Annotated in this window: 51 protein-coding genes (1 of these 51 running past the window's edge); 33 read left to right on the top strand and 18 right to left on the bottom strand. The window is 60.5% G+C overall.

The window, feature by feature from the left end; genetic code table 11:
• From J4721_RS03765 to mdoH, 8 genes are all read left to right on the top strand, one after another.
• A protein-coding gene (locus J4721_RS03765; RefSeq protein ID WP_014879744.1) for a YeeE/YedE family protein crosses the window boundary here: on the top strand, positions 1 to 469 show its 3' portion. It extends 602 nt beyond the left edge of the window; the window shows 469 of its 1071 coding nt (coding positions 603–1071); the start codon falls outside the window, past its left edge; its stop codon occupies positions 467 to 469.
• A gap of 103 nt (positions 470 to 572) precedes the next feature.
• Positions 573 to 1112 (top strand): DUF302 domain-containing protein, encoded by a 540-nt coding sequence (locus J4721_RS03760; RefSeq protein ID WP_211002129.1) that lies wholly within the window; start codon positions 573 to 575, stop codon positions 1110 to 1112.
• Between the two features lie 81 nt (positions 1113 to 1193).
• A complete protein-coding gene (locus J4721_RS03755; RefSeq protein ID WP_014874361.1) occupies positions 1194 to 2852 on the top strand; it encodes a thiamine pyrophosphate-binding protein in 1659 nt (552 codons plus the stop codon).
• Positions 2839 to 4059, top strand: coding sequence for a CaiB/BaiF CoA-transferase family protein (locus tag J4721_RS03750; protein ID WP_102874454.1), 1221 nt, complete (start codon positions 2839 to 2841; stop codon positions 4057 to 4059). Before J4721_RS03755 ends, J4721_RS03750 begins: the two co-directional genes overlap by 14 nt.
• A gap of 374 nt (positions 4060 to 4433) precedes the next feature.
• Positions 4434 to 5798, top strand: coding sequence for a tetratricopeptide repeat protein (locus tag J4721_RS03745; RefSeq protein ID WP_102858356.1), 1365 nt, complete (start codon positions 4434 to 4436; stop codon positions 5796 to 5798).
• A 23-nt stretch (positions 5799 to 5821) separates the two neighbouring features.
• On the top strand, positions 5822 to 7093 hold the full coding sequence (locus tag J4721_RS03740) for an OpgC family protein (protein WP_102848960.1): 1272 nt from the start codon (positions 5822 to 5824) through the stop codon (positions 7091 to 7093).
• Positions 7090 to 8613, top strand: a complete 1524-nt coding sequence (locus tag J4721_RS03735; protein ID WP_211002128.1) for a glucan biosynthesis protein — start codon at positions 7090 to 7092, stop codon at positions 8611 to 8613. The genes J4721_RS03740 and J4721_RS03735 overlap by 4 nt, the downstream gene beginning before the upstream one ends.
• Positions 8610 to 10520 carry a glucans biosynthesis glucosyltransferase MdoH gene (gene mdoH, locus J4721_RS03730; RefSeq protein WP_211002127.1) on the top strand — a complete coding sequence of 637 codons (1911 nt, stop codon included), beginning with the start codon at positions 8610 to 8612 and terminating at the stop codon, positions 10518 to 10520. Before J4721_RS03735 ends, mdoH begins: the two co-directional genes overlap by 4 nt.
• A gap of 106 nt (positions 10521 to 10626) precedes the next feature.
• Here mdoH and J4721_RS03725 read toward each other — a convergent pair whose 3' ends face one another.
• Together J4721_RS03725 and J4721_RS03720 are read right to left on the bottom strand one after the other, a co-directional pair.
• On the bottom strand, positions 10627 to 11487 hold the full coding sequence (locus J4721_RS03725; RefSeq protein WP_102874457.1) for a PHB depolymerase family esterase: 861 nt from the start codon (positions 11485 to 11487) through the stop codon (positions 10627 to 10629).
• Positions 11487 to 12050 carry a rhodanese-like domain-containing protein gene (locus J4721_RS03720; RefSeq protein ID WP_211002126.1) on the bottom strand — a complete coding sequence of 188 codons (564 nt, stop codon included), beginning with the start codon at positions 12048 to 12050 and terminating at the stop codon, positions 11487 to 11489. Before J4721_RS03720 ends, J4721_RS03725 begins: the two co-directional genes overlap by 1 nt.
• 264 nt (positions 12051 to 12314) lie before the next feature.
• Between J4721_RS03720 and J4721_RS03715 the strand changes: the two genes are divergently transcribed.
• The 7 genes from J4721_RS03715 to selD all read left to right on the top strand — a co-directional run bounded on the left by J4721_RS03715 (position 12315) and on the right by selD (position 20490).
• Complete coding sequence (locus J4721_RS03715; protein WP_211002125.1) at positions 12315 to 15176, top strand: monovalent cation/H+ antiporter subunit A; 2862 nt, start codon at positions 12315 to 12317, stop codon at positions 15174 to 15176.
• Between the two features lie 2 nt (positions 15177 to 15178).
• Positions 15179 to 15532, top strand: a complete 354-nt coding sequence (locus J4721_RS03710) for a Na+/H+ antiporter subunit C (RefSeq protein ID WP_014874352.1) — start codon at positions 15179 to 15181, stop codon at positions 15530 to 15532.
• On the top strand, positions 15529 to 17091 hold the full coding sequence (locus J4721_RS03705; protein ID WP_211002124.1) for a monovalent cation/H+ antiporter subunit D: 1563 nt from the start codon (positions 15529 to 15531) through the stop codon (positions 17089 to 17091). The genes J4721_RS03710 and J4721_RS03705 overlap by 4 nt, the downstream gene beginning before the upstream one ends.
• A complete protein-coding gene (locus tag J4721_RS03700) occupies positions 17088 to 17585 on the top strand; it encodes a Na+/H+ antiporter subunit E (RefSeq protein WP_014879732.1) in 498 nt (165 codons plus the stop codon). The genes J4721_RS03705 and J4721_RS03700 overlap by 4 nt, the downstream gene beginning before the upstream one ends.
• On the top strand, positions 17582 to 17851 hold the full coding sequence (locus tag J4721_RS03695; protein WP_014874349.1) for a K+/H+ antiporter subunit F: 270 nt from the start codon (positions 17582 to 17584) through the stop codon (positions 17849 to 17851). Before J4721_RS03700 ends, J4721_RS03695 begins: the two co-directional genes overlap by 4 nt.
• 9 nt (positions 17852 to 17860) lie before the next feature.
• Positions 17861 to 18241, top strand: coding sequence for a Na+/H+ antiporter subunit G (locus J4721_RS03690; protein WP_076614729.1), 381 nt, complete (start codon positions 17861 to 17863; stop codon positions 18239 to 18241).
• Positions 18242 to 18330: 89 nt separating this feature from the next.
• Complete coding sequence (selD, locus tag J4721_RS03685) at positions 18331 to 20490, top strand: selenide, water dikinase SelD (protein WP_211002123.1); 2160 nt, start codon at positions 18331 to 18333, stop codon at positions 20488 to 20490.
• Positions 20491 to 20527: 37 nt separating this feature from the next.
• Here the strand turns inward: selD and mnmH are convergent, their stop codons facing one another.
• The gene (gene mnmH, locus J4721_RS03680) at positions 20528 to 21589 is read right to left on the bottom strand and encodes a tRNA 2-selenouridine(34) synthase MnmH (protein WP_014874346.1); all 1062 of its coding nucleotides are present in this window, start codon (positions 21587 to 21589) and stop codon (positions 20528 to 20530) included.
• Between the two features lie 166 nt (positions 21590 to 21755).
• Between mnmH and J4721_RS03675 the strand changes: the two genes are divergently transcribed.
• On the top strand, positions 21756 to 22247 hold the full coding sequence (locus tag J4721_RS03675) for a MarR family winged helix-turn-helix transcriptional regulator (RefSeq protein WP_102854435.1): 492 nt from the start codon (positions 21756 to 21758) through the stop codon (positions 22245 to 22247).
• Positions 22248 to 22348: 101 nt separating this feature from the next.
• Here the strand turns inward: J4721_RS03675 and J4721_RS03670 are convergent, their stop codons facing one another.
• Both J4721_RS03670 and J4721_RS03665 read right to left on the bottom strand, forming a co-directional pair.
• Entirely contained in the window at positions 22349 to 22657 is a 309-nt protein-coding gene (locus J4721_RS03670) for a DUF1992 domain-containing protein (protein ID WP_211002122.1), read from the bottom strand.
• Between the two features lie 101 nt (positions 22658 to 22758).
• Positions 22759 to 24336: a bifunctional UDP-sugar hydrolase/5'-nucleotidase gene (locus J4721_RS03665; RefSeq protein ID WP_211002121.1), complete on the bottom strand. Its 1578-nt coding sequence runs from the start codon at positions 24334 to 24336 to the stop codon at positions 22759 to 22761.
• A 152-nt stretch (positions 24337 to 24488) separates the two neighbouring features.
• Here J4721_RS03665 and J4721_RS03660 point away from each other — a divergent pair, with 152 nt between their 5' ends.
• From J4721_RS03660 to arsC, 3 genes are read left to right on the top strand one after another with little or no spacing between them, the layout of a single operon-like run.
• A complete protein-coding gene (locus J4721_RS03660) occupies positions 24489 to 24827 on the top strand; it encodes a DUF952 domain-containing protein (protein WP_014874343.1) in 339 nt (112 codons plus the stop codon).
• Entirely contained in the window at positions 24824 to 25882 is a 1059-nt protein-coding gene (locus J4721_RS03655; RefSeq protein ID WP_211002120.1) for a quinone-dependent dihydroorotate dehydrogenase, read from the top strand. The genes J4721_RS03660 and J4721_RS03655 overlap by 4 nt, the downstream gene beginning before the upstream one ends.
• A complete protein-coding gene (arsC, locus tag J4721_RS03650) occupies positions 25879 to 26220 on the top strand; it encodes an arsenate reductase (glutaredoxin) (protein ID WP_102874467.1) in 342 nt (113 codons plus the stop codon). Before J4721_RS03655 ends, arsC begins: the two co-directional genes overlap by 4 nt.
• A 28-nt stretch (positions 26221 to 26248) precedes the next feature.
• Here the strand turns inward: arsC and J4721_RS03645 are convergent, their stop codons facing one another.
• Genes J4721_RS03645 through J4721_RS03635 form a run of 3 tightly spaced genes read right to left on the bottom strand, consistent with a single transcriptional unit; the run spans position 26249 to position 28572 of the window.
• Positions 26249 to 27580 (bottom strand): MATE family efflux transporter, encoded by a 1332-nt coding sequence (locus J4721_RS03645; protein ID WP_211002119.1) that lies wholly within the window; start codon positions 27578 to 27580, stop codon positions 26249 to 26251.
• Positions 27581 to 27586: 6 nt separating this feature from the next.
• The gene (locus J4721_RS03640; protein WP_014874339.1) at positions 27587 to 28153 is read right to left on the bottom strand and encodes a PaaI family thioesterase; all 567 of its coding nucleotides are present in this window, start codon (positions 28151 to 28153) and stop codon (positions 27587 to 27589) included.
• Positions 28150 to 28572 (bottom strand): PaaI family thioesterase, encoded by a 423-nt coding sequence (locus J4721_RS03635; RefSeq protein ID WP_014874338.1) that lies wholly within the window; start codon positions 28570 to 28572, stop codon positions 28150 to 28152. The genes J4721_RS03640 and J4721_RS03635 overlap by 4 nt, the downstream gene beginning before the upstream one ends.
• 116 nt (positions 28573 to 28688) lie before the next feature.
• Here J4721_RS03635 and J4721_RS03630 point away from each other — a divergent pair, with 116 nt between their 5' ends.
• From J4721_RS03630 to J4721_RS03595, 8 genes are all read left to right on the top strand, one after another.
• Entirely contained in the window at positions 28689 to 29066 is a 378-nt protein-coding gene (locus tag J4721_RS03630) for a MerR family DNA-binding transcriptional regulator (protein WP_014874337.1), read from the top strand.
• 372 nt (positions 29067 to 29438) lie between these two features.
• A complete protein-coding gene (locus J4721_RS03625) occupies positions 29439 to 29840 on the top strand; it encodes a MerR family DNA-binding transcriptional regulator (RefSeq protein WP_014874336.1) in 402 nt (133 codons plus the stop codon).
• A 79-nt stretch (positions 29841 to 29919) separates the two neighbouring features.
• Positions 29920 to 31701: an acyl-CoA dehydrogenase C-terminal domain-containing protein gene (locus J4721_RS03620; RefSeq protein WP_076614702.1), complete on the top strand. Its 1782-nt coding sequence runs from the start codon at positions 29920 to 29922 to the stop codon at positions 31699 to 31701.
• 133 nt (positions 31702 to 31834) lie between these two features.
• Positions 31835 to 32047, top strand: coding sequence for a hypothetical protein (locus tag J4721_RS03615; protein ID WP_014874334.1), 213 nt, complete (start codon positions 31835 to 31837; stop codon positions 32045 to 32047).
• A gap of 66 nt (positions 32048 to 32113) precedes the next feature.
• Positions 32114 to 33265: an acyl-CoA dehydrogenase family protein gene (locus tag J4721_RS03610; protein ID WP_014874333.1), complete on the top strand. Its 1152-nt coding sequence runs from the start codon at positions 32114 to 32116 to the stop codon at positions 33263 to 33265.
• Positions 33266 to 33546: 281 nt separating this feature from the next.
• Positions 33547 to 34185, top strand: coding sequence for a glutathione S-transferase family protein (locus J4721_RS03605; protein ID WP_102854429.1), 639 nt, complete (start codon positions 33547 to 33549; stop codon positions 34183 to 34185).
• A gap of 10 nt (positions 34186 to 34195) precedes the next feature.
• Complete coding sequence (locus tag J4721_RS03600) at positions 34196 to 35407, top strand: acetyl-CoA C-acetyltransferase (RefSeq protein WP_211002118.1); 1212 nt, start codon at positions 34196 to 34198, stop codon at positions 35405 to 35407.
• A 23-nt stretch (positions 35408 to 35430) separates the two neighbouring features.
• Complete coding sequence (locus J4721_RS03595; RefSeq protein ID WP_211002117.1) at positions 35431 to 37632, top strand: 3-hydroxyacyl-CoA dehydrogenase NAD-binding domain-containing protein; 2202 nt, start codon at positions 35431 to 35433, stop codon at positions 37630 to 37632.
• 155 nt (positions 37633 to 37787) lie between these two features.
• Here J4721_RS03595 and J4721_RS03590 read toward each other — a convergent pair whose 3' ends face one another.
• Both J4721_RS03590 and J4721_RS03585 read right to left on the bottom strand, forming a co-directional pair.
• Entirely contained in the window at positions 37788 to 38477 is a 690-nt protein-coding gene (locus tag J4721_RS03590) for a Hint domain-containing protein (RefSeq protein WP_102854427.1), read from the bottom strand.
• Between the two features lie 164 nt (positions 38478 to 38641).
• The gene (locus J4721_RS03585) at positions 38642 to 39307 is read right to left on the bottom strand and encodes a sulfotransferase family 2 domain-containing protein (protein ID WP_211002116.1); all 666 of its coding nucleotides are present in this window, start codon (positions 39305 to 39307) and stop codon (positions 38642 to 38644) included.
• Positions 39308 to 39478: 171 nt separating this feature from the next.
• On the opposite strand from J4721_RS03585, the gene J4721_RS03580 reads away from it, so the two are divergent.
• Both J4721_RS03580 and J4721_RS03575 read left to right on the top strand, forming a co-directional pair.
• Positions 39479 to 41107, top strand: coding sequence for an AMP-binding protein (locus J4721_RS03580; RefSeq protein WP_211002115.1), 1629 nt, complete (start codon positions 39479 to 39481; stop codon positions 41105 to 41107).
• 113 nt (positions 41108 to 41220) lie between these two features.
• Positions 41221 to 42231 carry a hypothetical protein gene (locus J4721_RS03575; RefSeq protein ID WP_102848942.1) on the top strand — a complete coding sequence of 337 codons (1011 nt, stop codon included), beginning with the start codon at positions 41221 to 41223 and terminating at the stop codon, positions 42229 to 42231.
• 90 nt (positions 42232 to 42321) lie between these two features.
• On the opposite strand, the gene J4721_RS03570 is transcribed toward J4721_RS03575, so the two are convergent.
• The 6 genes from J4721_RS03570 to J4721_RS03545 form a co-directional block, all read right to left on the bottom strand.
• Entirely contained in the window at positions 42322 to 43644 is a 1323-nt protein-coding gene (locus J4721_RS03570) for an SPOR domain-containing protein (protein WP_211002114.1), read from the bottom strand.
• Positions 43645 to 43851: 207 nt separating this feature from the next.
• Positions 43852 to 44484 (bottom strand): uracil phosphoribosyltransferase, encoded by a 633-nt coding sequence (gene upp, locus J4721_RS03565; RefSeq protein WP_014874324.1) that lies wholly within the window; start codon positions 44482 to 44484, stop codon positions 43852 to 43854.
• Between the two features lie 141 nt (positions 44485 to 44625).
• Positions 44626 to 45846: a phosphopentomutase gene (locus tag J4721_RS03560; protein ID WP_102854424.1), complete on the bottom strand. Its 1221-nt coding sequence runs from the start codon at positions 45844 to 45846 to the stop codon at positions 44626 to 44628.
• Positions 45846 to 47156, bottom strand: a complete 1311-nt coding sequence (locus tag J4721_RS03555; protein ID WP_211002113.1) for a thymidine phosphorylase — start codon at positions 47154 to 47156, stop codon at positions 45846 to 45848. Before J4721_RS03555 ends, J4721_RS03560 begins: the two co-directional genes overlap by 1 nt.
• Positions 47157 to 47159: 3 nt before the next feature.
• A complete protein-coding gene (locus tag J4721_RS03550; protein ID WP_211002291.1) occupies positions 47160 to 47639 on the bottom strand; it encodes a cytidine deaminase in 480 nt (159 codons plus the stop codon).
• 50 nt (positions 47640 to 47689) lie between these two features.
• Positions 47690 to 48787: a cupin domain-containing protein gene (locus J4721_RS03545; protein ID WP_102858333.1), complete on the bottom strand. Its 1098-nt coding sequence runs from the start codon at positions 48785 to 48787 to the stop codon at positions 47690 to 47692.
• 151 nt (positions 48788 to 48938) lie between these two features.
• On the opposite strand from J4721_RS03545, the gene J4721_RS03540 reads away from it, so the two are divergent.
• The gene (locus J4721_RS03540; protein ID WP_014879707.1) at positions 48939 to 51227 is read left to right on the top strand and encodes an NADP-dependent malic enzyme; all 2289 of its coding nucleotides are present in this window, start codon (positions 48939 to 48941) and stop codon (positions 51225 to 51227) included.
• A gap of 73 nt (positions 51228 to 51300) precedes the next feature.
• On the opposite strand, the gene J4721_RS03535 is transcribed toward J4721_RS03540, so the two are convergent.
• Positions 51301 to 51486, bottom strand: coding sequence for a hypothetical protein (locus J4721_RS03535; RefSeq protein WP_102854421.1), 186 nt, complete (start codon positions 51484 to 51486; stop codon positions 51301 to 51303).
• Positions 51487 to 51526: 40 nt separating this feature from the next.
• Here J4721_RS03535 and prpE point away from each other — a divergent pair, with 40 nt between their 5' ends.
• Positions 51527 to 53416 carry a propionate-CoA ligase PrpE gene (gene prpE, locus J4721_RS03530; RefSeq protein WP_211002112.1) on the top strand — a complete coding sequence of 630 codons (1890 nt, stop codon included), beginning with the start codon at positions 51527 to 51529 and terminating at the stop codon, positions 53414 to 53416.
• A 144-nt stretch (positions 53417 to 53560) separates the two neighbouring features.
• Positions 53561 to 55003, top strand: coding sequence for an amidase family protein (locus J4721_RS03525; protein WP_211002111.1), 1443 nt, complete (start codon positions 53561 to 53563; stop codon positions 55001 to 55003).
• A gap of 358 nt (positions 55004 to 55361) precedes the next feature.
• On the opposite strand, the gene J4721_RS03520 is transcribed toward J4721_RS03525, so the two are convergent.
• Entirely contained in the window at positions 55362 to 56123 is a 762-nt protein-coding gene (locus J4721_RS03520; RefSeq protein WP_014874316.1) for an NAD kinase, read from the bottom strand.
• A gap of 170 nt (positions 56124 to 56293) precedes the next feature.
• On the opposite strand from J4721_RS03520, the gene glyA reads away from it, so the two are divergent.
• Positions 56294 to 57592, top strand: a complete 1299-nt coding sequence (gene glyA, locus J4721_RS03515) for a serine hydroxymethyltransferase (protein ID WP_102848935.1) — start codon at positions 56294 to 56296, stop codon at positions 57590 to 57592.
• Positions 57593 to 57671 lie beyond the last annotated feature (79 nt).

The following is a 57671-nucleotide window of genomic DNA, read 5'->3' as shown; positions in this document are numbered from 1 at the left end:
CCCTGCTGCCGTTGGCTGGGCGGCGCTGGTGGCGATTGCCATCGTCAGCGGCTGGGCGGGCAGCAGCTATATCGCGCGCACCGGTTTTGACGCGGTGCCAGTGGTCTCGCATTCGTTTTCCGCACCTCTGGGCGAAACCATCATGTGGACCATGACCGGCAGCCTGCGCCCGATCAGCTTTGCTGTCGGCTCGGTCAGCGGCGTCTGGCTCGGGGCCTTTATCGGTTCGCTGATCAAAGGCCATTTCCGCTGGGAGGCCTGCGATGACCCCCGGGAGTTGCGCCGCCAGATCATCGGTGCCGCAATAATGGGGACAGGCGCCGTGCTGGCCATGGGCTGCACTATTGGCCAGGGGCTGAGCGCATTTTCACTGCTGTCACTGTCGGCGCCGGTGACCTTCCTTTCGATCTTTGCCGGGGCTGCGTTGGGGCTGCGCCAGCTGATCACCGGGTTTCGCCGCGCGGCCTGAACCGCCGCCAAGCTTCGGATCAGATCGCGAACCCACGACAATGTGACCACGAGGACGCCTCCCAGACACCATAGTCTGCCTGCAATCAAAGGAGCACACGGCAATGGTTCAACATCTGCAAATCCATCTGACCCAGCATCACAAGATACCCCTGCCAAGCTTCGCTGCCCTCTTGATACTGATAGGCTTCGCACTGCTTCAGGCGGCTGCCGTCGCAGCAGGCCCGCTGAACAGCCGACCCGGCTGGGCTGTGCATTCGACCACCAAGCCTTATGCGCAGCTGATCCGCGACGTGATCACAGCCACCAAGGCGCAGGGCCTGGTGGTCGTCACCCAAGCAGGTCCGACCAAGGCCGCTGCCGCACGCGGCATCACCATTCCCGGCAATCGGGTGATCGGTGTGTTCAATAATGACTACGCTGTTCGGGTTCTTCGCCGCTCTACCGCCGCGATGATCGAGGCACCGATCCGTCTTTATGTGACTGAAGATGAAAACGGTGACGCCACCCTGTCTTATAAAACCGCGCAGCATGTCTTTGCTCCCTATTTGGCAGACGGCGGACAAGAGCTCGCAGATATCGCGATAGAGCTGGACCAACATCTTGATGCTATTGCGCAAAACGCTGTGCGATCGGCACCTTGACGCTCACACCCCCGTGAGGAGGCTTGCAACCTTGTCCGGTTCCGGCAATTTGGCGGGACAGGTTCACGAAGGGCAGATTTCATGACTGAGACCAATTCCGCAGCTGCTGCGGACCCACTGCGTGCCGCGGATGTACTGGCACAGCGGCTATATGCGGCGGGATGTCGACACGCCTTTGGCATGCCGGGCGGTGAGGTTCTTACCCTTGTTGATGCGCTGACCAAGGCGGGCATCACCTTTCACCTTGCCAAGCATGAAAACAGCGCCGGCTTCATGGGCGAAGGTGTGTATCACAGCGATGGCGCGCCGGTCATTCTGGTGGCAACACTGGGCCCCGGCGCGCTGAACGGGGTGAATGTGGTGGCCAATGCCCATCAGGACCGCGTCCCGATGCTGGTGCTGACGGGCTGCGTCGATGCGGCTGAAGCTGCGACCTATACCCATCAGGTGCTGGATCATCAGGCGGTATTCGCCCCGATCACCAAAGCCACCTATCGCCTTAATGCCGAGGCTGCCGGTGTGATTGCTGACAAGGCTCTGCGGATCGCAACCCAGCCACGCAATGGCCCTGTGCATATCGACGTGCCGATTTCTGTCGCCGATGCCCCTGCCGGCCCTCACCGTCCGTACCTCGCGCCTGCCAGAGCCACGCAGCCCCAGCCCGCAGACCTCGCGCAGGCGCGCGCGTGGCTGGCAGAGGCAGACCGCCCCGTTGCGGTGATCGGTCTCGATGCGGTTGCCGAAGATGCCGGGGCAAGCCTGCGCGCCTTTCTTGAACATTACCAGATCCCTTTTGTGACCAGCTACAAGGCCAAAGGCATCCTGCCAGAGGATCACCCACTCTGCCTGGGCGGTGCCGGGCTGTCGCCTCTTGCGGATCGCCACCTGCTGCCGCTGCTGCGCGAAGCCGATCTGATCCTGGCGCTGGGGTATGACCCGATTGAAATGCGCCCCGGATGGCGCAATGCGTGGGATTGCAGCCGCCAGCGGGTGATCGACATCTGCGCAGAAGACAACACACATTACATGCACGCCGCCAGCCTGACTGTTGTGGCAGGCCTCGCTCCCAGCCTGCGCGCACTGACCGTCGGCGCGCAGCTTGCTGATGATGCGCCCCAAGGAAACGCGCACTGGCCTGACGGACAGCCGGAAGCGGCCCGCGACGCCCTAGCTGCGGCATTTGCAGCAGATGCCGACTGGGGTCCCGCCGCGATCATCGCAGAATGTCAGGCCACCCTGCCCGCTGACACGCTCGCCACGGCTGACAGCGGCGCACATCGGATTTTGCTTTCGCAGATGTGGCACTGCTATGAACCTCGCGCGCTGATCCAATCCTCGGGCCTTTGTACCATGGGCTGCGCGGTGCCGATGGCCATTGGCCGCAAGCTGGCCGAGCCTCAGCGCACGGTCGTCAGCTTCTCCGGCGATGCCGGTTTCCTCATGGTCGCGGGGGAGTTGTCAACTGCGGCGGAACTGGGTGTGGCGCCGATTTTCGTGGTGTTTGTTGATGCAAGTCTGGCGCTGATAGACCTGAAACAGCGCCAGCGCCGGCTGGACAACGCCGGTGTTGATTTTGGCCTGCATGATTTTGCCGCTATGGGCCGTGCCTTTGGTGGTAACGGTGTGCGCGTTCGTGACCGCGCCAGCCTTCGTGCCGCCCTGAGTGAGGCACAGCAGGCCGAACGTTTCACCGTTATTGCCGCAGAATTTGACCGGGAGGCCTATGATGGGCTCATCTGATTCGGCCGCAGACGGGAAACTGCCCCACGGCCCCCTCACAGGCATCAAGGTGCTGGACCTCTCCCGCATTCTGGCCGGGCCAACCTGCACCCAGATGCTGGGGGATCTGGGTGCCAGCGTGCTGAAGGTGGAAAATCCGCAGAGCGGCGGCGATGACACGCGCCAATGGGGACCGCCCTATGTGATCGATGCCGAGGGTCAGCACTCCGATCTCTCGGCCTATTTCATGGCCGCAAACCGCAACAAGCGCTCCGTCGAAGTGGATATCTCCACCGTCGAGGGACAGCAGGTGATCCGCCGCCTCGCCGCCGATGCCGATATCCTGCTGGAGAACTTCAAACCCGGCGGGCTCGCCAAATACGGGCTCGACTACGACAGCCTGCATGCTGAGTTTCCACATCTCGTCTATGGGTCAATTTCAGGTTACGGGCAGACGGGCCCCAACGCGCAGAAGCCCGGCTATGATCTGATGGCGCAGGGCTACGGCGGAATCATGTCGCTGACCGGTGAACCGGACGGGCGGCCGATGAAGGTGGGTGTCGGCATTGCCGATGTCATGTGCGGCATGTATGCCTGCGTCGGCATATTGGCTGCCCTGCGCTACAAGGAACAAACCGGTGAGGGCCAGCAGGTTGATATCGCGCTTGTTGATGCGCAGATCGCCTGGCTGATCAACGAAGGTGTCGCGACGCTCAATACAGGGACAGCCCCGAAACGACGCGGCAATGAACATCCGAGCATCGTGCCGTATGGGCTCTATGAAACCTCCGATGGTCATGTAATTCTGGCGGTGGGCAATGACGCGCAATTTGGCCGGTTCCTGTCCTTTCTCGGGCTTGACGGGCTGGCGCGGGATCCGCGTTTTGCCACCAATCCGGCACGCTTGCAGAACCGCGATGCGCTGGCCGATATTCTGGTGCCCGCCCTGCGCCAATACAGCACCGACGCGGTGATCGCCGCGATGGAGGCCCGCAAGGTACCAGCGGGACCGGTGCAAACACTGGATCAGGTTTTTGCCACTGATCAGGTCGCGGCCCGCGAGATGACAATTGAGATGACCTCTGCCGCCGGGCCTGTCAGGCTGCTGGGCAACCCGCTGAAATTCTCGCGCACGCCGGTCACCTATCGTCACGCGCCACCGACCTGCGGGGACAGCACCGACCTTCTTGCAACCGCAGCGGACCCCTTTGCCGAAGAGAGCTGCTGACCCCTGTAGCGGTGGCGCAGCCCCCCTCCACCCTCGATCCGCCCGCGTCGACGTGGGCGGATTCGCAGTGACCGCGGCTCCTATCCCCTTAAGAAACCGCAGAAAACAGTCCCATTTGCGATCTGCGACCGGCAGGATCTGGCCGAGTGTTACAGAAACTGGCGGTCTTCGGCCAAAGTCGGGCAACACGGGCTTGCCAGACAGGCAAAAATGCGGGAAATCGCTGCCAATCGACAGGGTTGGCTCCCTATTCCCGCGAGATTGCACACGCCACTTCACCAAACCGCGAGCGGGCATCGCGAGACGCGATAGCGTGCTTTAGGCTCGACGACAAAGCGCCTCTGCTTTCGTTTTTGACACGGATCGGACAAACGATGATGCAAGATATTTTTGGCCAGGACACCAGCCTGACAGATGCCGCAGCTCTTGAGAACTGGAACGCCGTACAGATGGGGGTTCTGTCGCATGCAGCTGCAGCGCCAACGCATCTCGGCGCCCTGCTGGAAGCCGCTCCTGAGTTTGCACTGGCACAGGCCGCCAAGGGCATGTTCGTACTGCTGCTGGGCCGGGCGGAGCTGATGCAGGCCGCGCACGACGCCTATGCCGCTGCCAAAGCCGCTGAAGATGGCGCCCTCCCGCGTGAACGTCACTACATTTCCGCGCTCGGCGCCTGGCTGGACGGGCGCCCCTCCGCTGCGATTGCCGAGATGGAGACGGTGCTGCGCAACCATCCGGAAGATGCGCTGGCGATGAAATTAAGCCATGCGATCCGCTTTATTCTGGGCGACAGCGCGGGCATGCGTCGGTCTATTGAGCGGGTGTTGCCCGCCTATGCACCCGACCATGCCGGGCGGGGATACCTATTGGGGTGTCATGCCTTCTCACTTGAGGAAACCGGGGCCTATGATCTGGCGGACGCCACCGGGCGGCAGGCGCTCTGGATGGCGCCGGATGATGCCTGGGGGCTGCATGCCGTGGCCCATGTGCATGACATGACAGGCAATTCGCGCGCGGGGTTGGACTGGCTCACCGGTCGCGAGGAGGCCTGGGCGCATTGCAACAATTTCCGCTACCATGTCTGGTGGCACAAAGCACTCATGCACTTGGATCAGGGGCAGAGCGAACAGGTTCTGGCGCTTTATGATCATGAGATCCGCAAGGACAAAACCGACGACTACCGCGACATCTCCAATGCCACCTCACTGCTGATGCGTCTGGAGTTGGAGGGCGTTGCAATCGGTGACCGCTGGGAAGAACTGGCTGAGCTTTGCGCCAACCGGACCGAAGATGGATGTCTGATTTTTGCCGACCTGCATTATCTATTGGCGCTGGTTGGTGATGACCGCAAACTTGAGGCCGGCCAGCTGGTGCAACGTATTCATGCCGACGCCCGCCGCGGCGCAAGTGAAAGCGATGCCCGTATGGCGACGCCCGGATGTGGCCTGGCACTGGGGCTGGAGGCGTTTGGCGAAGGCAACTACAGCGAGGCCTTCGGTTATCTGGCGACGGGTCGCAGTTCGCTGCAACTGGCCGGTGGCAGTCATGCCCAGCGGGATGTCTTTGAACGCGTAACCATTGATGCAGGCCTCCGGGCGGGGCGTCTGGATGCGGTGGAGGCCATCCTCAATGAACGGCGGGCCCAGCGAGGCGGCGCCGAAGACAGCTATGCCCAGGCGCGCCGCGCACTGATTACTGCCGGACGTGGTGCGCCAGGCGCACAAAGCGTCCCGGCAGAGTAACCGAAGTAAGGACACAACAGCCTATGGCGACCATCTCGCCCTTTCCCGGTGCCAAGGGCACCGAGACCACACCAGTGGCCAATCGCCCGGTTGCCCCGCAATCGGATGTGCAGCCGCGTGCACCCCGTGATCCACGTCTGGATTTCTACCGGGGCATTGCCATGTTCATCATCCTCTGCGCCCATATCCCCGGCAACCGCTGGACCGGATGGATCCCGGCGCGGTTTGGCTTTTCCGACGCAACAGAGATCTTTGTCTTCTGTTCCGGCATGGCGTCGGCCATCGCCTTTGGTGGCACCTTCGGCCGTCAGGGCTGGCTCATGGGCAGTGCGCGGGTTCTGTTTCGTTGCTGGCAGGTGTTCTGGGCCCACATCGGGCTGTTTGTGTTTATCGCGACCACCATGGCTGCACTGGATCTCTATGGCAGCTTCGACAAGAGCTATATCGCCTCACTCAATCTGCGCCCGTTCTTTGAAAACCCGGTGCCGCAGCTGGTCGGGCTGATGACTCTCAGCTATGTGCCAAACTATTTCGATATCTTGCCAATGTATCTGGTGGTGCTGGCGCTAATGCCACTAATGATGGGACTGGAGCGTATCGGGATCTGGGCCGTGGCTTCGGCCTCAGTCGGGATCTGGCTGCTGGCCAACCCCTATATGATCGGTCTTGGGCCGAACGGGCTATCGCTCTCCGCTGAACCCTGGTCCAGCCGCGAATGGTTCTTCAACCCCTTTGGATGGCAGCTTTTGTTCTTCACCGGCTTTGCCTTCATGAAAGGCTGGCTCCCCGCTCCGCCTGTCTCCCGCGTGCTGATGGTCGTGGCCGCGGCTTACCTTGTCCTGCTGGCCCCGTTTGGGTCATGGAAGGTCTTTCTCTGGGTTGAGGCCTGGAGCCCGGATCTTGCCGACCTCATCCGTCCCACCTGGAAACAGACAGCGGAATGGCGGGAGAAAACCGACTTTGGCCTGCTGCGCTTTGGGCATTTCCTGTCACTGGCCTATCTCGGCTGGGTGATCGCAGGTGAAGGTGGTCGGCGCCTGATTGCATCCGGCCAGTCAACAGTGGCCCGGGTCTGGGCTGTGCTCCTGTCGCTGATCACCAAGGTCGGTCAGCAATCGCTTGCGGTCTTTGTCTTTTCGATGGCACTGGCACGGCTGCTTGGCTTTGCCATGGACCTGACGGACCGGTCCATCCTGACAACCGCATTTTTTAACCTCACAGGGTTTGGCCTGATCATTGGCTGCGCCTATATCGCTGCCTGGTTCAAATCGCATCCATGGAAAACCAAGAGATGAGAGCATTTTCGCGACGCACCTTTCTGGCAACGGCCTTGGCCAGCACCGCTCCGTTTGCGCTTGGGGCGCTGACATCGCCTGCATTGGCGACCGGTGGCCCTGCATTCTCGCGCGAGACGGTGGTATCGCTTGCCCGCGAACTGGCCGCCGCCCCCTACGCGCCCCGCGCCAGCGTTCCACAGGACTGGCAGGAGCAGAGCTACGAGGACTACCAGACCCGTTGGTTCCGCAGTCGTGACGCGCTCTGGTCCAAAACCCCGCGCAGCTACAATGTCGATTTCTTCCTGCCGGGCCTCTACTTCCCCCGCCCGGTAGAGATTTTCACCGTCGAAAATGGTCTGGCACAGCCGGTTGCCTTTGATCTGTCGCTGTTTGACAAAACCGATAAGGCGCCTGATCTCAGCGTTGACGACAGCCTTGGCTATTCCGGCTTTCGCTTGCGCACTGATCTGAAAGAACCCGGCAAGAAAACCGAATTCTGCGTGTTCCAGGGGGCGAGCTATTTCCGCGCCATCGGGGCGGCCCATGCCTACGGGCTCTCAGCGCGGGGGCTGGCCGTGAACACGGCCACCGCGAAGGGGGAAGAATTCCCTGAATTCATATCGTTCTGGCTCGAAGCGCCAGTGCCCGGACAGAAGAATATGGTGGTCCATGCGCTTATGGATTCACCTTCGGTGACCGGCGCCTACCGGTTCGATATCCTGCCCGGCCAGAACACCGTGATGGACGTCGAGGCGCGGCTTTTTGCGCGCGAAGAGCTGGACAATATCGGGCTTGGTCCGCTCACGTCGATGTTCCTCTTTGATCAGACCAACCGCAACCGTTTCGATGATTTCCGCCCCGCAGTCCATGACAGCGACGGGTTGCTGGTGATCAACGGCAATGGGGAAACCCTGTGGCGACCGCTGGCCAACCCGAAGACGCTGCAACTGTCCTCCTTTGTCGATGAAAATCCGCATGGCTTTGGCCTCATGCAACGGCCGAGGCTGCTGTCGGACTACGAGGATCTGGAGGCCCATTATCACCAGCGCCCGGCGCTCTGGGTGGAACCGAAGGGCGATTGGGGCAAGGGCGCGGTCACATTGGTGGAAATTCCGGCAGACAAGGAAATCTACGATAATATCGTGGCCTATTGGCGCCCACGCGAGAGTTACGTGCCCGGTTCCGAAATCAATATCGACTATCGCCTGACCTGGGGCGATGGCCCGGAACTGCCGATCCCACAGGTGATCAATACGGCTGCTGGCGCGCGGATCTTCGGTGATCCCGGTCGCATCATGACCATTGATTTTGCCGCTCACCCGATGTTTGCGGGCGGTGTGGATGATCTTCAGGCGCATATCACCTCCCCCCATGTCACCCCAACCGAAGGCGTATTGCAGGAAAACCCGGAAACCGGTGGTCTGCGGTTGGCGTTTGCCTTTGACCCGGGCGAACGCGATCATGTTGAACTGCGCGCCGAGTTGCGCAAGGACGGTCAGCCCGCATCGGAAGTCTGGCTTTATCGGTGGACCAAATGACCAATTTTTCGCTGACCCCTCCGGAACAGCCACTGGCAATGCCGGAGCAGAATTTCGGCGCCCATTTTCAGGATCAGGCCTGCCCTGCACGTGATGACCGGGCAACCACATCCGCACCGACAGGCGAGGCAACCCAAGGGCAAGTCGCGCTCTGGCGGGTGCTGGCCTTTTCCCCGGCAATGGCGGCAACCGGTTTGCTGACCTGGGGGATGAAGGACTGGTTTGCTGCCGACGGGTTTTCGATGCTGGAAGTCGCGCTTCTGGTGCTGATTTCCTTCAACTTTTTCTGGATATGCTTCTCGGTCTCGACTGTATTGCTTGGCCTCTGGGGGCTTGCGCAACGGCCGCGCGCGTTGGGTCGGGGTCGCCCGCAGCGGATGAAGGTCGCGCTGCTGATGCCGATCTATAACGAGGTTCCATGGTATGTGCTGGGCAATGCCCAGTCGATGCTGGAAGAGCTGCACGCCCGTGGCGGTGTTCATGACTATGCGATGTTCATCCTGTCTGACACCCGCGATGACGCCATTGCAGCGCAGGAACGCGCCAGCGTCGAAGCTCTGCGTGCGATGTTGCCTGTCGGAACCCAGCTCTACTATCGCCGCCGTGCGGACAACGCCGGTCGCAAGGTTGGCAATATCGCCGATTGGGTGCGCCGCTGGGGCGCGGGTTGGGACGCCATGCTGGTGCTGGATGCCGATAGCCTGATGACAGGACGCGCCATCGCCCACCTGGCCGATGCGTTGGCACGCGATCCCGGCGCGGGCCTCATTCAGAGCTACCCCCAGCTGATCGGCGCACAGTCCGTCTTTGGCCGGATGCAGCAATTTGCCAATGGGGTCTACGGCCTGGCACTTGCCGAAGGACTGGCCCGCTGGGCCGGGCACGAGGGCAACTATTGGGGCCATAACGCGATCATCCGCACCCGCGCCTTTGCCGCCTGTGCAGGTCTGCCGCCGCTGCGCTCGGCCTTTGGGGGTGAGAAGCTGATCATGAGCCATGACTTCGTCGAGGCAGGTCTGCTGCGCCGGGCAGGTTGGAGTGTCCAGTTCCTGCCTCGTATCCGCGGCTCCTACGAGGAAACACCGCAAACGCTGATCGATCACGTGCTGCGTGACCGGCGCTGGTGCCAGGGCAACCTGCAACATCTGAACCTCCTGAATGCCAAGGGCTTTCGAGCACTGTCGCGGTTTCACCTGCTACACGGGGCCATCGGCTATCTGATGGCCCCGGTCTGGTTCGCCCTGCTGGTGATCTGGGCGCTGATCGGACGTGGCGAAGAAGCCTCTGTCCTCACCTACTTCAGCGAAACCAATCCGCTGATGCCGTCCTGGCCTGATATGTCGGAGCCGCGCCATGTGCTGGTGATCCTGCTGATCTACGCCATGTTGCTGGCGCCCAAGCTGCTGGCTGTTGCTGCCCTGCCGATGACCGGCAGCCGGTTCTCAGAATATGGCGGCGCAGGCCCCTTTGCCCTGTCGCTGCTGGTGGAGATCCTGCTTGCGATCCTTTATGCGCCGATCCTGATGGTGCAGCAGATGATTGCCGTGCTGCGCACCACCTTTGGCCTGCAAAAAGGTTGGTCGCCCCAAGCGCGGGACGGCGGCAGATACTCTTGGCGCACCCTGATGACGTGCCATGCGCTAGAAACTGTCAGCGGCGTTGCCCTCTGGAGCGGTATTCTGGCGGGTGTGGTCTCTGTCTGGCTGCTGCCTATTGCACTGTCACTGGTACTGGCGGTGCCTCTGTCGGCGCTCTCAGGTGTGCCACTGCAACGCTTTGCCAAGGCTCTTCTGGCAACGCGTGAAGTCCATAAGGAACCGCGGATCACGCGGATCGCCCGCGCCCGGCGCGATCGGCTGCGCTTGACACTTGAGACCGTGCCGCCCCACCGCGCCGCGGCTAAGTAAAAACGTCAAAATTGTATAAAAATGTAAAACCTGAGGGGTTTTAAACAATTCCTCAGGTTTATTTTATTGAAATATCACTGAAAAAGCGGTCGAAAAATCTGTTGCCTCATTGCGACAGCGCGCTGTTCTCGACCCAATCCACCAGCCAATTGGCCCAATCCCGTGGCACCCGATGACCACCAGCAAACAGCACCAATTCGATATCTGCCTCCGGCCCGCAGTCCCAACGGCGCCGTAGCTGATCTCCATCGGACCAACTGCGGCTTGGCGCATGTGTGCTACACCCGTTGGTATCTCGCCATAACTCCAGCCCGGCAAAGACATCGCCCTGCTGGAAGCGCCGGTTTCCGAGGTAGCGCCCCTCCAGCGGCACTACCTCATCCGCCCATCCATGGGTATGCATCAGCCGTATGGGGCCAGCGCAGCTCTCCGGTTGAGGCCGCCAGAAACTGCCGGATACCGTCGCATAAGCCACAAACTGATCAGGTGACGCGCACGCGAGGTAGCTAACCATAAAGGCACCGGCGGAAAACCCTGATAATACAACAGCATCCCGGTCGATATTAAACTGACCTTCAGCATCTGCCAAAATCGCATCGAAGAAGGCAGATTCGTCACGGCCACCGAAATCCGGCAAAAAAGCCCAAGAGCGCGGACCACCGGGATTGCGGGGCAGCGCCGTGGGCGCAATTACCGCGTAGCCGCGACCGGTCAACCCATCGACCATCGCCCGGTTGCGCAGGGCGGCCGCGCCCGAGCCGCCGTAGCCGTGCAGAAACATCACTGCCGGGATTGCCTCATCAAGTTGCGTGTCAGGCAGGACGATATGGTAATCCCCCTCCTTGATCTGGCAGGCATCGGCCTCTGGCCCACATCCAGCCAACGCCACGGGCGCAAGTGAGATCCCAGATAGCGCCATGCCAAAACCGAGGCACCAGCGACTGGCGCGCGCAATTGCAAACCGCATCAGCCCTGCCCCTTCCAGCGGGCGACGGGCAGATTGCTGCGCAGCCAGCCCGGACCAGCGGCAGAGCCCAGCATCCCCTCCGGCACGTCGATCACGTTGGAATAACCGGCCGCATCCAGCGCCAGCGTCACACGGGCCGAGCGCACGCCGCGCGCACAGATCAGCGCCAGCGCCGCACTGCGATTGCCCCCGGTAACCTGATCAAGCGCCGCGAGAAAGTCCTCGCGCCGCATATCAATCTGATGACTGCCAACGGGCACCCCGCTCGCCCGCCATTCGCGCGGAGTACGGATGTCCACCAGGATCAGCTCTTCCGCCTTGGCCTTTGCAAAGGCCTCCTCCACAGTCAGGCGCGGTAGATCATGGTCTGGGGGCTGGCGACGCCACCAAACATATCCACCACCACTCACAACCGCGAGCCCTCCAAGGACCGCCCCGGCGCGCAGGAACCGACGCCGCGAGATCGCCGGATCGCCCGCCCCCGATGCGATTTGTGGATTGCCGTCACCGCCTTCGGACTGAGCGTTGGAATTATCTGACCGTTTTGATTGAGAATGCGACATCTGGCCTCTCCCCCCACTGCAGGCGCCGTCCTACATGATCCAAGACCTAGCAGGTTCCTGCATAGTGTTCAGCATGAGACATCCCGCATGGTGATCAAGTTCTTGTCAACCTGACACCAGACCGCACCAAACCGGTGCGGTGCGCAAAAAACTAACCTGATCGCCGCTTTTGCAGGGTTTGCAGGCGCGGTCGGGGCTGGCACAGTTGCGAAAAATTGCTTAGGCACCAAACGATCTGGCCCTGTGCATGGAGGAGAACCGCACGTGTCCCTGTTCCTGATTGCAGCCCTGCCCTTTCTGGGCGCGGTATTCCCCGCGCTATTGATCCGTGCCGGGCGCAATGCCTCGGCATCGGCGGCAGGCCTGACAACATTGCTCGCGTTTGTCGGACTGATGCTGCACGCCCCGGCGGTGATGCGCGGCGAGGTTATTCAGGCGCAATTCGACTGGCTGCCCTCCCTGGGGCTGAACGCCAACTTCTTCCTTGATGGGTTGGGGTTCCTCTTTGCGGGGTTGATCCTTGGCATTGGCTTGCTGATCATCCTTTATGCACGGTTCTACCTCTCACGCGAGGATCCGATGGGCAATTTCTACACCTACCTGCTGCTGTTTCAGGGCGCGATGGTGGGGATTGTCACATCGGATAACATCCTGTTGCTGCTGATTTTCTGGGAACTAACCTCGCTGAGCTCGTTCCTTCTCATCGGCTATTGGAAACACTTGCCCGAGGGGCGCCAGGGCGCGCGTATGGCGCTGACGGTCACCGGTGCGGGTGGTCTGGCCATGATCGGGGGCATGCTGATCCTCGGCAATATCGTTGGCTCCTATGACCTGACCGTGATCCTCGGCGCAAAGGAGGTCATTCAAGCCTCGCCGCTCTATCTGCCGGCCCTGATCCTGATCCTGATAGGCGCTTTCACAAAATCGGCCCAGTTCCCGTTTCATTTCTGGCTGCCGCACGCCATGGCCGCACCGACGCCGGTATCGGCCTATCTGCACTCCGCCACGATGGTAAAGGCAGGTCTGTTCCTGATGGCGCGGATGTGGCCTGTGTTGGCCGGTACGCCTGAATGGTTCTATATCGTCGCCACAACCGGGCTAATCACCATGGTACTGGGGGCGATCATTGCCCTATTCAAAGATGATCTGAAGGCGCTGCTGGCGTTTTCCACCGTCAGCCATCTGGGGCTGATCACCATGCTCCTCGGCTTTGGCACAAAGTTTGCGGCGGTGGCTGCGGTGTTCCACATTATCAACCATGCGACGTTCAAGGCGGCGTTGTTTATGACTGCCGGTATTGTCGACCACGAGGCCCACACCCGCGATATCAAGCGTCTTGGCGGCCTGCGGCACCTGATGCCGATCACTTTTGCCATTGCGACGGTTGCAGCCCTGTCGATGGCCGGTATTCCGCCGTTCAACGGCTTCCTGTCCAAGGAAATGATGCTGGAAGAGACTTTTCACACCGCCTGGGCCGGTTCACATTATCTGGTGCCGGGTCTGGCGCTATTGGGCGCCTTGTTCTCCGCCGCCTATTCGTTCCGCTTCATCGCCCATGTCTTCCTCGGGCCAAAACGTGACGACTATCCGGCGACCCCGCATGACCCGGGTGTCGGCATGTGGCTGGCGCCGGCGTTCCTCATTGGTCTTGTGGTCCTGATCGGCCTGTTCTCAGCCAAGATCGTGGGGCCGCTGGTGGCGACTGCTGCCTCCGCCGTGATTGGTGGCGAGAAACTGCCCTATTACTCTCTGAAACTCTGGCACGGGTTTACCCCGGCGCTTTATATGTCGATGGCAGCAGTTGCCGGGGGTGTGGTGCTGTTGATGCTGCACAAACCGCTAATGCGTCTCTGGGATGCTACTCCGCGACCAGAGGCAAAGGTGATTTTTGAGGCGCTGATTGCTGCCCTGACCCGCCTTGCGCGCGGGATCACCGATGGGATGCACAATGGCTCCATGCCGCGCTATGGCGGGATCATGATCACCTTTACCGCAGCGCTGTCGTATTACGCTTACCAGTCGGGCACGCTGGCTGCGCCGACTCGAACCCTGCAGGCTGTGGGGCTGATCCCGATCCTTGGTTGGGCCAGCCTGCTGATCGCCACTGGTTTCTTGGTCGCGATGCACCGAAATCGCCTGCTGGCGCTGGTGCTGATCGGCGTTGTCGGTCTCGTGGTCTCCATGGGTTTCAACTACATGTCAGCCCCGGATCTCGCCCTGACGCAGATTTCGGTTGAAGTGGTCACCATCATTCTGATGCTGCTGGCGCTGAACTTCATGCCCAAGGAAACCCCGGTCGAAAGCTCCGGCGGCGCCCGTCTGCGCGATATCTCCATCGCCAGCATCGCAGGTCTTGGGGTTGGCGGGCTGATCTACGCACTCATGACCCGTGATTTCATCGGTGAGACGATTTCCGGCTTTCACCTTGAGAACTCCTACAAGGGCGGTGGCGGTACCAATGTGGTCAATGTGATCCTGGTGGATTTCCGGGGCTTTGACACCTTTGGCGAGATCATCGTTCTTGGCATTGCAGCACTGGTGATCTTTGCGCTGACCGAGGCGGTGCTGGGCACCCGCGTGCGGGCCTATCTGCTGAATCGGAAGCCTGATCTGCCGCAAGCTGGTGACTCGCATCCGATGATGATGGTGGTGGCGACCCGCGTGATGATGCCGCTGGCGCTGATGGTGGCGGCCTATATCTTCTTCCGGGGGCACAACCTGCCCGGTGGTGGCTTTATCGCCGGGCTGATCGCAGCGATTGCTGTCATCATGCAGTATATGGCGTCGGGTTTTGCCTGGGCAACGGAGCGACAGCGCTATCCCTATCACGGCATCATCGGATCCGGCGTGCTGATCGCCGCCGCGACCGGTATGGGGTCTTGGTTCAGTGGTCAGCCCTTCCTGACCAGCGCCTTTGGCTACATCCATTGGGCACCGCTGGAAGAGTTCGAATGGGCCACTGCGGCGCTGTTTGATCTGGGCGTGTTCCTGGCTGTTGTCGGCGCGGTTCTGCTGGCGCTGGAGAGCCTGTCCCGCTTTGCCTGGCAGCCCGGTACCGACAGCACCCATGCGATGGATATCAACCCGGCCCGCGATGATGTGGCCAAGACCGAGAACGAGGGCTGACTATGGAAATTCTCGTCGCTTCGGCCGTGGGCGTTCTGACCGCGGCCGGCATCTACCTGATCCTGCGCCGTCGCAGCTTTCCCGTCATTCTTGGGCTGTCACTGGTGTCCTATGCGGTGAACGTGTTTTTGTTTGCCACGGGCCGCCTGATGACCAACGCGCCTGCGATCCTCAACAAATACGAAGAGGTGCCCTATACCGATCCGCTGCCGCAGGCGCTGGTGCTCACCGCGATCGTGATCTCCTTTGGCATGACTGCCGTTGTGGTGATGATTGCGCTGGGGGCCTATCTGTCGTCGCAGGACGACCGGATCAACCTCAGCGATGACGATGCCAAAGCAGGAGATGACGCATGAACCACCTCGTGATTGCGCCGATTGTCCTGCCGGCAATTGTTGCGCCCTTTATTATCATGGTGCTGCGCTTCCATCTGGACCTGCAGAGGATCTTCTCCGTTGCCAGCAGCGTGCTGGTGCTGTGCCTGACACTGGCGCTGGCCGCGCAGGCGGCTGATGGCACCGTGCAGGTCTATGAGCTGGGCGACTGGCCTGCGCCTTTTGGCATCGTCCTGGTGCTGGATCGGTTGTCGGCGATGATGATCGTCCTTACCTCCGTACTGGCGCTGGCGGTTGTGCTCTATGCGATTGGCACTGGCTGGGACTCCCGTGGTGCCAATTTCCACGCGCTGTTCCAGTTCCAGATCATGGGCATTCTCGGCGCCTTCATGACTGGCGATGCCTTCAACCTGTTTGTGTTCTTCGAAGTTCTGCTCATTGCCTCCTATGGGTTGATGATCCACGCAGGCGGCGCCAAGCGGTTTCAGGCCGGGGTGCAATATGTGGTCTATAACCTCCTAGGCTCGACCCTGTTCCTGTTTGCGCTCGGCACGATCTACGCCGTCACCGGCACGCTGAACATGGCCGATCTGGCGGTGCGCGTGGCAGAGATGTCGGGCGAGGAAACCGCCCTGCTGCGCGTCGGTGCGGTCATGCTGCTGCTGGTCTTTGCGATCAAGGCTGCGGTGCTGCCGCTGCATTTCTGGTTGCCGGCCTCCTACAGCCATGCCCCGCTGCCTGTTGCCGCCCTGTTTGCCATCATGACAAAGGTGGGCGCCTATTCCATCCTGCGTGTCTACACCCTGATCTTCGGCCCCGACGTCGCAATCACCGAAGGCCTGGTCGGCGACTGGCTGCTGCCTGCGGCGCTGTTGACGCTTGCAGTAGGGGCTATCGGGGTCCTCGGCTCCCGCGAGATCGGACGGCTGGTTGCCTTTGGCGCGATTACATCGATGGGCACGCTGTTGATTTCCATCGCGCTGTTTACCCCAGCCGCCACTGGCGCCGCGCTCTACTACATCGTCCATTCGACGCTGGCGACAGCACTGATGTTCCTGATAGCCGATCAGGTGATGGAGCGTCAGGGCGGCGCGGTTGCCGCGATGCGGTTGATGCCGCAGAGCGGCCTTCTATCGGTAATGTTCTTTGTCGCGGCCATTGCGCTGGCGGGGATGCCGCCGCTCTCCGGCTTCATCGGGAAACTGCTGGTGATGGACGCCGCACGCGATCATGATCTGGTCTGGTGGATCTGGGCAGTGATCCTGGTCGGCTCACTGGTGACAATCATTGGCCTCGCCCGTGCTGGCACGCTGATTTTCTGGAAAAGCCATGGTTTGCCGGACAACGACAGCGACGCAGATACAGAGGCTGACAGTGACGACCTGCTTGACGGCGCGGCAACCGCCGCCCCTGCGGCAACACCGGTTCTGCCGCTCGTGGTATGCTTTGGCCTGATGACGGCGCTTGTACTGCTCACCATCTTTGCCGGGCCGATGACGCGTTATGCTGATGCGACGGCGGTCCAGCTGTTCACGCCAACCGCCTATATCGAAACCGTCCTCGGGGGGGGCTCAAAATGAAGCTGATGCGCCGCATACTGCCGCACCCGATCCTGACGCTGGTGCTGACTGTTACCTGGCTACTGCTGGTCAACGGCTGGTCACTGAACTCCTTGGTCTTTGGCTTCATGCTGGGGGTTTTGATCCCCTTTCTGACCCAGCCCTACTGGCCACAACAGCTGAAGATGAAAGGCCCGATGAAGATCATCGGCTATGTCCTCATCGTGCTTTACGATATTGTGGTTGCCAATCTGGTGGTCGCCAAGATCGTGCTGTTCAAACCCAATTCCCGCCGTCACCCCAATTGGGTGACTGTACCGCTGGAACTGCGCACGCCCGAGGCGATCACGGTATTGGCCGCAACAATCACCATGACGCCGGGCACCGTGTCGGCGGACCTCTCCGCAGAGGGCCATGCGCTGCTGGTGCATTGCCTTGATGCGCCCGATCCGGAGGCCGTGCGGGACGACATCAAGGACCGCTACGAACGTCGCCTGAAGGAGATTTTCGAATGATCGAAACCGCTGCAATTTTTGCGTTCGTCTGCTTTGCGCTATCACTGCTGATGAACCTCTGGAAGGTGGTCTCGGCCGAGGATGTTGCCGACCGGATCCTTGCTCTGGACACCATGTTCATCAACGCCATCGCGCTGATGGTGCTCTATGGGCTGGCGCTTGGGACCGAGATTTTCTTCGAGGCGGCAATGATCATCGCCATGTTGGGATTTGTCTCCACTGTGGCCTACGCGCGGTTCATCCTGCGCGGCAATATTATTGAGTGAGGAGAGACCATGGAATTGTTCTTTGACATCGTCATTGCCGGGTTTCTCGTGATCGGCGGTGTTTTCGGTATCGTCGGCTCTTTTGGCCTGCTGAAGCTCAATGATCGCATGTCGCGGCTGCATGCGCCAACGAAGGCGACGACGCTGGGCGTCGGCGGTGTGCTGTTGGCCTCAATGACCCATGCAGCGGTCTATGAGCACCACCTATCGGTGCATGAATTGATGATCACGCTGTTTTTGTTCCTGACCGCCCCGATCACGGCAAATTTCATTGCCAAGGTGCATATCCACCGGCATGACACCCCGGACAGCCTGCCCGACGCGGGCGATGACAAGATCTGGGCAACCCATAAGAAACCCGAGAACGAGGTGATCGGGCCTGAGGTCTGACCAAACATCCCCCGCCCCTGTCGGCGGGGGTCTTTCATCCGGGATGCAGCTAGTCCGGGTGACCCTGTGCAGCCCGGTGGACGACAATTATGTATGCAGCCCCCCTCCCCCTGACCAAAGACGTGGTGTTAATCGGCGGCGGGCACACACACGCGCTGGTGCTGCGCAAATGGGGGATGCGCCCGCTGGCCGGGGCGCGCTTGACTGTTATCAACCCCGGACCCACCGCGCCTTACTCCGGGATGCTGCCGGGCTTCGTCGCGGGACACTACGATCGCGACGCGCTGGACATTGATCTGGTGAAACTGGCGCGGTTCGCCGGGGCGCGGCTTATTCTCGGGGCTGCCGAACATATCGATACAGACGCCCGGCAGGTGCATGTCGCAGGCCGCCCGCCTATTGCCTATGATATAGCCGCGATCAATCTGGGTATCACCTCCGCGATGCCGGACATGCCCGGGTTTGAGAACCACGCCATCCCAGCCAAACCATTGGGCCGCTTCGCCGCCTCTTGGGCACAGTTCCGCGATGGTGAGGGCCCCGCCCATTTTGCGGTTATCGGCGGTGGCGTGGCCGGGGTCGAATTGATCCTCGCAATGGCCTACGCCCTGCGCGCCCGCAGGCGACTGGCGCAGGCCACGCTGATTGACCGTGGCACCATCCTCAAGGACGCAGGCAACAAAGCCCAGGCCCAGCTGCGCAAGGCCCTGCATGATTTGGGGGTGACTGTGGTTGAGCAAGCCACAATCACCCAAGTAGAAGCCGCCCATGTGGTGCTTGATGATGGGCGGGTCATCCCCTCCGATTTCACCACCGGCGCGGCGGGCGCGCGCCCGTATCCCTGGCTTGCCGATAGCGGCCTGGACCTGCATCATGGTTTTATCCGCGTCGACAGCACCCTACAGGCCAGTCAGATCGGCGTTTTCGCCAGCGGCGACTGTGCCCATTTCAGCAATGATCCACGCCCCAAGGCCGGTGTCTACGCAGTCCGTCAGGCACCCGTGCTCTATCAGAATCTGCGCGCCAGCCTGACCAAGGATCCGCTGCGCCGGTATCACCCGCAAAAGGACTATCTGAAACTGATTTCCATGGGGAACAAGACCGCCGTTGGTGAACGGTTCGGCCAGACCCTGTCCGGGCGCTGGATGTGGCGTTGGAAAGACCACATTGATCAGACCTTCATGACACAATTCCGCGACCTTCCGCAGATGGAAACCCCGGCTTTGCCCCCCGAGCACACGCATGATCTGCCCGAGGCGCTTGGTGAAAAACCGATGTGTGGCGGCTGCGGCGCAAAGGTTGGTGCCCGCGCGCTGAAGACCACGCTAAGCTCTCAGCCAGAGGTGCGGCGCGCGGATATCACGCCCCTGCCCGGTGATGATGCGGCACTTTTGATGACCGGCGGGCAACGACAGGTCCTCAGCACCGATCACCTGCGGGCCTTTACCGCTGATCCGGTTGTGATGGCCCGGATCGCTGCCGTGCATGCGCTGGGTGATATCTGGGCAATGGGCGCCGCGCCGCAAGCTGCCACTGCCAATCTGATCCTACCGAAACTGTCACCGGCGCTTCAGGTCCGGACACTCCGCGAAATCATGACCGCCGCCGGTGAGATCATCCGCGACGCCGGTGCCGATATCGTTGGCGGTCACACCTCTGTCGGGGATGAGCTGACCATCGGCTTCAGTGTCACCGGGCTCTGTGGTGGACAGCCCATCACCCTAGCCGGAGCCCAGCCCGGAGATGCGCTGATCCTGACCAAACCGCTGGGCACTGGTGTAATCATGGCCGCCGAAATGACAGGGGCTGCTGATGGGGCATCCGTCGCGGCCGCCTTGACCTCCATGAGCCAGCCGCAAGGTCAGGCCGCTGAGCTGCTGCGTGGCGCACATGCGATGACCGATGTGACCGGCTTCGGGCTGCTGGGGCATCTACTCGGGATATGTGAGGCATCAAAGCTCGGCGCTGAGCTTCGTCTTGATGCGATCCCCTATCTGCCTGGCGCCGCTGCCCTATCAGCACAGCGGGTACGGTCTTCTTTGTTTGCAGAAAACGCCGCCCAGCTGCCGGAGATTTCCACCGGCGGCGTACAAGATCTGTTGTTTGATCCGCAAACTGCAGGCGGCCTGCTGGCTGCGCTGCCCATGAGTCAGGCGGAAGCCCTGTTGCCGCGGCTGCGCGCCCACACCCCGAATGCTGCCATCATCGGCCAAATGTCAGGCACGGCAGGCGCGATCACACTCGTCTGAGACCGGTGTTGTCGCGTTGAATATCCCGCACCGGAGGCTACCCGGACGACATCCGATCAAGTTCGCCAAGCAGATCTGCGGCCAGCCGGTCCAGATCAGCCTCCCCAAGATCCCCGGCCCGAAGTGTCGCGACAACATCCGCGCCGATGGTCCGGCGCGCGGTCTCATAGGCCGGATCGTAGTGCTGCACCATCAACGCCTCCGTCAGCGCTGGTTTGTCGCCTGCATCAATCAACTGCAACCAGCCATCGACCACCGCGTTGGAGCGGTGCGCCCGCAGCCCATCCAGCCGGATACGCAGCATCTCACCATTGGACAGGATATCGTCGTACCCCGCCAACAGGTAGCGACAGCGCGCTGCAATGGATGCCTCAACCGCAATCCGCGGGGCGCGTTTCATTCCGGACCACAGCCGCGGCGGAATGATCCGCGCACCAATCTTGCTGGATTCCGCCTCCACCAGCACAGGCCGCTCCGGTGTCATCCGCGCCAGCTGACCAGCTATTTCGGACTCGAACGCCTTCTGGCTCGGCTGCGGCGTCGGGTGATCACCCAGCAGCGAGCCACGATGATGCGCCAGCCCTTCCAGATCCAGAACCTGACCGCCAAGAGATTGGACCCGTTTCAAAATTTCGGTTTTGGCGGTGCCGGTATAGCCATCCAGCGCCACAAAACGATGCGGCAGTTCCGTTTTATATAGATAGTCATTCACCAGACGGCGGTAGCTCTGATAACCGCCCTCAACCACATCGGCACGCCAACCGATCTGTTGCAGCAACCAGGTAAAGCTGCCCGAGCGCTGACCACCCCGCCAGCAATAGACCAGTGGCCGCCAGGAACCGGGATGATGGCTTAGCCTTTGCTCAACATGATCCGCGGCATTGCGAAACACCTTGGCCGCCCCCACTTTGCGCGCCAGAAACGGGCTTTCCTGAACGTAGATCGTGCCGACTTCCGCGCGTTCCTCATTGTCCAGAACCGGCAGATTGATGGCACCGGGCCAGTGATCTTCGGCGAATTCGGCGGGACTCCGCACGTCAATGACGCAATCGTAGTCCTGATCGAGGATATCGGATAGCGATGTAAAACGAATGGTCATATCCGATGATCTACAGCGCCACGGACGCAAGGAAAAGTCGCATTCCCTTCGCCCTGTAAACATTTTATTATGGCTCAAAGATTCGTTTGAAATTCTATCTATTGTTTCACCGCACCCGGCCCTGTCGGATGTGCAGGGGATTCTTTTGTCCAACGGGAGGTAGGACATGTCAGAGCCACGGGTAGATACATTGCAGTTCCCCGGCCATCTGATCCGGAGATTGCACCAAATTTCTGTAGCGCTGTTTGCGGACCACATGGCGCGCAATGATATTGACCTGACACCGGTTCAGTTTGCCGCCATCGAAGCCGTGGCCCATGAACCTGGTGTCGATCAGGCGACGATTGCCGCCCGAATAGCCTATGACAGGGCGACGCTTGGAAAGGTGATCGACCGGCTGGAGGCCAAGGCGCTGATCCGGCGCGACATCTCCACGACGGACCGACGTGCGCGGGTGGTGACGCTGACCGACAGCGGGCAATCTCTGCTGCGTCGCGCCCTACCGATTGTTGCGGAATTGCAGGCCGATATACTGACCGGCCTCAGCCCTGCCGAGCAGGTGCAGATGACCACGCTGTTGACGAAGGCAACCCAGGTCGGCGACCGTTTGCGCCGCGCGCCGCACCGTGCCCCGACAGCCCCCCTGAAAGACGACTGACCGAACCCGGTGATCGTCTAAGGTGCCGGGCAGTCTTTACGAATTACAAAGGATCAGACAGCCTTATCGGCCCCCGCCAGCAAGCGTCCGCAGGTGGGACGTTATTTTCCATGGGCCTTACGTGCAAGATCCAGGCGGGCCTCAAGCATCGACATCTCATTCATGATGTCCTGACGCCTTGTACGGTCGCCCGTGTCGACCAGCTGCTGTCGCAGACCGGCCAGCGTCCGGGACAAGCTGACAAATTCCGGCACACCACCACTCTCCTGAACCAAGCGGTTAACCAACGCGTTCTCCGGGTCGTCGACATGTGGCAGCGGCTTGCCTGCTCCTGACAAATTGTCAAAAGCGCCATCGGCCTCCGCCTTCTCGATGCGGGCGTTGATAAGGTCAATCAGTGGGTGGTCCATAACCGTCTTATGCCTCAGCCAGGGCAAAAAACAAAGACCGCGCCAGGTATATGGCGCGGTCCAGTCCATTATTCAAAAAGCAGCGCTACAGCTGCCGCCACTCACTTCTGGCTGATGCGGCCGTCGGTGTAGGGTTTATAGGGCGAGTTTTCGACCAGATATTCCGCCATCACGTCGGCCAGATCCGGGCCGAAGTCATAGGCGTTCTTATCGTCACCCGCGAAGACCTTGTAGCCGTCGCCGCCGTTGCGGACGTAGTTGTTGGTGACAACCACATAGGTCTTGGCCGGATCAATCGGTGCGAAACTGTCACCTTCCCCGACCATGACATCCTGAATGCGACCCTCATTAGGGGCAATTGTGGGATCCCAGGTGAACTTCAGCCCGGCAACCTGCGGGAAGCGACCCTTGATTTCTTCAACCTGGCTTACCCCGTTCTCCAGCGCCGCAATCACTTGCTCACCGGTGATTTCAAAGGTCGAAAGCGTGTTCTGGAACGGCAGCACCGTCAGGACCTCGCCCATCGTGACCTCACCGGGTTCCAGGCTGGCGCGGATACCGCCAGAATTGGCAATCGCAATGCTGACGCCCTGATCCTTCACCCGGTCCAGCATGGCATCGGCCACCAGATTGCCCATCTGGCATTCCTGAACGCGGCAATTGTTGCGGTCACCGTCAACAGCTTCCGCACTCTCTGCAACAACTTTGTTGCGGATCTCATCCAGCGGTTTGGCCAGCTCGGCAATGCGGGCAACGGTGCCTTCGTCTTCGGCAACAGTGCCATCCATGATCAGCGGCTCACCCACCGCTTCAACAACATTCCCGGCATCGTCAAAGGTCACGTTCAGCTCGCCCAGGAACTTGCCATAGGCGTAAGCCTGTACGATGGCCACATCATTGACCATGGTTGGATAGGGGCCTGCAGCCTTTTCTGAAGTATTGGAAAGATAGGTGTTGCTGTGCCCACCTACAATTACATCCACCCCAGTGGTGCCGGCCGCGACCCGCTGGTCCACGGCATATCCCGAATGGCTCAGCACGATAATCTTGTTCACGCCCTCTGCGGTCAGCCTGTCGACCTCGCCCTGAACGGCATCAACCGGATTGGTGAAGGTGATATTCTTGCCCGGGCTGGCCAGGTCAGGTGTATCTTCTGGTGTGAGACCAATGAGGCCAATTTTCTCACCGCCGCGTTCGATCACTGTGGATTTCTTCAGCACGTCTGCCAGCGTAGGCTCGCCGCTGACATCCGCATTGGACATCAAAACAGGAAACTGAACAGAATCCATGAAGCCACGCAGCACCTCGGGGCCATCATCGAACTCGTGGTTGCCGACAGTCATGCCGTCATAGCCCAGCTTGTTCATCATCTCGGCGGCAACTTTGCCCTTATAGTAGGTATAGTAGAGCGATCCCTGAAACTGGTCGCCCCCATCCACAAGAATGCTGTTGTTGCTGCGCGCGCGCGCGTCCGCAAGCGCAGTCACCAGACGTGCAGATCCGCCAAAGCACTTACCCTCAGCATTGTCGCCCTCGCGACAACCGCTGTCATATTTGCTGATCGGCTCAAACCGAGAGTGGAAGTCATTGGTGTGCAAAATGGTCAGCTTGTAGTCAGCTGCCGCCACGCCCGCCGTCAAGCCAAGCGCCGCCACCGACGTCAGAAAACGCATCATCATGGAAACATACTCCCTTATTTTTCTATTGACCGAATGGTGCGGGGAAATGCCGGGACAGTCAAAGGGGAAAAATTCGCCGCCGTGCTGCCTTTGCGTCAAGCGGGGTAATATTCAGCCTTGATTCACCCAGACGCGCAGGGCATCACCGCGCCATGCTGATCTATAAAATCTTCCGCACCGACGAATGGACCACCCTGCAGACAGAGGGCGAGACCCTCGGCGCCCCGATCGATCTCAACGATGGCTACATTCATTTCTCCACCGCCAGCCAATCACAGGAAACCGCGGCCAAGCATTTCGCCGGAGCTGACGGCCTGTGGCTGATCGCAGTCGAGGCTGACCGTCTTGGCTCTGACCTGCGCTGGGAAATCTCGCGCGGCGGGGACGAATTCCCGCATCTCTATCGCAAAATGACCATGGAGGATGTGCTCTGGGCCAAGCCGCTGCCGCTGGTTGATGGCACGCATCAATTCCCGGAGGACATGGCGTGAGCCTGACCGAACGTCTCGCCCTTGCGGCGCTGCACCGCTGTGATCCAGAGGCCGCCCATGGTCTGTCGATCAAAGCCTTGAAGCTGGGGCTGACGCCGACGCCCGGCCCTGTCACCTCTCCCCGGCTTGCCACGCAGATCGCGGGCCTTGATCTGCCCAACCCGGTTGGATTGGCTGCAGGCTTTGACAAAAACGCCGAGGCGCTGCGCCCGCTCAGTCAGGCCGGTTTCGGGTTCATTGAAGTGGGCGCTGCCACCCCCCGGCCCCAGCCCGGCAACCCCAAGCCCCGCCTGTTCCGCCTGACCGAAGATCAGGCCGCAATCAACCGGTTCGGCTTCAATAATGAGGGGATGGCAGTGATCGGCCAGCGCCTCGCAGTCCGTCCGCAGGACGCGGTGATCGGCCTCAACCTTGGCGCAAACAAAGACAGCGGCGACAGGGCGGCAGATTTTGCCAAGGTGCTCGCCCATTGTGGTGAGCATCTGGATTTCGCCACGGTGAATGTCTCCTCTCCCAACACCGAAAAACTGCGTGACCTTCAGGGAAAAGCGGCGCTCTCGGCCCTGCTCAGTGGCGTGACCGACACCCGCGACGGGCTGGATCGGCGGGTGCCTGTGTTCCTGAAAATTGCGCCGGATCTTGATCGCGCCGGTATCGAAGATATCGCCGAGGTCGCTGTCGAAACCGGCATCGACGCGGTGATTGCAACCAACACCACGCTTGAGCGGACAGGGCTCAACAGCGCCCATCGCGGCGAAGCGGGCGGACTGTCTGGTGCGCCACTGTTTGAGAAATCCACCCGTGTTCTGGCGCAGCTGTCCGAGTTGCTGAACGGTCGCGTGCCGCTGGTCGGCGTCGGCGGCATCTCCAACGCAGAGCAGGCCTATGCCAAGATCTGCGCCGGAGCCTCTGCGGTGCAATTCTATACGGCTATGGTCTATGGCGGTTTGTCACTGGTCGGCGATATCGCACGCGGTTTGGACGATCTGCTGGCGCGTGATGGCCATGCTAACGTCGCAGACGCTGTCGCCAGCAAGAGAGGAGACTGGTTATGATCACCTATTGGCACAATCCCCGCTGTTCCAAATCCCGCGCAGGCCTTGCGCTGCTTGAGGCACACGGCGCAGAGGTGCAGACGCGCGCTTATCTGAACGCACCCCCCACGATTGCTGAACTGAAAGAGGTGTTGGCTGCGCTCAATATCTCAGCGGTGGATATGATGCGCACCGGAGAGACGCTCTTCAAGGAGTTGGGCCTGACCAAAGACAGCGCCGAGCCGGATCTTTTGTCAGCAATGTCTGCGCATCCGACCCTGATCGAACGCCCCATTGCCATCGCGGGCGGCAAAGCCGTGATCGGTCGTCCGACAGAGGCCCTCAAGACCTTGCTGTAAAACCTAGCTAAGAGCGCCAGTTGCGCTCTTAGCTGCCAACCTGCGCCTCCAATCGTGGATAGCGCAGACCAAGTGTTACCCCACGTGCCACATTCAGGACCATCAACGACGCCCAGAGCCCATGATTGCCGAGGCTTGGCACCAAAACCACCAGCGCAACCACATAGACCGCCACCGATTGCAGCATCGCGATCCGCATATCACGGGTCCAGGTGGCGCCAATATAAATTCCGTCAAACATATAACTGGCGACACTGATCAACGGCAGCACAGCCGCCCAGATCAGATAGTCCCGCCCCGCCGCGCGCACGGCCTCAGATGTAGACATCACGTCAATCAGCCAACCACCGCCAAGCCAGAAGAGCAGGCCCAGTGCAATTGCGCCGCCGACGCCCCATTGGCTGGCCACAACCGCTGCACGCCGCAGCTGCATCCGCGCCTTGGCCCCTACCGCGCTGCCGACCAGCGCTTCTGCGGAAAAGGCAAACCCATCCAGCGCAAAGGCTGTGATTTCAACAAACTGCAGCAACACCTGATTGGCCGCCAGCGTGACATCACCAAGATCGGCGCCGATGAACAGAAAGGTTGTGAAGGATCCGGTCAGCAGCACCGAGCGGATCATGATATCGCCATTGACCTGCATCATACGCTTGAGCCGAGCAGGATCAAAGACACGCGCCCAGTTGCGCCATTGGCGGCCCGCAAAGGCATCGCGACACAGCCAGAGCCCCAGTGCAAGACCGCTCCATTCCGCGATCAGGGTCGCGGCAGCGACACCTTCGACGCCCCATCCAAGGCCCAGCACAAACCACAGATCCAGAAGGATATTGAGGCCATTCATCCAGATCTGGAGCACGAACACACCGCGCGTCCGCTCCACGGCAATCAACCAGCCCGTCACTGCATAAAGCGCAATGGTTGCGGGCGCGCCCCAGATCCGGATTTCCAGATAAGCCCGCGCCAGCCCTTCGACCTCGGCGCTGGCCGGCGCCAGCGCAAAGGCCCCCCAGAATACGGCGGCCTGTCCAGCGATAAACACGGCTCCAGCAGCGAAGGCCAGCAGGACACCTCGGGTCAGCAAGGCACCGGTTTCAGCCCAATCCCCGGCGCCACGCGCCTGCGCAGCCAGCCCAGTGGTGCCCATGCGCAGAAATCCGAAGATCCAGTAGATCGTGGCCAGTATGACCGCCCCGATCCCAACCGCCCCGATTGGTGCGGCCTGCCCCATCTGACCAACAACGCCGGTATCCACCGCGCCAAGGATCGGCACGGTGGCATTGGACAGCACAATCGGCAGCGCGATTTTCAACACGCGCTTATGGCTGATCGGCTCGCTCCCTGCGGCGCTGGTGCCTGTCATATTCGTCTAAGCCTTGTCGTCCGGCGCAGCATCAGCCACAAATTCCGGCGAGGCCGAGGAGTGCGTTGCCGCCTCCTGAGGCATCAGAAAGTGACCCGTTGCCTGGGCGAAAAGCTTGTCCTTGTGATCCTGCCAAGCCGCCACATGGACCGAGGCATAGCGTCGACCTGACCGCGACACCGTGGCCCGTGCATAGGCATCCCTCGGCAGGCCTGACCGCAGGTAGTCCACCGTGAAATCAATGGTCTTGGGCTGGCGTGGCAGCTTGCCAGAGGCCAATTCCTCGACATCAAGACTGCCGCTTTCGATGCGTTCCCAGAGGTTCGCCCAGGTGAGTGTCATGACCGCCGTCATCTCCAGAAACGCGGCCGTCACGCCACCGTGAATGGCTGGTAGAAATGGGTTGCCGATCAGTTTGTGATCAAAATTCAGCTGGGCCGTCAGCTCATCTCCGCGGCGGTCAAACGTGATGTTGAGAAAGCGCGCATAGGGCACGGAAGCCACAAGGGCTGCCAGAGCTGCATCGCGCCGCTGTTTCACCACTTGGACGGGTTCGGGACGGGGACGGCTCAAAACTTGCTCTCCACTGTAAAGGCGCCAACAGCGGTGGCCACGGGGTTTGCTTCATCCTCATCCATCGCGGTGGCGCGCACAAAGGCAACATTACGGGTCATGTGATGGCAGGTGGCGCGGGTCACGATCCGTTGTCCCGGGGTTGCTGCGCGCATGTAGTCAATGCGCAGATCAATGGTTGCGGTTCCCCCCGGCCCAGACGGATGGCACATCACCGCAGCTCCGCAACAGGTATCCATCAGGGCCGACACAGCCCCACCATGGATCACTCCTGTTTCCGGATCACCAATCAGCTTCTCATCATAGGGCATGACAATCTCGGCGGAGCCCTCCCCCAGTTCCGTCAACTTCATCCCCAGCTCCTGCGCGTGAGGAATGGCCTCAATGAACTGTCGTGCCAATAAAGTCTTGTCGACCATGAGGCCCCCCGTTGTTTTGATTTCCTCTTTATCAGTCATACCTTGGCCGAAGAGCAAGCCCAGCGGTTGAACCCCCTGTCGGTTGCGCTTAGTTTGCGGGTAAGGGAGAATTGGGAATGACCGAACAAAAATTGTCATTCAAGGAGATGTGCAGCGAATTCGACGTGACCCCGCGCACGCTTCGCTACTACGAGTACATCGAATTGTTGCAACCCGACCGCGAAGGTCGGTCCCGCTTTTACGGTGCCCGTGAACGGGCTCGGATGAAACTGATCATGCGCGGACGAAAGTTCGGCTTTCAGTTGGAAGAGATCCGCCAGTGGCTGCTGATCTATGAAAATGAGGGCGATGAGGCGCAAAACCGCGCGTTTGTCGAAATGGCCGACCGCCAGATGAGCGAGCTGCGCAAGCAGCGCGAGCAGCTGGACGAGGCTCTCCAAGAGCTTCACGATCTGCGCGCGACAACGCTGAGCCTGCTATCACAGGACGCCTGACCACTGCCCCTGTGGGGGAACCTATCATCGAATCTCTACTCGAAACGCCCCGCCGGATTGGTGGGGCGTTTGTCGATTTTACCCAAACCATCCCCTGTATTGCGATGGCAGCGCGGCGGCTTCAGTCAAATTAATCGAACATATTAGACACAAAATCCACGCTGATAATGCCCGTAAAATTTCAAAATACCCCTATTTCACTGGGCAACCCATTGCTGCACAATGAAGATAACGCTGCGTCACTTTACCGGATCCTACGTCACCTCCAAAAGTGACGCAGCGTTCAACTTACGTCAACGTCAAGTTGCTGTTGTAAACGCCGTGCAAGCTGCTCACCTTAGTCTCACAACCCAGCAGTTATGAGTTACGACGATGACCGATGAAACCAAGACCATCCGCCAGATGTGCGATGAGTTCGGCGTGACGCCGCGTACATTGCGGTTTTACGAAGCCAAGGAACTGTTGTTCCCGATCCGTGAGGGTCAGAAACGCCTTTTTACCAAACGCGACCAGGCCCGGCTGAAGCTGATCCTGCGCGGCAAGCGCTTTGGCTTCAGCCTCGAGGAAATCCGGCAACTTCTGAACCTCTATCATATGGGCGACCAGCAGCTGACACAGCTGACCCGCACCTATGACATCGCTTGCGAGCGTCTCGCCGATATGGAGCGCCAACGCGATGAGCTGAACGAGGCGATTGACGACTTGAAAGAGCAACTGCGTTGGGGAGATCGCGTGATCGCCTCAATGACCGCCAAACAAGAAGCCGCGGAATAGATCCCGGCCCCCATACTCGCCTGTCCCACCATGGGAGAGGCAACCAGACAGACACCGCAGAACCACAGCGAGGACCGCGATGCCCAGTTATACCGCCCCGATCAAAGACACCCAGTTCATTCTGCACAATGTTCTGAAGATCTCTGAAAAGGCCATCCCCGGCTACGACGAGCTGGACGCCGATTTCACCAACGCCGTTCTGGAAGAGGCCGGCAAGATCTCCAGCGAAGTGCTGCACCCGCTGAACACCGTAGGTGACACTGAGGGATGCCGTCTTGAAAATGGCGTGGTCTATACCCCCACCGGGTTCAAGGCCGCGTTTGAGCAAGTGAAGGAAGGCGGCTGGACCGGGCTGGACATGCCGGAACAGTATGGTGGCCAGAACATGCCCTATATCATGGGCACCGCCGTGGGTGAGATGTTCTCTGCCGCGAACCAGGCCTTCACCATGTATCAGGGCCTGACCCATGGCGCCGCCTCCGCCATCCTCGCCCATGGCACCGACGCGCAGAAAGACACCTACCTGCCGAAGATGGTCTCCTGCGAATGGACCGGCACCATGAACCTGACCGAGCCGCATTGCGGCACCGATCTGGGTCTGATGCGCACCAAGGCCGAGCCACAGGACGACGGCAGTTATAAAATCACCGGTCAGAAGATCTTCATCTCCTCTGGTGATCACGACATGGCCGACAACATCATCCATCTGGTGTTGGCGAAGATCCCCGGCGGCCCCGACGGAATCAAGGGCGTCTCGCTGTTCATCGTCCCGAAGTTCATCGTCAAGGAAGACGGCTCACTCGGCGACCGTAACGGCGTGTCGGTCGGTAAGATCGAAGAGAAAATGGGCATCCACGGCAACTCAACCTGTGTGATGAACTATGACAGCGCCACCGGTTACCTGCTCGGCACCGAGCACAAGGGCATGCGCGCCATGTTCACCATGATGAACGAGGCCCGTCTCGGTGTTGGCATGCAAGGTCTGGCCCAGGCCGAGGCCGCTTATCAGAACGCATTGGAATACGCCAAGGATCGTCTTCAGGGGCGCGATGTCACCGGCGTGAAGAACCCGGATGGCCCGGCAGACCCGCTGATCGTTCACCCGGACATTCGCCGCAACCTGATGGATCAGAAAAGCTTTGCCGAAGGCGCGCGCGCCTTTATCCTCTGGGGGGCAAAGATGATCGACCAGGCGCACCGCGCCGAGGACAAGGACGCCGACGGGCTGATCTCGCTGCTGACACCGGTGATCAAAGGCTTCCTGACGGATCAGGGCTACGACATGACCGTTCAGGCCCAGCAGATCTATGGTGGCCACGGCTATATTGAAGAATGGGGCATGTCGCAATACACCCGCGACGCCCGTATCGCGATGATCTATGAGGGCGCCAACGGCGTTCAGGCTCTGGATCTGGTTGGCCGTAAGCTGGCGCAGGACGGCGGCAAGCATGTCATGGCGTTCTTCGAGATGGTCAAGAATTTCTGCAAGGAAAACGGCGATATTTCAGAATCTTACAGCAAAGAGTTCATTGAACCTCTGAAAGCCGCGTCAAAGGATCTGCAGGCCGCAGGCATGTATTTCATGCAAAACGGCATGACCAACCCGAACAACGCGCTCTCCGGCTCTTATGACTTCATGCACATGTTCGGCCATGTCTGCCTCGGCCTGATGTGGGCCGAGATGGCAAAGGCTGCGCAGGCTGAACTTGACGCCGGGTCTTCTGACGCCGCGTTCTACGAGACAAAAATCGCGACCGGGCGCTATTACATGGCACGCCAACTGCCTGCGACTGCATTGCATCTCAGCCGTATCCAGACCGGTGGCGACACCGTTATGGCGCTGGCCGCAGACCAGTTCTGAGCCGCGACTTACTCAGATCGGAGCCCCATCCTCATAGGGGCTCCGACACCCGCCCCGTCATCTGACACCGGGGCAGATATAGCAGACTGGCGCTCCGGAGGTCTTCCGGGGAGCCGCAATCGGAGGAGAGACCATGCCCAAACGCTTTCGCCTCACACGCCGCCTGCCGGTCGCCATGACCGAAGACGGCTACCGCCGGTTGCGAAAATTCTCTCAGGAGGCTGGCCTCGACGAGGGCGAAGCGCTGTCCTTTCTATTTGAGAACTTCGACAGCGTGACAGACAGCGACAACCTCACCCACAGGCTGCGGCTGTTCAATGCCGAGCTTGAGGACCGCAAACGGTAGGTGAGCACGCGCCACCAGCAGACAACAGATGCCACAAGGCACGATACAGACACCAAGGGGAGCCCCATGAGCGCAGAGCAACACTCCAGCTGGATGACCGACGAACACCAGATGCTGGCCGATATGACAGCGCAGTTCATCACCCGTGAATGGGCGCCGAAATTCGAGACCTGGCGCAAACAAGGCATGATGGATCGCTCCACCTGGAATGAAGCTGGCGCGCTCGGCCTGCTCTGCCCCTCCGTACCAGAAGAATACGGCGGTGTCGGTGGTGATTTCGGCCATGAAGCCGCAATCCTGATCGAAGGCAGCCGCGCCAATCTTGCCAGCTGGGGACACGGAATCCACTCGGGCATCGTCGCGCATTATGTGCTGGCCTATGGCACCGAAGAGCAAAAACAGCGCTGGCTTCCCAAAATGATCACCGGCGAGCTGGTCGGCGCTTTGGCGATGACCGAACCCTCCACCGGTTCGGATGTTCAGCGCATCAAGACAAAGGCTGTCAAAGACGGCAACGCCTATCGGCTGAGCGGTCAGAAAACCTTCATTACCAATGGCCAGCACGCCAATCTGATCCTGGTCGCCGCCAAGACCGATCCCTCGCAAGGCTCCAAGGGTATCTCCCTGGTGGCTGTGGAAACCGATGGCGCCGATGGGTTCAGCCGTGGTCGCAACCTCGATAAAATCGGCCTGCATGCCGCGGACACATCAGAACTGTTCTTCGACAATGTGGAAATCGCACCTGAGAATATTCTGGGCGGTACTGAGGGCCAGGGTTTCTATCAGATGATGCAACAGCTGCCCCAGGAACGGCTGATCATTGCCTGTGGCGCGGTCGGCGCCATGGAAGGTGCCGTTGAACGCACCATCACCTATTGCAAGGAACGTGAAGCCTTCGGCGGCCCGCTCACCCAGTTTCAGAACACCCGCTTCAAACTTGTGGAATGCCAGACCAAAACCAAGGTCGCCCGCGCGTTTCTCGACGAATGTATGGTCGAACATCTCCAGGGTAAGCTGACGGTCGAGAAGGCCGCGATGGCGAAATACTGGATCACGGACACACAGGGCGATGTGCTTGATGAATGCGTCCAGCTGCATGGCGGCTATGGCTTCATGCAGGAATATGCCGTGGCAGAAATGTGGACAGATGCCCGCGTCCAGCGGATCTATGGCGGCACCAATGAAATCATGAAGGAACTGATTGCGAGGTCTTTGTGACACTGCGAACGGCAGGCGATACTGCGAGCGCCGGATGCCTCCGGCGGGAGTATTTGGGGAAAGGTGACAGGATGAGACGCGCCTCCCCCCGAGCTCTCCGCCTAATGGGTCGGCGCGCCGTCACCTTTCACGAGCATCGGCTCTCCAGCCTGTCCCGCACCGCCATCGTCGCGTCACCACTGTTAATGCGGAGTGAACACTTCGTCATCTTTCCACAAATACTCCACGGGGGTGTGGGGGTGTGAAACCCCCACGCGCTCCGGCAACAGGAAGGACATGTCATGAGCATCAAACTCTACTGTTTCGGCGAGAGCGGCCATTCCTATAAGGCAGCGCTGGCGCTTGAACTGGGCGGGATCGCCTGGGAGTCGGTCTTTGTCGATTTTTTCAGCGGCACCACACGCGGCGAACCCTTTCGCAGCGATGTAAATGAGATGGGAGAATGCCCGGTTCTGGTCGACGGAGATCTGACGCTCAGCCAATCTGGCGTCATCCAACAGTATCTGTCAGATACCTATGGCAAACTCGGCGGCAAGACACAGGAAGAGGCGCGCGAGATATTGCGCTGGCAGCTGTGGGACAATCACAAACTGTCCTCCAACGCCGGTCTCTGCCGCTTCCTGATGAATTTCCTGCCTGAAGACAAACGCCCGCAAGAGGTCATTGCCTTCCTGCAAGGTCGACTGAAGGCGGCTTATGCCATTCTGGATCAACACCTTGAGGGCCGCGACTGGATTGTTGGCGATGACGTCACCAACGCCGATCTGACCTGCTGCTCTTATCTCTATTACCCTGAACCCTTCGGCTTCGTGCGAGCTGAATGGCCTAATATCGACGCGTGGCTCTCACGGTTGAGCGCGCAACCGGGCTGGAAAGCCCCCTACGATCTAATGCCCGGCAACCCGTCGGACCGAGCCTGAGGAGACTGATATGACCGAAGCCTATATCTATGACGCTGTGCGCACCCCGCGCGGCAAGGGTCGCAAGGATGGGTCCTTGCATGAAGTGACAGCCGCGCGACTGTCGGCAGTGGCTCTCAACGCTCTGAAAGACCGAAACAATCTGGAAGGCCACGCAGTTGAGGACGTGATCTGGGGCAATGTCACCCAGGTCGGCGAACAGGGCGCCTGCCTGGCGCGGACCGCTGTTCTGGCCTCTGACCTGGATGAATCCATCCCAGGTGTCTCGATCAACCGGTTCTGCGCCTCGGGTCTGGAAGCTGTCAACATGGCTGCCAACCAGGTGCGTGGCCGCGCCGGTCACGCCTATATCGCGGGCGGTGTGGAATCTATGAGCCGCGTTCCCATGGGCATGGACGGTGGTGCCATCGCGGTTGATCCCGCCATCGCCATCGAGAACTATTTTGTCCCGCAGGGCATCTCCGCCGACATCATCGCGACTGAATACGGATTCTCGCGCGACGATGCCGACGCCATGGCAATGGAATCTCAGCGCCGGGCCAAGGCGGCATGGGACGACAACCGGTTTGCGGGCAGCATCGTACCCGTGCGCGACATCAACGGCCTGACCATTCTGGACCACGATGAGTACATGCGCCCCGGCACCGACATGCAATCGCTCGGCAGTCTGAATCCCGCGTTTCAGATGATGGGCGAGCAGATGCCCGGCTTCGACAAGATCGCGATGCTGAAATATCCGCATCTGGAGCGGATCAATCACATTCACCACGCAGGCAACTCTTCCGGTATCGTGGATGGCGCCGCTGCCGTACTGATCGGCGACAAAGAGTTTGGCGAGGCGATGGGTCTGAAGCCGCGGGCACGGATCAAAGCAACCGCCAAAATTGGTACCGACCCCACCATCATGCTGACCGGCCCTGTGCCTGTTACAGAAAAGATCCTGCGCGACAACGGCATGGCAATTGGCGACATCGACCTGTTTGAGGTCAATGAAGCCTTCGCCAGTGTTGTGATGCGGTTCGAGCAGGCCTTTGGAGTGGACCACGACAAGGTGAACGTCAACGGTGGGTCTATTGCGATGGGTCACCCGCTGGGTGCCACCGGCGCCATGATCCTCGGCGCACTGTTGGATGAGCTGGAGCGCAGCGACCGTGAAACCGGTCTGGCAACGCTCTGCATCGGGTCCGGCATGGGCGCGGCCACCATCATTGAACGCGTGTAACCCAGGCGGCAGGAGAAGAAGATATGTCTGATTTCACAATGAAGAAAGACGCCGACGGCGTCGCCATCATCACCTGGGACTGCCCCGGAAAAACCATGAACGTGCTGAACGGCCAGGCGATGATCGACCTTGACGGTCTGGTCGATGACGCGCTTGCAGACGACGCTGTCAAAGGCATCGTGATCACCTCTGGCAAGAAAGACTTTGCCGGTGGCATGGATCTGAACGTGCTCGCCAAGATGAAAGAGGATGCCGGTGACGAGCCCGCGCGCGGTCTTTTTGAAGGCATCATGAAAATGCACGAAGGTCTGCGCAAGATCGAGCGTGCAGGCATGAACGCCAAGACCAACAAGGGTGGCAAACCGGTGGCAGCAGCCCTGCCCGGCACCGCTGTTGGCATCGGTCTGGAACTGCCGCTGTCCACGCATCGCATCTTTGCCGCTGACAACCCCAAGGCAAAAATCGGCCTGCCGGAGATTATGGTTGGCATCTTCCCCGGTGCAGGCGGCACCACCCGTCTGGTGCGCAAGATGGGCGCCATGGCGGCGGCCCCCTTCCTGCTGGAAGGCAAACTGGTCGACCCCAAGAAAGCCAAAGGTGCCGGCATTATTGACGAGGTTGTCGAAGACCCGCTGGCCGCAGCCCGCGCCTGGGTTCTGGAGGCAAAAGACGCCGATATCGTCAAGCCCTGGGACGCCAAGGGTTACAAAATGCCTGGTGGCGCGCCCTATCATCCTGCGGGCTTCATGACCTTCCTTGGTGCGGCAGCCATGGTGCATGGCAAAACATTTGGCGCCTTCCCGGCAGCCAAGGCGCTGCTGAGTGCGGTCTATGAAGGCGCGCTCGTGCCCTTCGATACAGCGCTGAAGATTGAGGCGCGCTGGTTCACCCATGTGCTGATGAACCCTTCGTCCGAGGCAATGATCCGCTCGCTCTTCCTCAACAAGGAAGCGCTGGAAAAAGGCGCAGTGCGTCCTGCGGGTATTGAGGATCAGTCGGTCAAGAAGATCGGCGTTCTGGGCGCTGGCATGATGGGGGCTGGCATCGCACTGGTCTCCGCTCAGGCCGGGATGGAGGTTGTGCTGATCGACCGTGATCAGGCTGCCGCCGACAAGGGTAAGGCCTATACCGAAAGCTATCTCGACAAGGGCATCAAACGCGGCAAAGTCACCGCCGACAAAAAAGAGGCGATGCTGTCACGCATCACCGCAACCCCTGATCTGGACCACCTCAAGGGCTGCGATCTGATCATTGAGGCGGTGTTCGAAGATCCAGGTGTCAAAGCCGAGATGACCAAGAAGGTCGAGGCGATCATCCCCGAGGATTGCATCTTTGCCTCCAACACCTCGACCCTGCCGATCACGGATCTGGCAGAGGCCTCGGTGCGCCCGGAGCAGTTCATCGGCATTCACTTCTTCTCGCCGGTGGAAAAAATGTTCCTGGTGGAGATCATCAAGGGTGAGAAAACCGGGGATCGCGCAGTGGCCAAGGCGCTCGACTACGTGCGCCAGATCCGCAAGACCCCGATCGTGGTCAATGATGCCCGGTTCTTCTACTGCAACCGCTGCATCATCCCCTACGTGAACGAAGGCGCACGCATGATCACCGAGGGCGTTGCCCCCGCGCTGATCGACAATGCCGCGCGTCAGCTGGGCTTCCCTGTGGGTCCGATCCAATTGACCGATGAGACCTCGATTGATCTGGGTGCCAAGATCGCTCGTGCCACCAAGGCGGCGATGGGCGATGCTTATCCCGAAAGCGCTGCGGATGATCTGATTTTCTGGATGGAAGAACAGGGCCGTCTGGGACGCAAGTCCAACGCTGGTTTCTTCGACTATGACGACAAGGGCAAGCGTCAGGGGTACTGGAAGGGCATGCAGGAGAAATATCCGCTGGCCGACGAACAGCCTGATCTGATTGAGGTGCAGGAACGCCTGATGTTCGCACAGGTTCTGGAAGCCGTACGGGCGCTGGAAGAAGGTGTTCTAATGGACATCCGCGAAGGGGACGTTGGCGCCATTCTGGCCTGGGGCTTTGCGCCCTGGTCCGGTGGCCCGCTGAGCTGGCTCGACATCATCGGCACGCCTTATGCGGCCGAGCGTTGTGATCAGCTGACCGCAAAATACGGCGAACGCTTCACCTGCCCGCCGCTGCTGCGGGAGATGGCGGAGAAAGGCCAGACCTTCTACGGTCGCTTTAACCCGGAGGCCAGCAAGGCCGCCTGATCAGCACGATAAACTGATTTCAAAACATGGGAAAAGCGGTGCTCACGGGCGCCGCTTTTTCATGTGAGCCTCGCCTTAGAAGCGTCTGAAAAAATGAAAAAAGCCGCCTCCAAATCGGATGACGACTTCCCACTCGATCAGCTGATTTCCGAGACTTAGACCATCACGGCAAATTCCGCTGCACCATGACCACCCGGCCCCATCGGCAGGGTATTGGCCCAGACGCTTTCTTCAGTGATCATATCGATCACCAGTTCACGGGCCGTATCGGGCTGCAGCACGCGATAGAGATCTGGCTGCGCGCTTGTATCGAATGACAACAGATCACGCGGTGAGACACTGAACCCCAGCAAGCCGGCTTCCAGATAGATGACTTCATCCTGTGCAAAGCGCGGTACAACGATCTCCAGCCGCGTCTCTGGTTCTGCCCGACGGATGCCACGATAGCCTTCCAGCGCGCAGGCTGGCACCACCACAAACGGATCGCCCTGCCCGTCACAGGCCAGATCGCTTTCGATCAGAATCCCCTGGTTCGGCATCACCCAAAGCGGCGCACGGTTGTTCAGCGCATCCTGCGGAATATAAACCGGACATGTCAGCGGATTGGGGGCACCGCTGGTCAGCAATAGCGTTTCGCGGTGTATATCAACAATGGGCTGCATCCCATGGTCGAAAGTGAGGGCCATATCGCCCACGGCCAGCGCCTCAATCGGGCGCCAACCAAGATGTGAGGCCACATGTGTGCCTGACAGGATCCCGCCCTGTCCGGCTGCGACCAACGGGTACTCTGTTGCCAGAGCCTCGGCCATCGGAGAGAGCTTGCGTTTCAGCAGCCAATCCAGCATCGGTTTTCCCTTTCACCAAGGCAGCCATACGTTCTGCATGACCCGTCACGTTACCCGTCCAACAGGCGACAAGAGCCGACCTGCGGGAGAGCTGTTCACGATATCGGATCGAAGCTGCGCCGTTTTGGCTGAGGCTTCGAAAACCCCGTGATTCCATCTCTCGACTACTGGTCTACCGGTGAATCGTTAAAAGAGTATTCAAACTGGGCAAGATCCTCTGCGCAGGCCTCTGCTACGGCCCTGCGCGCCGCATCCGTATAGGCCGCCTGCCAGCCGCGCGGGCGATCAGAGGCATTGGCCACGGGCAGATGCAGCTCGAACCCGAGATGCTCAAACAGTGGTGCGGCGTCCCTCACGAAATGCTCAAGCCGGATATAGCAGGCGCATTGCTCCACCCCGTCCGCGCGCCGCATATAGGCGCGCGCCGGATTGGAGCGAAACGCCGCCAGAATTTCAGGATGACAGGCAAAATCGGGAAAACCCAGCGCCTTCGCCAGCGGTACCGAGGGGTGATCGAAGCTCTGCTCGCGCAGCCAGTGATAGAGGCTCAGCACCCGATCAAACGGGTTGCGCACCAGTGTAAAGGCAAAGAGACCGCGCAGCTGCGCCTCCGGCACCAGCCCGTCGATATCCGCCAGTGTTGAATGTTTCCACAATCGGCCCCGGGTTTTAACGCCCCTGAGGCGTCGCCGCCGCTTGCTGGCCTTGGGCGTATCACCGAGCATCAAATCATCCGCCATGGCCCGCGCCTCCAGCGCCAGAGACAACGCGGTGCCTCCGGTCTTCGGGATATGCACAAAGACGTAGGAACGGCCGGGTGACAGGATCATGATGCCAAGCTAAGCGGTTTGACCCCCGAAGAAAACCCGGGCGGATGCGTCGCCGCAGCACGGCCCCCGGCTACCATTGGAAAACAAAAATGCCTTACGCCTTCCCTTGGTTGCAACTATGCGCAATATCTTGAACCAAAGACGCATGAATCATCTTGGGAGGTGGCTGGAATGGGCTGGATGTCGGACGAGTCAGGACTGGAGAAGACAGCCGCCAATTATGTGCCGCTGACACCGTTGTCACATCTGCGCCGCGCCGCACATGTGTTTGCCGATGTGCCTGCCGTGGTCTACGGCAATCATCGCAAGACATACGCGGCCTACTACAACCGCTGCACGCGGCTGGCCTCGGCTCTGGCAGGAATGGGTGTCCGCCCCGGCGAAGTCGTCGCCACGCTGATCCCCAATCTGCCGGCTCAGGCCGAGGCGCATTTCGGGGTGCCCGCCTGTGGCGCTGTGCTGAATACCATCAACACACGTCTGGATGTCAGCACGGTCGCCTATATCTTCGATCACGGCGAGGCGAAGGTGGTGCTGGTCGACAGTCAGTTCCTCACCCTCGCCGAGGAGGCAAAGGCCGCCTGTGATGGTCCCGGACCGCTGATCATTGAGGTGCCGGATGATCAGGCCAGCTACCCTGCATCAGGCCGCCATCCGATCTATGAGGATATTCTCGCCGCTGCTGCCCATGATTTCGACTGGATCATGCCGCAGGACGAATGGGAAAGTCTTGCGCTCAACTACACCTCCGGCACCACGGGTCGGCCCAAGGGGGTGGTCTATCACCATCGCGGCGCCTATCTGATGACGATGGGCACGGTGATTTCCTGGCGCATGGTGATGCAGCCGAAATACCTTGCGATTGTTCCACTGTTTCACTGCAACGGCTGGAACCACACCTGGATGATGCCCGTACTGGGTGGCACGCTGATCTGCTGTCGCGATATTACGGCACCGGCGATCTATGACGCTATTGCCGACGAAGGCGCGACCCATTTCGGCGGCGCCCCCATCGTGCTCAATATGCTGGTGAACGCGCCAGACGGCGACCGCCGCAGCTTTGATCATACGGTAGAGGTTTTTACCGCAGGCGCCCCGCCCGCCCCCGCGACACTGGAGAAAATCGAAGCGCTCGGCTTTCATGTCACCCAGGTCTATGGGCTGACGGAAACCTACGGCCATGTCACCGAATGCCTGTGGAAAGGCGACAGCTGGGATACGCTGGACCAGCAGGGACGCGCCGCAATCAAGGCCCGTCAGGGCGTCGCCTTTCCCATGATGGATCATATCACGGTGATGCGCGATGACATGCAGCAGATCGCGATGAACGGCCAGGATCAGGGCGAGATCGTCATGCGCGGCAACTCGGTGATGAAAGGCTATCTGAAGAACCCCGATGCCACGGCAGAGGCATTTCAGGGAGGCTATTTCCACTCTGGCGATATCGCTGTGCAGCACCCGGATGGCTACATCCAGATCGCGGATCGCGCGAAGGACATCATCATTTCCGGCGGCGAGAATATCTCCTCGGTTGAGGTGGAGGGCGTATTGATGGGCCACCCGGATGTGAACCTTGCAGCCGTGGTCGCCAAACCCGACGACAAATGGGGGGAGGTGCCCTGCGCCTTTGTCGAACTGAAGCCCGGTGCAACCGTGGACCCCGCCGATCTGATCCGCTTTGCTCGCGAAACGCTTGCGGGTTTCAAGGCCCCAAAACAGGTGATTTTTCAGGAGCTTCCGAAAACCTCGACCGGGAAAATCCAGAAATTCGAACTGCGTCAGCAGGCCAAGGCACTCTAACATGGGTTCATAAGGCACGAGCGGGCGGAACTGTCGCAAAGTCAATTGCTGACGCCCGGATCGCCGTGCTATTTGATCTGTGAACAATTAACGATAAGGGTGCATCTTTTTTCATGACGGCATTGCGGGAATATCAACGGCTTGAGGCTGCTGCCCTGTGGCGGGCCGCCCCGGATGCGCAGCGGCGCGATGTCATCGTTTCAGTCGGGGACGCAACCCTGACCATCGCCGATATGAATGACCGGCCGCTGGCACATTGGTCCCTTGCGGCGCTGGAACGCCAGAATCCCGGCAGTTTCCCGGCCCTCTTCCATCCCTACGGAGATCAGGGCGAGACGCTGGAGATTGCCGAAGATGAAACGGCCATGCTAGATGCAATCAACCGGTTGCAATCCGCCCTCACCCGTGCCCGTGCCCGCCCGGGTCGCCTGCGCGCTGTCACACTGCTCTCGACACTGGCCATTGCCGCCGGGCTTGCCGTGTTCTGGCTGCCCAATGCGCTGCTGTCCCATACAGTCGACGTGGTGCCGGATATCAAGCGCAAGGCGCTGGGGCAGGCCTTGCTTGGCCGGATTGAGCGGGTGTCGGGACAGGCCTGCAGTACGCTGGAGACCGCGCCCATTCTGGACCGGTTGGCAGAGCGGCTGGATATACGCCAGCTGGTGATCCTGCGCAGCGGTGTGGCCAGCAGCCTCTATCTGCCCGGCGGAATCGTCCTGCTGAACCGTGATCTGGTAGAGGATCACGAAGACCCTGCTGTAGCAGCCGGCGCCGTTCTGGTTGAACGCGCCCGCGCTGTGGAACAGGATCCGCTGGCCGAACTGCTGGCCGCTGGGGGCATCAGAGCGACCTTCAGGATGCTGACAACCGGTGAGCTGACCCGCGCGACCTTGGACCGCTACGCCGAAACCGTCATCAGCGCGCCGCGCCCGACCCCGGATGAGGCCACAACGCTGGCTGAGTTCGCACGCGCAGCGGTGCCCTCCAGCCCCTACGCCTATGCGCAGGACATCACCGGTGAAACGGTGCTTGGCCTGATTGAAGCTGACCCGATGGCCGGGCGTGATTTACAGCCGGTGCTGAATGATCGTGACTGGGTCCAGTTGCAAAGCATCTGCGGCTGAGGCAGTCCAAGCTGCCTTCAAAGGCATTCCTTAGATATCGAAGAGCACGCGCCTTCAGCGCCCTGTGCCGCCGGTCAGCTGATCCGCTGACTACTTGCTCAACCGCGCCCCGGCAAAGCCCGCTGCGCGCACTTTGGACAGGGCCGACTGTGCAGCCTGCCCACCGGCGAATGGCCCAGCCAGCACCACCTGCAAGGTTTGTCCCTGCCTGTTGACCCGTCCCAGACGCACTGGCAGTCCCTTTTGGCGCAGCCGCTGCGCAACCGCTTCCGCCTTTGCCACATCCGCAAGGGTCGCGGCCCGCACATAGCGTGAGGGCGCAACAGGCGCAGACAAGGCCGCCGTGGCCTCTCGGCGCGGGGCGGTTTCCGCCAACGGTTGCGAGCGCGTAGACAGACGGGTCACGAGGACATCATCCTGCGCGACGTCCGCTGCCGCATCAGCCCGCTGTCTCGTTGAGAGGGTCACAACAGGCCGGTCTACCGGGCGACGGATCCCTTCACGCGGGACGGTGCGTGTCCAGATTGCGGTTCCCTGCGGCCCCCGGCTCGGATTGTAACGACCCTGATGGGAAACCCGCACGTACCCTGCTGGCACACCGCCATTGGCACGCGCCAGGACGCCGCCGAGTGACATTTCGGCCCGGCGCGGGTTAAGGCGATCATCGCCCCAGGCCCGACGGTAACCCTCGGGCACCATCAACCCACGGCTCAGCGCGCGCTCCTGATAGACATGCTTCGGAACCACGCGGGTGTTAGGGTCCAGAACCGATGACAAGCGGTTGCTGCCCCCTTGCGGTCCGCAGCGCACGTCACCGGTCTGATTGATATATTGCTGGCTCAGCGCCGAAGCACCGGAACAGCGACCATAGCCCTGACCGATGATTGTGGGCGCGACGGTTGGGGGACGATAGGCGTCATCCAGCACCGGGCGCTGTCGTGGCAGACGGCCAGTAGAGGCCACAGTCTGTGCAGGCTTGGCCTGCCGAACGGCGCTGCGCTGCGGTTTTGTGGTCGTGACACTACGCGGCGCAGTGGATGTTGCAACCGGGGCAACGCTCTCCTCTGCGACGGTGACCTCCGCGCCATTCGCGCGTTGTTCCGCTGGCAAAGTGATCAATTCAGGTGCCGGTGCGGAGTTTGCTCTCGGGGCGCTTGGCGCTGCAGCCACTTGTGTCGGTTCAAAACCACACAGCTGCTTGCGGCTTCGGGTCACGCGCGGCACCCATGTGACATTGCCATCGATCCCCGCCCGGATGAAAACACACCCGCGACTGTCGACATATTGCTTGCCCTCAAAGGAGGCCGGCGGAAACTCTGCCGGGGCTTCGGTGGTGCGGGCTGACTGCGCCTGCGCCCCGCCAAAGCTGGCCGCCGCGATCAAGGCACTTGCAATAATTCTAGTAAGCGTCATCCGAAAGCCCCACAATATATGGCGGCAGGATGCCTGAAAAGCGAATCTGAGTAAAGCGGGGTTTCCGCAAATTAGCGAAAGTTCCCAGCGACATCAGCCTGCCCGATGCGCCTCAGATCAGGCAGTCAATCTTCCACGACACAACAGGGGCGCCCGCTATCGGACGCCCCTGTTTTTACACGCAGCACATGCCGAACGGACAAATGGTCACTTGGTCCCGAACATCCGGTCGCCCGCGTCACCAAGGCCTGGCAGGATATACCCCTTCTCGTTCAGCTGCCGGTCGAGAGAAGCCGTCACAATCGGCACATCCGGATGCTTCTCCTTCATCAGCTCCACCCCTTCGGGAGAGGCCAGCAGGCACAGGAAACGAATATCATTGGCACCGGCTTCTTTCAGCAGATCAATCGCCGCCGCAGAGCTGTTGCCAGTGGCCAGCATCGGGTCAACCGCGATCACCAGACGATCCTTCAGCCCCTCCGGCGCCTTGAAGTAATATTGAACCGGCTGCAGCGTTTCCTCATCCCGGTAGAGACCGACAAAACCGACCCGCGCCGAGGGGATCAGCTCCAGAACGCCATCCAGCATCCCGTTGCCCGCCCGCAGGATCGACACCAGCGCCAGTTTCTTACCCGCAAGGATCGGCGCTTCCATTTCCTCCATCGGCGTATCGATGGTGGTGGTGGTCAGCGGCATCTCGCGGGTGATCTCATAGGCCAGCAGCTGGGTGATCTCGCGCAGCAGGCGACGGAACCCGGCGGTTGAGGTGCCCTTGTCGCGCATCAGGGTCAGCTTGTGCTGCACCAGCGGGTGATCGACAACGGTCAGATGATCGGACATTGGGCACTCCTTTCAGGAAAATTCAAACTCTCTTAGTCCTTGCACCGCAGGACAGGCAAGGCGGATTTGCCGCGTATTGACGCAAAACCCAGCAAATATGAGGGCTGAGAACGGGCCGGGATCCTTCACCCGCCCGCTGCATTACATTGCAAGTGCTGGCCTGCCCGGCCCCTGCACAGGCACGTTCAGATGCGCGGCAACGGTGGCCGCCACATCCACGAAACCGATGGTGCCAAGGGGCCCGGCTCCGGCCCCGGCGATCAGCACCGGCACCTGTTCACGCGTGTGATCGGTCCCCGGCCAGCTGGGATCGTTGCCGTGGTCCGCGGTCAGGATCAGAAGGTCCCCCTCCCGCAGACGGGGCAGTAGCGTGCCGATCTCGCGATCAAACCACTCCAACGCCTGCGCATAACCGGAAATATCGCGCCGGTGACCGTATAGGCTGTCGAACTCGACAAAATTGGCAAAGGTGAGGCTCCCCTCCTCAGCGCCTGCCACCGCATCGTGCAGATGCTGCATCAGGGTCGCATCGTCGCCTTTCTTCAGCGTATCAATCCCCTGCATAGAGAAAATATCGCCAATCTTCCCAATGGCATGCACCAGCTGACCTGCGTCCTGCACCCAATTGGTCAGGATCGGCGCAGGTGGCATGATGGCATAGTCACGCCTGTTGGTGGTGCGCTGAAACCCGGCCTGCGGCGTCCCGATGAAAGGCCGTGCAATCACCCGGCCCACTTTCATCTGATGCAGATAAGGCGCCACCGCCTCGCAGAGCGCCAGCAACCGATCCAGACCGAAGGTTTCCTCATGCGCCGCGATCTGAAACACGCTGTCAGCAGAGGTATAGCAGATCGGCAAACCCGACTGCATATGCGCAGCGGCATGTTCAGCAATGATCGCGGTGCCCGATGCGTGGCAATTGCCAAGGATCGCCTCTGTGCCTGCCGCCGCGCAGACATGCGCAACCAGATGGTCCGGAAATGCCGGTGTCTGATCCGGGAAGTAACACCAGTCCCATGGCACCGGCAGCCCGGCCAGCTCCCAGTGTCCCGATGGTGTATCCTTGCCCCGGCTGATCTCGCGGGCCGCACCCCAGCGCCCAGTGACCCCGGCGCCCCCAAGATCCGGGCAGGGCACAGCGGAGACCAGCGCCACCGCAGCCCCCAAGCCCAACTGATCCAGATTGGGCAGATGCAGGGGACCACTGCGCCCCTCCTCCGCCTGCCCCGCAGCGCAGGCCTGGGCGATATGGGCCAGCGTATTGGCGCCCAGATCAGGCAGGTCGCCGTTAAAATACGCACCGGCATCCGGCGCACCGCCAATCCCGACCGAGTCCATCACCACAAGAAAGGCACGCGGCATTATGAAATCCTTTTGTAGATCAGGGGCGGTAAGTCCGGCGCAGCGTCCGACAGTTGATAGGCCGCGCGCAGGCGTGCCTCAGCCACGTCCGCTGCCGCCTCATCCGCCGCATGAACGATCCCCAGCTGGTCGCCCACAGATAGTTTCTGGCCCAGCGGCGTCAGTTCCGACAGCCCGACCGCAGGATCCACCACATCGCTTTCGATCATGCGCCCGCCGCCCAGCTGAACCACCGCCAGACCTAGCGCTTCGCCATCAATCGCGCTGACATAGCCCGTCTGCTCAACTTTGATACTGCGTTGCACCGGTGCGGTTGGCAGGATGGTCTGCCAGGTTTCGGCGAAATCGCTTGCCCCTCCCATCGCGGCCACCATCCGGGCGAAGCGCTCAGCGACGGCTCCGCTGGCAATCGCCTTGCGGATCATCGCGGCCCCGGCCTCGGCATCCGCCGCCAGCCCACCATGGGCCAGCAGCACACCGCCCTGCTCCGCCGTCAGCTCCGCCAATGCCCCACCTTGCCCCGACACGCCGGTCAGCACCCGCATGACCTCCGCCACCTCCAGCGCATTGCCCAAAGCGGGTGCCAGCGGCTGGTTCATATCGGTGATCAAAGCCGAGGTTCGGCACCCGGCCGCATTCGCCGTCTCAGTGAGACTGCGCGCCAGCGCCTCCGCCTCTTCCAGTGTTTTCATGAAGGCACCGGAGCCGATCTTTACATCCAGAACCAACGCATCGGTGCTGGCGGCCAGTTTCTTCGACAGGATCGACGCAGTGATGAGATCGAGACTGTCGACGGTGGCCGTCACATCGCGGATTGCATAAAGCCGCTTGTCCGCCGGGGCGATCTGCGCCGTTGCACCAACAATAGCGCAACCCACGCCCTGCATCATCGCCACCAGGTCCTGCTCGGACACTTGGATGCTGACTCCCGGAATAGCTTCCATCTTGTCGAGCGTGCCGCCGGTATGACCCAGCCCCCGCCCCGAGATCATCGGAACATAGGCCCCGCATTCCGCCAAGGCCGGTGCCAGTAGCAGCGACACACAATCGCCAACGCCGCCGGTGGAATGCTTATCAAGCACCGGTCCGTCCAGATCCCAGCGCAGCACATCGCCGCTGTCCCGCATCGCGAGTGTTAGCGCCCGGCGGGCCTCCACGCCCAATCCCTGCAGACAGACCGCCATGGCAAAGGCACCGGCCTGGGCGTCAGACACCGTCCCATTGGCCAGTCCTTCAGCGAACCAGCGCAAATCTGCGTCGCTCGGAGTGTCTCCCCGGCGCAGGCTGGCAATGATTGCGCGTGCATCCATACTTCAGCTCCGCTCCATGTGATCCGCGCCAAAGGCCCCCGGAAGCAGGTCACCAATGGTGGTGGTACGCTCCAGGCCATCCGTCGTTGCAAGCGTCACCTGCACGTCGGCCGCACCGAACTCCGCCAGTTTCTGACGGCAGCCACCGCAGGGCGGGATCGGTGCCGGGCAATCGGCAATCACATAGGCAGCTTCCAGCCGCGTCTCACCGGCTGCGACCATCGCCGCAATTGCCCCCGCCTCGGCGCAGGTCCCCTCAGGGTAGGCCACATTTTCGACGTTGCAGCCAACATAGACGGTTCCGGACGCCGCTCTGATCGCCGCGCCGACCTTGAAATTGGAATAGGGCGCGTGTGCGTTTTCACGAACGGCGGTGGCAGCGTCTTTGAGGCTCATGGCGATTCCCTGATTTTTGATCATTTGGTCAGAATTGGTGACACTAGCGGATTTTCCCGAGGGAGTGAAAGCCCCCGGTACATGCAGCGCTAGTATATCACATCATCCGGCCCAGGCCGCCATCCGCAGATCGCGTCTCAGGCTGATGGATCACCCAATGTGGTGCTGAACACCCCGGGCAAGGTCACTTCAAGCAGTTCCACATCTGCCGAAGGCTCGCTCAACCGGGTCTTCATGCCCGGTGGAATGACAAAAGCATCGCCCTGTTCCAGTTGAAACGGCTCTCGCCCCTGCCCTTCGAGCGTCAGCGTACCATTCATCACAAAGGTGAAGTGAATATCGGTGTCATGGGCCGCCCATTGCGGCGCGCCCTCGCCCCGACGCACCACCTGCACCCCGGCCACGCCCTTGGTGTTCGCAGCAATTGTGGTGTCTCGGCAGATATACCCCGGCAGGCGGAACGGCGCCCACTCGGCACCTTCTGCCTTGTTGTAGACAAACCGCTGACCCTGCCATTCGCGCTCTGGCCTCAGATGTGGTGTCGGCAACGTCATCTCATGATCGATCTCAGTCACATGTTCGGCGGGCACGCCAATTTCGATCACCTGCACATTGTCGCTGGCTTCCAGCACCCGATGACGGATCTCCGGCGGCTGAATAAAACAATCGCCCGCCGTCAGCCGCATTTTGTCCCCCTGATCCTCGTAGACGACATCAACCCAGCCATGGATGCAGAAAATCAACTGAAAGCCGACCTTGTGGAAATGCACCATATCCGGGACCGGCCCGCCATCAGGGATGCGAATATGGCTGGCAATGATCGACCCGCCCAACCGGTCCGGCACCAGATCGCGGTAGTGCATTCCGGCACGGCCGATGATCCAGGGCGCCTGATCTTTCAGGCGCCGCACCACGAAACTGTGAACCGTCTCCGGCATCACCAGTGGCGGGTTGCGTTCCTCGATCTCGATCTTGGTGCCATTGGGTGCTGTCAGCCGACGGGCGCCTTCTGCAAACCCGTCAGGATCATCTGTCAGAATGCGAATGGTGCCGGGGGCTTCAGTCGCGCCACGTTCGATCCGCAGCCGCAGACCATGGCCGGAAAACACCCCGATCGCCGGATCATCTGCCGGATAGATGGAATCGAGTTTCATCCCAAGCGTTTTGGTAAAAAACGGGATGTCGTCCCGCAGCTCCTGCGTGGGCAATCGCAGCTCCGCAATCGTATCGGTCATTCGTCGCTCCCTTGTCGTCTTTTGAACCACAGTGAGACGAAGCGTGTTCAGGTGCAAGCACTTGCCCAGCCCCGCAGCACCACGCGTGAATAGCCTGTTTCCCTGACGTCAAAAGTCGTTTAACACTAAACTATAGTCTCTGGAGCGCCTGATGACCAAAAATCCGAAATCCGATACCCAAACCCTGCGCGACGCCGCATTGCATTACCACGCCTATCCCAACCCCGGTAAGCTGGAGATCCGCGCGACCAAGCCGATGGCAAATGGCCGGGATCTGGCGCGCGCGTATTCCCCCGGTGTTGCCGAGGCTTGCTTGGAAATCAAATCCGATCCGGCCGACGCGGCAAAATACACCTCGCGCGGCAATCTGGTTGCGGTGGTCACCAATGGCACGGCGGTTCTGGGTCTGGGCAATATCGGTGCGCTGGCCTCCAAACCCGTGATGGAGGGCAAGGCTGTCCTGTTCAAGAAATTCGCCAGTATCGACTGTTTCGATATTGAGGTGAACGAGAGCGATCCGGAAAAACTCGCCGATATCGTCTGTTCGCTGGAACCGACCTTTGGCGCCATCAATCTCGAGGACATCAAGGCGCCGGATTGCTTCATCGTGGAGAAGATCTGCCGCGAGCGGATGAACATCCCCGTTTTCCACGACGACCAGCACGGCACCGCGATTGTAGTGGGGGCTGCGGCCAAGAACGCGCTGCATGTCGCCGGGAAACGGTTCGAGGATATCAAGATTGTGTCCACCGGTGGTGGCGCTGCCGGGATTGCCTGCCTCAACATGCTGGTGAAACTGGGCGTGAGGCGTGAGAACATCTGGCTCTGCGATCTGCATGGTCTGGTTTATGAGGGCCGCACCGAGGATATGAACCCGCATAAATCGGCCTTTGCACAGAAGACCGATCTGCGCACGCTGGACGATGTGATCGGTGGTGCCGATCTGTTCCTTGGCCTGTCTGGTCCCAATGTGCTGAAGCCGGAAATGGTCGCCAAGATGACCGACCGGCCGATCATTTTCGCCCTCGCCAACCCCAATCCGGAAATCCTGCCGGATGTGGCTCGCGAGGTCTCGCCTGATGCAATCATCGCCACAGGCCGCAGCGACTTTCCCAATCAGGTCAACAATGTCCTCTGCTTCCCATTCATTTTCCGCGGGGCGTTGGATGTAGGCGCGACAGAGATCAACGACGAGATGCAGATCGCCTGCGTCGAGGGCATCGCCGAAATGGCGCGCATGACCACCTCTGCCGAAGCCGCCGCCGCCTATCAGGGGGAACAGCTGACCTTTGGGGCGGACTACCTCATCCCTAAACCATTCGATCCGCGTCTCGTCGGGGTGGTGTCGTCCGCCGTGGCCAAGGCCGCGATGGAGAGTGGCGTCGCACAGCGCCCTATAGACGATCTTGCAGCCTATCGGGCGAAGCTAAATCAGACCGTGTTCAAATCCGCTCTGTTGATGAAACCCGTATTTGAGGCTGCAAAGGCCGCAGCAAGGCGTATCGTCTTTACCGAGGGCGAGGATGAGCGCGTGTTGCGCACCGCCCAGGGCATTCTGGAAGAAACCACCGAAACCCCGATCCTGATCGGTCGCCCGGAGGTCATCGAAACCCGCTGCGAACGGCTGGGCCTGCGCATTCGTCCCGGTACCGATTTCCAGATTGTGAACCCAGAAAATGATCCGCGCTACTACGACTATTGGACCAGCTATCACCGCGTCATGCAGCGCGAAGGCGTGACACCCGATCTGGCCAAGGCGATCATGCGGACCAACACCACCGCAATTGGCGCCATCATGGTCCATCGCGGCGAGGCCGACAGCATGATCTGCGGTACCTTTGGTGAGTATCGCTGGCATATGAACTATGTGAACCAGGTCCTTGGCGGTGGCACCTATGAGCCTCACGGTGCGTTGTCGCTGGTGATCCTTGAAGACGGGCCCCTGTTCATCGGTGATACCCATGTGCGGATTGAACCCACCCCTGAACAGATTGCCCAGACCGTTATCGGTGCTGCGCGCCATGTCCGCCGTTTCGGTCTGGAGCCGAAAATTGCGCTTTGTTCGCAATCCCAGTTTGGCAACACCCGTTGCGATTCCGGTGCTCGCCTACGCGCGGCGATCGGCATCCTTGATGAGACCCCGCGTGATTTCATCTACGAAGGCGAGATGAACATCGACACCGCGCTGGACCCCGAGCTGCGCGCCCGCATTTTCCCGAACTCACGGCTGGAGGGTGAAGCCAATGTGCTGATCTTTGCCCATGCCGATGCCGCCAGTGGCGTACGCAATATCCTGAAAATGCGCGCCGGCGGGCTGGAAGTCGGTCCGATCCTGATGGGTATGGGCAACCGGGCGCATATCGTCTCCCCGTCGATCACCGCGCGCGGGCTGCTGAACATGGCCGCAATCGCAGGGACGCCGGTCACCCATTACAGCTGACCCGTCACGGGAACCGTCACCAACGCGCCAGCGACCACAAGCAATCCGCATAGAATCAGCGCGCCTGTGGTCCTCACTGCCCCGGCGACCTTGGCGAGTGCTTGCCGCGCAACTTTGCAAACCCGCCACCATCTTGCTGTAAATTCCGCGAACAAGCCTTGTTTGCAAAACTTTGCAACATCATGTTGGCAAAAAATGCAAATTTCTTGCGCCAATCTGACGCGACGTCGCGCAGCACGCTTGCCCGGTGGCGATCCATGCGCCTAACTCACTGCCAAGGATGAGTGAGGAGGAACCGCATGTCGTATTCAGAGGTCTATGAAGGCTGGAAGGCCAATCCGGAACAATTCTGGATGGAGGCAGCTGAGGCGATCAGCTGGGACAGCCCACCAAGCAAGGCCCTGACCGACAAGGGCGATGATCTTTATGAATGGTTCGCCGATACCAAGGTGAATACCTGCTATAACGCCGTCGACCGCCATGTCGAACAGGGGCGCGGCGAGCAAACCGCGATCATCTATGACAGCCCGATCACCCACACCAAACGCGAAATCTCCTATGTCGAGCTGCGCAACCGTGTCGCCACCTTGGCCGGCGCCCTGCGCGCCAAGGGTGTGGAAAAAGGCGACCGCGTCATCATCTATATGCCAATGATCCCCGAGGCACTGGAGGCGATGCTGGCCTGCGCCCGTCTGGGGGCTGTACACTCTGTGGTCTTTGGTGGTTTTGCGGCCAATGAACTGGCTGTGCGCATCGATGACGCCACCCCTAAGGCGATTATCGCCGCCTCCTGCGGGCTGGAGCCCGGTCGCACGGTGCATTACAAACCACTCCTGGACGGCGCCATCGACCTTGCCACCCACAAGCCCGACTTCTGTGTGATTTTCCAGCGCGAACAGGAAGTCGCCGAATTGATCGAAGGCCGCGACGTCAATTGGCACGGTTTCCAATACGGCGTGGAACCAGCCGAATGTGTCCCGGTTGAGGGCAACCACCCCGCCTATATCCTCTATACCTCCGGCACCACCGGTCAGCCCAAGGGCGTGATCCGCCACACCGCCGGCCAGCTGGTGGCGCTGAACTGGACCATGAAAAACATCTACAATGTCGATCCCGGCGACGTGTTCTGGGCCGCCTCCGATGTGGGCTGGGTCGTGGGTCACAGCTATATCTGCTACGGGCCGCTCATCCATGGCAACACCACCATCGTATTTGAGGGCAAGCCTATCGGCACGCCGGATGCCGGCACGTTCTGGCGGGTGATTTCCGAGCATAAGGTAAAGAGTTTCTTCACCGCCCCAACCGCATTCAGGGCAGTAAAGCGAGAGGATCCCAAGGGCGAATTCGTCAAGAAATACGACCTCAGCTGCCTCAAACAGGTCTATCTGGCCGGCGAGCGCGCGGACCCAGACACCATCATCTGGGCGCAAGAACAGCTGAAAGTTCCAGTGATTGACCACTGGTGGCAGACAGAGACCGGCTGGTCGATTGCCGCGAACCCGCTGGGGATCGAGGAACTGCCGACAAAGCTCGGCTCCCCCGCCGTGCCAATGCCCGGTTACACCGTTGATATCCTCGACGAAGGTGGTCACCCTGTTGCCCCGGGCGAGCTGGGCGCGATTGCTGTAAAATTGCCCCTGCCCCCCGGCACCTTGCCCACGCTGTGGAATGCCGAGGACCGCTTCAAGAAGAGTTATCTCACCACCTTCCCCGGCTATTACGAGACCGGAGATGCCGGCATGAAGGATGAGGACGGCTATCTCTACATTATGGCGCGCACTGATGACGTGATCAATGTTGCGGGCCACCGCCTGTCCACCGGCGCAATGGAGGAGGTTCTGGCAGGACATCCCGACGTGGCAGAATGCGCTGTTATCGGTGTCAGCGACAGCCTTAAGGGGCAGGCCCCTGTTGGCTTCCTCTGCCTCAATGCCGGTTGCGACACCCCGCATGAGGATGTGGTTGCCCAGGTGGTCAAACTGGTGCGCGAGAAAATCGGACCCGTCGCGGCCTTTAAACTGGCCTGCGTTGTGGACCGACTGCCGAAAACCCGCTCTGGCAAGATCCTGCGCGGCACCATGGTAAACATCGCAGATGGCACCGACTGGAAGATGCCGGCAACAATTGATGACCCAGTCATTCTGGATGAGATCACCACGGCATTGCAGGGGCTTGGCTACGCGAAGTAGCGGGCATCCCACGGCGCTAGGCGCCACCTTTGTTCTGATACCCAACAACTGCCGGAAACCTTAACAGGTTTTCGGCTCTTTGCCGTGCGGTTTCCCTTGCAACTCAGATGCCCCCGCCTACCCTGCCAGCAAGGAGGCATCTATATGACACAGAGCGACATCTGGCGATTGAGCGCAACAGAGCTTAGCCGACGCACCATAGCGGGCGACCTTACAGCGGAGGCGGCGGTCGCAGCCTCGCTCACCCGAATGACTGCCGTGAACCCCGATCTGAATGCGGTGGTTGAGGATCTAAGCAGCGAAGCCCTTGGTCGCGCGCAACAGCTTGACAAAGCACGCGCAAGCGGCGCGCCCTGTGGCCCGCTGCACGGCGTCCCTGTCACGATCAAGATCAACGTCGATCAGGCGGGTCATGCGACCTCCAATGGGGTCAGCGCGCTGAAGGATCTGATCGCAGCGGACGATGCCCCCGTGGTGAAGAACCTGCAGGACGCAGGCGCAGTGGTGATCGGGCGCACCAACACACCTGAATTTTCCTTCCGCGCCGATACCGACAATCCGCTGCATGGCCGCACACATAACCCCTGGGGGCGCCATATCTCGCCCGGCGGCTCCTCAGGTGGGGCCGGAGCTGCTGTGATGGCCGGAATTGGCGCCCTGGCCCATGGCAATGATATCGGCGGCTCGCTGCGCTTCCCGGCCGCCGCCAATGGTGCAGTAACAGTAAAACCCGGCCTTGGCCGTGTGCCCGCCTGGAACCCAAGCCAATCAGCGGAACGGGGCATTCTCGCGCAGAACATGTCTGTTCAGGGGCTGCTCACCCGAACGGCCCAGGATTTGCATCTGTCCATGCCCAGCCTGATTGCGCCAGATCCACGCGATCCGTTCCATGTGCCTTTGCCTTGGCATGGTGCATCACCGGACGGCCCGATCCGCGTCGCCTTTTCCAAGGAGACCTACGGCTATGATCTGCACCCGGAAGTCGACGCCGCGCTGGAGGATGCGCGCGCGGCGTTGAGTGATGCGGGTTACCTGGTTGAGGAAACGGTGCTGCCGGATGTCTTTGACGCGGGCCGCACCGGCTATCGCGCCCTGATGGGGGAGGTCTATGCCCTGATGAAGGGCGACGTTGACGCAGCTGGTTCACAGACCGTGCGCGATATTTTTGCGGTGTATTTTGAGGAGTTCCCGCCTTTCGCCGGGGTGGAACTCTTGCAGATGATGGCCAAGCGCACACAGTACGCGCGGGACTGGTCACTGTTCATGCAGCGCTATCCGCTGGTGCTGACCCCTTTCCTGCCGCAGCCCTTCTTCAGACCGGATCGCGACACCGAAGGTGCTGCGGGTGTTCATGAGGTGCTGGGCTGCGCGGTCTATTCCTATGCGATGAATTTTCTGGGCCTGCCCGCCGCCTCGGTACCAAGCCGCCTTGCCGAGTTGCCATCCGGGCCGCAACCGATCAATGTCCAGATCGCAGCCCCCCGGTGGCGCGAGGACATGGCAGTGGACGCCTGTCTCGCAATCGAGGATCGGATTGGCCGCATGTGCGACCAGCTGTGGCAACGAATGTCGATTGCAAACGGGTGACATAAAGAAATCCGGGGCTCGGTATGCGCCGACCCCCGGATATTCCGATACCACCGGATACTCGTTCACGAAAATCATCACACGAAGGATGCGGGACCATCGCCCCGGCGTTTCCCGCCTTCGAGGACCCAAACGCGCGCAGATGAAGATCACCGCACAGTCCGGCAAACGCAAAAGTTTAGGTGCTTAAATAAGGGGCCGATGGCCATCCCGGTAGATCGTGCACCCCTCATCGGGGGCGCTATGCCCTTTGGCTGTCACCGCTGGCATCGGCCTTATGTAGAGTTCGATTATCGCACAAAATCGCGAGATTTGCATTCACAAACGCGTGATACAACCCTAAAGTGCGCCACCTCTGTCAGGTAAATTGTTCCGAGATCAGCCGCTCCTCCAGCCCATGGCCGGGATCGAACAGGATCTTGTGGCGGATCTTGGTTTGGGTTGCGATTTCCACCCAACGAATATTGGCAAAGGAGACAGAATCCGCGTCAGCCATCACCGGTCGCTTCTCCGGCTCCAGTACGTCAAACCGCACGATTGCATTGCTGGGCAGCAACGCCCCACGCCAGCGGCGCGGGCGGAACGCTGCAATAGCGGTCAGGGCCAGTACATCGGATCCGATCGGCAGGATCGGACCATGGGCGGAATAGTTGTAGGCGGTGGACCCCGCAGGCGTTGAGACCAGCGCCCCATCACAGACCAGTTCCGCCATGCGTTGCCGCCCGTCGACGGAGATTTTCAGCTTCGCCGCCTGCGGCCCCGCCCGCAGCAGGGACACCTCGTTGATCGCCAGCGCCCGATGCGATCGCCCCTCGCCATCCATGGCAACCATCGACAGAGGGTTGATGATTTCCTCCTCAGCAGCCTGCAGCCGCGCCAGCAACCCGCTTGCACTATATTCATTCATCAGAAAGCCGATGGTCCCACGATTCATGCCGTAGACCGGCGCGGGCAGATCAATCGTTTCATGCAATGTATCCAGCATGAAGCCATCGCCCCCCAAGGCGACGATCACATCCGCCTCTTCCCTGGGCACATTGCCGTATCGTCTCACCATTTCGGTTTGTGCTGACTGCGCCACCGGAGCCCGGCTGGCCAGAAAGGCGATTCTCATGGTCATCAAATCTGTTTCCGGTGTTACGCAATTCGTTCCGAAACAATCACAGCTTTCCCAAGATTGCCAGTCTTGCCGCTCTCAGCGAGGAATTCGTCGTATTCCGGGCTTTCAGGGCTGCGATGTTTCCGATAGGAAATCTCTCAAATGGAACGCCAACTCATGGAGCCAGCATCATGACCGTGACCACCTCCCGCGACCCCGGTTTTTTCACCCAATCCCTCGCCGAGCGCGATCCGGAGCTGTACGGCTCTATCACGGATGAGCTCGGTCGTCAGCGCGACGAGATCGAGTTGATCGCATCGGAAAACATCGTCTCCGCCGCCGTGATGGAGGCGCAGGGCACTGTTCTGACCAACAAATACGCCGAAGGCTACCCAGGCCGTCGCTACTATGGCGGCTGCCAATACGTTGATGTTGCAGAGAATCTTGCCATCGACCGCGCCAAACAACTGTTTGATTGCGAGTTCGCCAACGTACAGCCCAACTCCGGCTCGCAGGCCAACCAGGGTGTGTTCCAAGCGCTGATCAAACCCGGCGACACCATCCTCGGCATGGATCTGGCCTCCGGCGGTCACCTGACCCACGGTGCGCGCCCCAACCAGTCCGGCAAATGGTTCAACGCCGTTCACTACGGTGTGCGCGAAGAAGACTGCCTGATCGACTACGATCAGGTTGAGGCCCTCGCGGTTGAGCATCAGCCCAAGCTGATCATCGCCGGTGGCTCCGCCATTCCGCGCGTCATCGACTTTGCCCGCTTCCGCGAAATCGCCGATAAGGTAGGCGCCTATCTGCATGTCGACATGGCGCATTTCGCCGGTCTGGTCGCTGCGGGTGAGCACCCCTCGCCCTTCCCGCATGCCCATGTTGCCACCACCACCACGCATAAAACTCTGCGCGGTCCGCGCGGCGGCATGATCCTGACCAATGATGCCGATATCGCAAAGAAAGTGAACTCCGCGATCTTCCCCGGTATCCAGGGTGGCCCGCTGATGCATGTGATTGCAGCCAAGGCCGTCGCCTTCGGTGAAGCACTGCGTCCTGAGTTCAAAGACTACCAGAAGCAAGTGCGCGCCAATGCCGTGGCCCTCGCAGATCAGCTGATCAAGGGTGGTCTCGACATCGTCACCGGTGGCACCGACACCCATGTCATGCTGGTCGATCTGCGCCCCAAAGGCGTGACCGGCAATATCGTGGACAAGGCTCTGGGCCGCGCCCATATCACCACCAACAAGAACGGCATCCCGTTCGACCCGGAAAAGCCGACCGTTACCTCGGGCATCCGTCTGGGCACCCCCGCAGGCACCACCCGTGGCTTTGGCGAAGCTGAATTCCGCGAAATCGCGGATCTGATCATCGAAGTTGTCGACGGTCTGGCCGCCAATGGCGAAGATGGCAACGCTGCGGTAGAGGCTTCGGTACGCGAGAAAGTGGCCGCCCTCTGCGCCCGCTTCCCGCTCTACCCGAACCACTAAGCCAGTCGGTCAAAACAAAAAACCGCCCCGGTGTTAATACGCGCGGCGGGTTTTTTTATTTGGGTGCGGTGAGACCACA

This window comes from Phaeobacter sp. HS011, assembly GCF_018101215.1.
Lineage (GTDB): Bacteria > Pseudomonadota > Alphaproteobacteria > Rhodobacterales > Rhodobacteraceae > Phaeobacter > Phaeobacter inhibens.
This window is presented reverse-complemented; position numbering and strand designations above follow the sequence as displayed.

Coding starts and splice junctions, on each gene's coding strand:
- J4721_RS03755 (WP_014874361.1), top strand. CDS start 1,194: ATGACTGAGACCAATTCCGCAGCTGCTGCGGACCCACTGCGTGCCGCG.
- J4721_RS03700 (WP_014879732.1), top strand. CDS start 17,088: ATGAAGCTGATGCGCCGCATACTGCCGCACCCGATCCTGACGCTGGTG.
- J4721_RS03560 (WP_102854424.1), bottom strand. CDS start 45,846: ATGCCGCGTGCCTTTCTTGTGGTGATGGACTCGGTCGGGATTGGCGGT.
- J4721_RS03615 (WP_014874334.1), top strand. CDS start 31,835: ATGCCCAAACGCTTTCGCCTCACACGCCGCCTGCCGGTCGCCATGACC.
- glyA (WP_102848935.1), top strand. CDS start 56,294: ATGACCGTGACCACCTCCCGCGACCCCGGTTTTTTCACCCAATCCCTC.
- J4721_RS03580 (WP_211002115.1), top strand. CDS start 39,479: ATGGGCTGGATGTCGGACGAGTCAGGACTGGAGAAGACAGCCGCCAAT.
- J4721_RS03750 (WP_102874454.1), top strand. CDS start 2,839: ATGGGCTCATCTGATTCGGCCGCAGACGGGAAACTGCCCCACGGCCCC.
- J4721_RS03540 (WP_014879707.1), top strand. CDS start 48,939: ATGACCAAAAATCCGAAATCCGATACCCAAACCCTGCGCGACGCCGCA.
- J4721_RS03525 (WP_211002111.1), top strand. CDS start 53,561: ATGACACAGAGCGACATCTGGCGATTGAGCGCAACAGAGCTTAGCCGA.
- J4721_RS03575 (WP_102848942.1), top strand. CDS start 41,221: ATGACGGCATTGCGGGAATATCAACGGCTTGAGGCTGCTGCCCTGTGG.
- J4721_RS03645 (WP_211002119.1), bottom strand. CDS start 27,580: ATGACAGGCACCAGCGCCGCAGGGAGCGAGCCGATCAGCCATAAGCGC.
- J4721_RS03695 (WP_014874349.1), top strand. CDS start 17,582: ATGATCGAAACCGCTGCAATTTTTGCGTTCGTCTGCTTTGCGCTATCA.
- J4721_RS03555 (WP_211002113.1), bottom strand. CDS start 47,156: ATGGATGCACGCGCAATCATTGCCAGCCTGCGCCGGGGAGACACTCCG.
- J4721_RS03670 (WP_211002122.1), bottom strand. CDS start 22,657: ATGGACCACCCACTGATTGACCTTATCAACGCCCGCATCGAGAAGGCG.
- arsC (WP_102874467.1), top strand. CDS start 25,879: ATGATCACCTATTGGCACAATCCCCGCTGTTCCAAATCCCGCGCAGGC.
- J4721_RS03605 (WP_102854429.1), top strand. CDS start 33,547: ATGAGCATCAAACTCTACTGTTTCGGCGAGAGCGGCCATTCCTATAAG.
- J4721_RS03635 (WP_014874338.1), bottom strand. CDS start 28,572: ATGGTCGACAAGACTTTATTGGCACGACAGTTCATTGAGGCCATTCCT.
- upp (WP_014874324.1), bottom strand. CDS start 44,484: ATGTCCGATCATCTGACCGTTGTCGATCACCCGCTGGTGCAGCACAAG.
- J4721_RS03610 (WP_014874333.1), top strand. CDS start 32,114: ATGAGCGCAGAGCAACACTCCAGCTGGATGACCGACGAACACCAGATG.
- J4721_RS03545 (WP_102858333.1), bottom strand. CDS start 48,787: ATGACCGATACGATTGCGGAGCTGCGATTGCCCACGCAGGAGCTGCGG.
- J4721_RS03570 (WP_211002114.1), bottom strand. CDS start 43,644: ATGACGCTTACTAGAATTATTGCAAGTGCCTTGATCGCGGCGGCCAGC.
- selD (WP_211002123.1), top strand. CDS start 18,331: ATGTATGCAGCCCCCCTCCCCCTGACCAAAGACGTGGTGTTAATCGGC.
- J4721_RS03600 (WP_211002118.1), top strand. CDS start 34,196: ATGACCGAAGCCTATATCTATGACGCTGTGCGCACCCCGCGCGGCAAG.
- J4721_RS03665 (WP_211002121.1), bottom strand. CDS start 24,336: ATGATGATGCGTTTTCTGACGTCGGTGGCGGCGCTTGGCTTGACGGCG.
- J4721_RS03705 (WP_211002124.1), top strand. CDS start 15,529: ATGAACCACCTCGTGATTGCGCCGATTGTCCTGCCGGCAATTGTTGCG.
- mnmH (WP_014874346.1), bottom strand. CDS start 21,589: ATGACCATTCGTTTTACATCGCTATCCGATATCCTCGATCAGGACTAC.
- prpE (WP_211002112.1), top strand. CDS start 51,527: ATGTCGTATTCAGAGGTCTATGAAGGCTGGAAGGCCAATCCGGAACAA.
- J4721_RS03675 (WP_102854435.1), top strand. CDS start 21,756: ATGTCAGAGCCACGGGTAGATACATTGCAGTTCCCCGGCCATCTGATC.
- J4721_RS03710 (WP_014874352.1), top strand. CDS start 15,179: ATGGAAATTCTCGTCGCTTCGGCCGTGGGCGTTCTGACCGCGGCCGGC.
- J4721_RS03725 (WP_102874457.1), bottom strand. CDS start 11,487: ATGCGGTTTGCAATTGCGCGCGCCAGTCGCTGGTGCCTCGGTTTTGGC.
- J4721_RS03740 (WP_102848960.1), top strand. CDS start 5,822: ATGGCGACCATCTCGCCCTTTCCCGGTGCCAAGGGCACCGAGACCACA.
- J4721_RS03760 (WP_211002129.1), top strand. CDS start 573: ATGGTTCAACATCTGCAAATCCATCTGACCCAGCATCACAAGATACCC.
- J4721_RS03660 (WP_014874343.1), top strand. CDS start 24,489: ATGCTGATCTATAAAATCTTCCGCACCGACGAATGGACCACCCTGCAG.
- J4721_RS03620 (WP_076614702.1), top strand. CDS start 29,920: ATGCCCAGTTATACCGCCCCGATCAAAGACACCCAGTTCATTCTGCAC.
- J4721_RS03535 (WP_102854421.1), bottom strand. CDS start 51,486: ATGGATCGCCACCGGGCAAGCGTGCTGCGCGACGTCGCGTCAGATTGG.
- J4721_RS03720 (WP_211002126.1), bottom strand. CDS start 12,050: ATGTCGCATTCTCAATCAAAACGGTCAGATAATTCCAACGCTCAGTCC.
- J4721_RS03595 (WP_211002117.1), top strand. CDS start 35,431: ATGTCTGATTTCACAATGAAGAAAGACGCCGACGGCGTCGCCATCATC.
- mdoH (WP_211002127.1), top strand. CDS start 8,610: ATGACCAATTTTTCGCTGACCCCTCCGGAACAGCCACTGGCAATGCCG.
- J4721_RS03630 (WP_014874337.1), top strand. CDS start 28,689: ATGACCGAACAAAAATTGTCATTCAAGGAGATGTGCAGCGAATTCGAC.
- J4721_RS03625 (WP_014874336.1), top strand. CDS start 29,439: ATGACCGATGAAACCAAGACCATCCGCCAGATGTGCGATGAGTTCGGC.
- J4721_RS03745 (WP_102858356.1), top strand. CDS start 4,434: ATGATGCAAGATATTTTTGGCCAGGACACCAGCCTGACAGATGCCGCA.
- J4721_RS03520 (WP_014874316.1), bottom strand. CDS start 56,123: ATGACCATGAGAATCGCCTTTCTGGCCAGCCGGGCTCCGGTGGCGCAG.
- J4721_RS03690 (WP_076614729.1), top strand. CDS start 17,861: ATGGAATTGTTCTTTGACATCGTCATTGCCGGGTTTCTCGTGATCGGC.
- J4721_RS03735 (WP_211002128.1), top strand. CDS start 7,090: ATGAGAGCATTTTCGCGACGCACCTTTCTGGCAACGGCCTTGGCCAGC.
- J4721_RS03590 (WP_102854427.1), bottom strand. CDS start 38,477: ATGCTGGATTGGCTGCTGAAACGCAAGCTCTCTCCGATGGCCGAGGCT.
- J4721_RS03585 (WP_211002116.1), bottom strand. CDS start 39,307: ATGATCCTGTCACCCGGCCGTTCCTACGTCTTTGTGCATATCCCGAAG.